61 protein-coding genes (2 of these 61 running past the window's edge) are annotated in these 53,505 nt (G+C 63.6%); 32 read left to right on the top strand and 29 right to left on the bottom strand.

From position 1 onward, the window contains the following. The 5 genes from tatA to ACQ5BM_RS11015 form a co-directional block, all read left to right on the top strand. A protein-coding gene (gene tatA, locus ACQ5BM_RS11035; protein WP_429810832.1) for a tyrosine aminotransferase crosses the window boundary here: on the top strand, positions 1 to 479 show its end. 691 nt of this gene lie to the left of the window's left edge; the window shows 479 of its 1,170 coding nt (coding positions 692-1,170); its start codon lies beyond the left edge, outside the window; the stop codon is at positions 477 to 479. Positions 480 to 486: 7 nt separating this feature from the next. Continuing rightward, entirely contained in the window at positions 487 to 1,119 is a 633-nt protein-coding gene (locus tag ACQ5BM_RS11030; protein WP_429810830.1) for a YitT family protein, read from the top strand. Between the two features lie 116 nt (positions 1,120 to 1,235). Further along, a complete protein-coding gene (locus tag ACQ5BM_RS11025) occupies positions 1,236 to 1,580 on the top strand; it encodes an ArsC family reductase (RefSeq protein WP_429810828.1) in 345 nt (114 codons plus the stop codon). Between the two features lie 21 nt (positions 1,581 to 1,601). Continuing rightward, positions 1,602 to 2,075: a Cys-tRNA(Pro) deacylase gene (gene ybaK, locus ACQ5BM_RS11020; protein WP_429810826.1), complete on the top strand. Its 474-nt coding sequence runs from the start codon at positions 1,602 to 1,604 to the stop codon at positions 2,073 to 2,075. Positions 2,076 to 2,199: 124 nt separating this feature from the next. Beyond that, complete coding sequence (locus ACQ5BM_RS11015) at positions 2,200 to 2,787, top strand: dual specificity protein phosphatase family protein (protein ID WP_429810824.1); 588 nt, start codon at positions 2,200 to 2,202, stop codon at positions 2,785 to 2,787. A gap of 206 nt (positions 2,788 to 2,993) precedes the next feature. On the opposite strand, the gene ACQ5BM_RS11010 is transcribed toward ACQ5BM_RS11015, so the two are convergent. Continuing rightward, the gene (locus ACQ5BM_RS11010; protein ID WP_429810822.1) at positions 2,994 to 3,449 is read right to left on the bottom strand and encodes a MarR family winged helix-turn-helix transcriptional regulator; all 456 of its coding nucleotides are present in this window, start codon (positions 3,447 to 3,449) and stop codon (positions 2,994 to 2,996) included. Between the two features lie 84 nt (positions 3,450 to 3,533). Between ACQ5BM_RS11010 and ACQ5BM_RS11005 the strand changes: the two genes are divergently transcribed. The 3 genes from ACQ5BM_RS11005 (at position 3,534) to ACQ5BM_RS10995 (ending at position 6,522) form a co-directional block, all read left to right on the top strand. Beyond that, positions 3,534 to 4,205, top strand: a complete 672-nt coding sequence (locus ACQ5BM_RS11005) for a glutathione S-transferase family protein (protein WP_429810820.1) — start codon at positions 3,534 to 3,536, stop codon at positions 4,203 to 4,205. 88 nt (positions 4,206 to 4,293) lie between these two features. Continuing rightward, positions 4,294 to 5,181: an MBL fold metallo-hydrolase gene (locus ACQ5BM_RS11000; RefSeq protein WP_429810818.1), complete on the top strand. Its 888-nt coding sequence runs from the start codon at positions 4,294 to 4,296 to the stop codon at positions 5,179 to 5,181. A gap of 87 nt (positions 5,182 to 5,268) precedes the next feature. Next, on the top strand, positions 5,269 to 6,522 hold the full coding sequence (locus ACQ5BM_RS10995) for an aminopeptidase (RefSeq protein ID WP_429810816.1): 1,254 nt from the start codon (positions 5,269 to 5,271) through the stop codon (positions 6,520 to 6,522). A gap of 128 nt (positions 6,523 to 6,650) precedes the next feature. On the opposite strand, the gene ACQ5BM_RS10990 is transcribed toward ACQ5BM_RS10995, so the two are convergent. Next, positions 6,651 to 7,529, bottom strand: a complete 879-nt coding sequence (locus ACQ5BM_RS10990) for an EamA family transporter (protein ID WP_429810814.1) — start codon at positions 7,527 to 7,529, stop codon at positions 6,651 to 6,653. A gap of 101 nt (positions 7,530 to 7,630) precedes the next feature. Between ACQ5BM_RS10990 and ACQ5BM_RS10985 the strand changes: the two genes are divergently transcribed. After that, positions 7,631 to 8,113 carry a MarR family winged helix-turn-helix transcriptional regulator gene (locus ACQ5BM_RS10985; RefSeq protein WP_429810812.1) on the top strand — a complete coding sequence of 161 codons (483 nt, stop codon included), beginning with the start codon at positions 7,631 to 7,633 and terminating at the stop codon, positions 8,111 to 8,113. Between the two features lie 106 nt (positions 8,114 to 8,219). Here ACQ5BM_RS10985 and ACQ5BM_RS10980 read toward each other — a convergent pair whose 3' ends face one another. From ACQ5BM_RS10980 to ACQ5BM_RS10970, 3 genes are all read right to left on the bottom strand, one after another. Then, complete coding sequence (locus ACQ5BM_RS10980; protein WP_429810810.1) at positions 8,220 to 8,810, bottom strand: NAD(P)H-dependent oxidoreductase; 591 nt, start codon at positions 8,808 to 8,810, stop codon at positions 8,220 to 8,222. A gap of 70 nt (positions 8,811 to 8,880) precedes the next feature. Next, positions 8,881 to 10,485, bottom strand: coding sequence for an exodeoxyribonuclease VII large subunit (xseA, locus tag ACQ5BM_RS10975; protein WP_429810809.1), 1,605 nt, complete (start codon positions 10,483 to 10,485; stop codon positions 8,881 to 8,883). A gap of 74 nt (positions 10,486 to 10,559) precedes the next feature. Next, a complete protein-coding gene (locus ACQ5BM_RS10970) occupies positions 10,560 to 12,383 on the bottom strand; it encodes a hypothetical protein (RefSeq protein ID WP_429810808.1) in 1,824 nt (607 codons plus the stop codon). Between the two features lie 171 nt (positions 12,384 to 12,554). On the opposite strand from ACQ5BM_RS10970, the gene ACQ5BM_RS10965 reads away from it, so the two are divergent. From ACQ5BM_RS10965 to ACQ5BM_RS10950, 4 genes are read left to right on the top strand one after another with little or no spacing between them, the layout of a single operon-like run. Beyond that, a complete protein-coding gene (locus ACQ5BM_RS10965; RefSeq protein ID WP_429810807.1) occupies positions 12,555 to 13,583 on the top strand; it encodes a glycosyltransferase family 2 protein in 1,029 nt (342 codons plus the stop codon). Then, positions 13,580 to 14,284, top strand: a complete 705-nt coding sequence (locus tag ACQ5BM_RS10960) for a class I SAM-dependent methyltransferase (RefSeq protein WP_429810806.1) — start codon at positions 13,580 to 13,582, stop codon at positions 14,282 to 14,284. Before ACQ5BM_RS10965 ends, ACQ5BM_RS10960 begins: the two co-directional genes overlap by 4 nt. 9 nt (positions 14,285 to 14,293) lie before the next feature. After that, entirely contained in the window at positions 14,294 to 14,656 is a 363-nt protein-coding gene (locus ACQ5BM_RS10955) for a transporter (protein ID WP_429810805.1), read from the top strand. 14 nt (positions 14,657 to 14,670) lie between these two features. Beyond that, positions 14,671 to 14,883 (top strand): hypothetical protein, encoded by a 213-nt coding sequence (locus ACQ5BM_RS10950; RefSeq protein WP_429810804.1) that lies wholly within the window; start codon positions 14,671 to 14,673, stop codon positions 14,881 to 14,883. A 3-nt stretch (positions 14,884 to 14,886) separates the two neighbouring features. Here ACQ5BM_RS10950 and ACQ5BM_RS10945 read toward each other — a convergent pair whose 3' ends face one another. Beyond that, complete coding sequence (locus ACQ5BM_RS10945; RefSeq protein WP_429810803.1) at positions 14,887 to 15,666, bottom strand: helix-turn-helix domain-containing protein; 780 nt, start codon at positions 15,664 to 15,666, stop codon at positions 14,887 to 14,889. Between the two features lie 78 nt (positions 15,667 to 15,744). Between ACQ5BM_RS10945 and ACQ5BM_RS10940 the strand changes: the two genes are divergently transcribed. Further along, entirely contained in the window at positions 15,745 to 16,200 is a 456-nt protein-coding gene (locus ACQ5BM_RS10940; protein WP_429810802.1) for a hypothetical protein, read from the top strand. 72 nt (positions 16,201 to 16,272) lie between these two features. On the opposite strand, the gene ACQ5BM_RS10935 is transcribed toward ACQ5BM_RS10940, so the two are convergent. Then, positions 16,273 to 17,259 carry a Gfo/Idh/MocA family protein gene (locus ACQ5BM_RS10935; protein WP_429810801.1) on the bottom strand — a complete coding sequence of 329 codons (987 nt, stop codon included), beginning with the start codon at positions 17,257 to 17,259 and terminating at the stop codon, positions 16,273 to 16,275. A 302-nt stretch (positions 17,260 to 17,561) separates the two neighbouring features. On the opposite strand from ACQ5BM_RS10935, the gene ACQ5BM_RS10930 reads away from it, so the two are divergent. After that, complete coding sequence (locus ACQ5BM_RS10930) at positions 17,562 to 18,512, top strand: aldo/keto reductase (RefSeq protein WP_429810800.1); 951 nt, start codon at positions 17,562 to 17,564, stop codon at positions 18,510 to 18,512. A 102-nt stretch (positions 18,513 to 18,614) separates the two neighbouring features. Here the strand turns inward: ACQ5BM_RS10930 and ACQ5BM_RS10925 are convergent, their stop codons facing one another. Both ACQ5BM_RS10925 and ACQ5BM_RS10920 read right to left on the bottom strand, forming a co-directional pair. Continuing rightward, complete coding sequence (locus ACQ5BM_RS10925; protein WP_429810799.1) at positions 18,615 to 19,250, bottom strand: hypothetical protein; 636 nt, start codon at positions 19,248 to 19,250, stop codon at positions 18,615 to 18,617. Positions 19,251 to 19,341: 91 nt separating this feature from the next. Then, positions 19,342 to 20,232: a LysR family transcriptional regulator gene (locus tag ACQ5BM_RS10920; protein ID WP_429810798.1), complete on the bottom strand. Its 891-nt coding sequence runs from the start codon at positions 20,230 to 20,232 to the stop codon at positions 19,342 to 19,344. Between the two features lie 36 nt (positions 20,233 to 20,268). On the opposite strand from ACQ5BM_RS10920, the gene ACQ5BM_RS10915 reads away from it, so the two are divergent. From ACQ5BM_RS10915 to ACQ5BM_RS10900, 4 genes are all read left to right on the top strand, one after another. Then, positions 20,269 to 20,421: a hypothetical protein gene (locus tag ACQ5BM_RS10915; RefSeq protein WP_429810797.1), complete on the top strand. Its 153-nt coding sequence runs from the start codon at positions 20,269 to 20,271 to the stop codon at positions 20,419 to 20,421. A gap of 58 nt (positions 20,422 to 20,479) precedes the next feature. Then, positions 20,480 to 21,475, top strand: coding sequence for an aldo/keto reductase (locus ACQ5BM_RS10910; RefSeq protein WP_429810796.1), 996 nt, complete (start codon positions 20,480 to 20,482; stop codon positions 21,473 to 21,475). 318 nt (positions 21,476 to 21,793) lie between these two features. Continuing rightward, entirely contained in the window at positions 21,794 to 22,156 is a 363-nt protein-coding gene (locus ACQ5BM_RS10905) for a nuclear transport factor 2 family protein (RefSeq protein WP_429810795.1), read from the top strand. Beyond that, the gene (locus tag ACQ5BM_RS10900; protein WP_429810794.1) at positions 22,156 to 22,551 is read left to right on the top strand and encodes a VOC family protein; all 396 of its coding nucleotides are present in this window, start codon (positions 22,156 to 22,158) and stop codon (positions 22,549 to 22,551) included. The genes ACQ5BM_RS10905 and ACQ5BM_RS10900 overlap by 1 nt, the downstream gene beginning before the upstream one ends. Before the next feature lie 61 nt (positions 22,552 to 22,612). Here ACQ5BM_RS10900 and pheT read toward each other — a convergent pair whose 3' ends face one another. The 7 genes from pheT to ACQ5BM_RS10865 all read right to left on the bottom strand — a co-directional run bounded on the left by pheT (position 22,613) and on the right by ACQ5BM_RS10865 (position 30,021). Beyond that, complete coding sequence (gene pheT, locus ACQ5BM_RS10895) at positions 22,613 to 25,039, bottom strand: phenylalanine--tRNA ligase subunit beta (protein WP_429810793.1); 2,427 nt, start codon at positions 25,037 to 25,039, stop codon at positions 22,613 to 22,615. Between the two features lie 129 nt (positions 25,040 to 25,168). Then, positions 25,169 to 26,251, bottom strand: a complete 1,083-nt coding sequence (gene pheS, locus ACQ5BM_RS10890; protein WP_429810792.1) for a phenylalanine--tRNA ligase subunit alpha — start codon at positions 26,249 to 26,251, stop codon at positions 25,169 to 25,171. Between the two features lie 374 nt (positions 26,252 to 26,625). After that, positions 26,626 to 27,030, bottom strand: coding sequence for a 50S ribosomal protein L20 (gene rplT / locus ACQ5BM_RS10885; protein WP_012710091.1), 405 nt, complete (start codon positions 27,028 to 27,030; stop codon positions 26,626 to 26,628). A 39-nt stretch (positions 27,031 to 27,069) separates the two neighbouring features. Continuing rightward, complete coding sequence (rpmI, locus tag ACQ5BM_RS10880) at positions 27,070 to 27,273, bottom strand: 50S ribosomal protein L35 (protein WP_077962740.1); 204 nt, start codon at positions 27,271 to 27,273, stop codon at positions 27,070 to 27,072. Positions 27,274 to 27,483: 210 nt separating this feature from the next. After that, complete coding sequence (locus tag ACQ5BM_RS10875) at positions 27,484 to 28,851, bottom strand: sensor histidine kinase (RefSeq protein ID WP_429810791.1); 1,368 nt, start codon at positions 28,849 to 28,851, stop codon at positions 27,484 to 27,486. Next, positions 28,848 to 29,513: a response regulator transcription factor gene (locus ACQ5BM_RS10870; protein WP_429810790.1), complete on the bottom strand. Its 666-nt coding sequence runs from the start codon at positions 29,511 to 29,513 to the stop codon at positions 28,848 to 28,850. The genes ACQ5BM_RS10875 and ACQ5BM_RS10870 overlap by 4 nt, the downstream gene beginning before the upstream one ends. Before the next feature lie 7 nt (positions 29,514 to 29,520). Further along, a complete protein-coding gene (locus tag ACQ5BM_RS10865; RefSeq protein WP_429810789.1) occupies positions 29,521 to 30,021 on the bottom strand; it encodes a PepSY domain-containing protein in 501 nt (166 codons plus the stop codon). Positions 30,022 to 30,385: 364 nt separating this feature from the next. On the opposite strand from ACQ5BM_RS10865, the gene ACQ5BM_RS10860 reads away from it, so the two are divergent. Next, positions 30,386 to 30,745, top strand: a complete 360-nt coding sequence (locus ACQ5BM_RS10860; RefSeq protein WP_429810788.1) for a hypothetical protein — start codon at positions 30,386 to 30,388, stop codon at positions 30,743 to 30,745. Positions 30,746 to 30,982: 237 nt separating this feature from the next. Here the strand turns inward: ACQ5BM_RS10860 and infC are convergent, their stop codons facing one another. Beyond that, positions 30,983 to 31,519 (bottom strand): translation initiation factor IF-3, encoded by a 537-nt coding sequence (gene infC, locus ACQ5BM_RS10855; protein ID WP_173518054.1) that lies wholly within the window; start codon positions 31,517 to 31,519, stop codon positions 30,983 to 30,985. Between the two features lie 217 nt (positions 31,520 to 31,736). On the opposite strand from infC, the gene ACQ5BM_RS10850 reads away from it, so the two are divergent. Then, on the top strand, positions 31,737 to 32,537 hold the full coding sequence (locus tag ACQ5BM_RS10850; RefSeq protein ID WP_429810787.1) for an alpha/beta hydrolase: 801 nt from the start codon (positions 31,737 to 31,739) through the stop codon (positions 32,535 to 32,537). A gap of 290 nt (positions 32,538 to 32,827) precedes the next feature. Beyond that, the gene (locus ACQ5BM_RS10845; RefSeq protein ID WP_429810786.1) at positions 32,828 to 33,448 is read left to right on the top strand and encodes a transglutaminase-like cysteine peptidase; all 621 of its coding nucleotides are present in this window, start codon (positions 32,828 to 32,830) and stop codon (positions 33,446 to 33,448) included. 72 nt (positions 33,449 to 33,520) lie between these two features. Here the strand turns inward: ACQ5BM_RS10845 and mbfA are convergent, their stop codons facing one another. Then, a complete protein-coding gene (gene mbfA / locus ACQ5BM_RS10840) occupies positions 33,521 to 34,504 on the bottom strand; it encodes an iron exporter MbfA (protein WP_429810785.1) in 984 nt (327 codons plus the stop codon). A 166-nt stretch (positions 34,505 to 34,670) separates the two neighbouring features. On the opposite strand from mbfA, the gene ACQ5BM_RS10835 reads away from it, so the two are divergent. After that, on the top strand, positions 34,671 to 35,501 hold the full coding sequence (locus tag ACQ5BM_RS10835) for a lipo-like protein (RefSeq protein ID WP_429810784.1): 831 nt from the start codon (positions 34,671 to 34,673) through the stop codon (positions 35,499 to 35,501). Here ACQ5BM_RS10835 and ACQ5BM_RS10830 read toward each other — a convergent pair. Further along, the gene (locus ACQ5BM_RS10830) at positions 35,491 to 36,732 is read right to left on the bottom strand and encodes a class I SAM-dependent methyltransferase (protein WP_429810783.1); all 1,242 of its coding nucleotides are present in this window, start codon (positions 36,730 to 36,732) and stop codon (positions 35,491 to 35,493) included. The two genes, ACQ5BM_RS10835 and ACQ5BM_RS10830, sit on opposite strands and share 11 nt — an antisense overlap. Positions 36,733 to 36,900: 168 nt before the next feature. Further along, the gene (efp, locus tag ACQ5BM_RS10825; RefSeq protein ID WP_429810782.1) at positions 36,901 to 37,470 is read right to left on the bottom strand and encodes an elongation factor P; all 570 of its coding nucleotides are present in this window, start codon (positions 37,468 to 37,470) and stop codon (positions 36,901 to 36,903) included. Between the two features lie 160 nt (positions 37,471 to 37,630). Between efp and epmA the strand changes: the two genes are divergently transcribed. The 6 genes from epmA (at position 37,631) to ACQ5BM_RS10795 (ending at position 43,665) form a co-directional block, all read left to right on the top strand. After that, entirely contained in the window at positions 37,631 to 38,683 is a 1,053-nt protein-coding gene (epmA, locus tag ACQ5BM_RS10820; protein WP_429810781.1) for an EF-P lysine aminoacylase EpmA, read from the top strand. Continuing rightward, entirely contained in the window at positions 38,680 to 39,732 is a 1,053-nt protein-coding gene (locus ACQ5BM_RS10815) for a lysine-2,3-aminomutase-like protein (protein WP_429810780.1), read from the top strand. Before epmA ends, ACQ5BM_RS10815 begins: the two co-directional genes overlap by 4 nt. Positions 39,733 to 39,899: 167 nt before the next feature. Next, a complete protein-coding gene (locus ACQ5BM_RS10810) occupies positions 39,900 to 40,331 on the top strand; it encodes a carboxymuconolactone decarboxylase family protein (RefSeq protein ID WP_429810779.1) in 432 nt (143 codons plus the stop codon). Between the two features lies 1 nt (position 40,332). Continuing rightward, positions 40,333 to 41,226 carry an RNA polymerase sigma factor SigJ gene (sigJ, locus tag ACQ5BM_RS10805; RefSeq protein ID WP_429810778.1) on the top strand — a complete coding sequence of 298 codons (894 nt, stop codon included), beginning with the start codon at positions 40,333 to 40,335 and terminating at the stop codon, positions 41,224 to 41,226. Between the two features lie 88 nt (positions 41,227 to 41,314). After that, positions 41,315 to 42,742 (top strand): MFS transporter, encoded by a 1,428-nt coding sequence (locus tag ACQ5BM_RS10800; protein WP_429810777.1) that lies wholly within the window; start codon positions 41,315 to 41,317, stop codon positions 42,740 to 42,742. A 98-nt stretch (positions 42,743 to 42,840) separates the two neighbouring features. Beyond that, positions 42,841 to 43,665: a class I SAM-dependent methyltransferase gene (locus ACQ5BM_RS10795; protein WP_429810776.1), complete on the top strand. Its 825-nt coding sequence runs from the start codon at positions 42,841 to 42,843 to the stop codon at positions 43,663 to 43,665. Positions 43,666 to 43,721: 56 nt separating this feature from the next. Here the strand turns inward: ACQ5BM_RS10795 and ACQ5BM_RS10790 are convergent, their stop codons facing one another. Then, positions 43,722 to 44,384 carry an OmpA family protein gene (locus tag ACQ5BM_RS10790; protein WP_429810775.1) on the bottom strand — a complete coding sequence of 221 codons (663 nt, stop codon included), beginning with the start codon at positions 44,382 to 44,384 and terminating at the stop codon, positions 43,722 to 43,724. A 248-nt stretch (positions 44,385 to 44,632) separates the two neighbouring features. Here ACQ5BM_RS10790 and ACQ5BM_RS10785 point away from each other — a divergent pair, with 248 nt between their 5' ends. Next, the gene (locus ACQ5BM_RS10785) at positions 44,633 to 45,271 is read left to right on the top strand and encodes an exopolysaccharide biosynthesis protein (RefSeq protein WP_429810774.1); all 639 of its coding nucleotides are present in this window, start codon (positions 44,633 to 44,635) and stop codon (positions 45,269 to 45,271) included. A gap of 58 nt (positions 45,272 to 45,329) precedes the next feature. Here the strand turns inward: ACQ5BM_RS10785 and ACQ5BM_RS10780 are convergent, their stop codons facing one another. The 4 genes from ACQ5BM_RS10780 to ACQ5BM_RS10765 all read right to left on the bottom strand — a co-directional run bounded on the left by ACQ5BM_RS10780 (position 45,330) and on the right by ACQ5BM_RS10765 (position 48,192). Then, a complete protein-coding gene (locus tag ACQ5BM_RS10780; RefSeq protein ID WP_429810773.1) occupies positions 45,330 to 45,683 on the bottom strand; it encodes an antibiotic biosynthesis monooxygenase in 354 nt (117 codons plus the stop codon). Between the two features lie 98 nt (positions 45,684 to 45,781). Beyond that, a complete protein-coding gene (locus ACQ5BM_RS10775; RefSeq protein ID WP_429810772.1) occupies positions 45,782 to 46,807 on the bottom strand; it encodes a histone deacetylase family protein in 1,026 nt (341 codons plus the stop codon). 276 nt (positions 46,808 to 47,083) lie between these two features. Then, positions 47,084 to 47,611 (bottom strand): N-acetyltransferase family protein, encoded by a 528-nt coding sequence (locus ACQ5BM_RS10770; protein WP_429810771.1) that lies wholly within the window; start codon positions 47,609 to 47,611, stop codon positions 47,084 to 47,086. A 2-nt stretch (positions 47,612 to 47,613) separates the two neighbouring features. Beyond that, positions 47,614 to 48,192, bottom strand: a complete 579-nt coding sequence (locus ACQ5BM_RS10765) for a helix-turn-helix domain-containing protein (protein ID WP_429810770.1) — start codon at positions 48,190 to 48,192, stop codon at positions 47,614 to 47,616. A gap of 218 nt (positions 48,193 to 48,410) precedes the next feature. On the opposite strand from ACQ5BM_RS10765, the gene ACQ5BM_RS10760 reads away from it, so the two are divergent. Together ACQ5BM_RS10760 and lepA are read left to right on the top strand one after the other, a co-directional pair. Next, on the top strand, positions 48,411 to 49,652 hold the full coding sequence (locus ACQ5BM_RS10760) for an MFS transporter (RefSeq protein ID WP_429810769.1): 1,242 nt from the start codon (positions 48,411 to 48,413) through the stop codon (positions 49,650 to 49,652). Positions 49,653 to 49,722: 70 nt separating this feature from the next. After that, a complete protein-coding gene (lepA, locus tag ACQ5BM_RS10755) occupies positions 49,723 to 51,549 on the top strand; it encodes a translation elongation factor 4 (protein WP_429810768.1) in 1,827 nt (608 codons plus the stop codon). A 205-nt stretch (positions 51,550 to 51,754) separates the two neighbouring features. Here the strand turns inward: lepA and ACQ5BM_RS10750 are convergent, their stop codons facing one another. The 4 genes from ACQ5BM_RS10750 to ACQ5BM_RS10735 all read right to left on the bottom strand — a co-directional run. Continuing rightward, complete coding sequence (locus ACQ5BM_RS10750; protein ID WP_429810767.1) at positions 51,755 to 52,258, bottom strand: N-acetyltransferase family protein; 504 nt, start codon at positions 52,256 to 52,258, stop codon at positions 51,755 to 51,757. A 102-nt stretch (positions 52,259 to 52,360) separates the two neighbouring features. Then, positions 52,361 to 52,936 carry a sugar O-acetyltransferase gene (locus ACQ5BM_RS10745; RefSeq protein ID WP_429810766.1) on the bottom strand — a complete coding sequence of 192 codons (576 nt, stop codon included), beginning with the start codon at positions 52,934 to 52,936 and terminating at the stop codon, positions 52,361 to 52,363. Further along, positions 52,933 to 53,412 carry a GFA family protein gene (locus ACQ5BM_RS10740; protein ID WP_429810765.1) on the bottom strand — a complete coding sequence of 160 codons (480 nt, stop codon included), beginning with the start codon at positions 53,410 to 53,412 and terminating at the stop codon, positions 52,933 to 52,935. The genes ACQ5BM_RS10745 and ACQ5BM_RS10740 overlap by 4 nt, the downstream gene beginning before the upstream one ends. Next, on the bottom strand, positions 53,409 to 53,505 hold the 3' portion of the coding sequence (locus ACQ5BM_RS10735) for a type 1 glutamine amidotransferase (RefSeq protein ID WP_429810764.1). It continues 659 nt past the right edge of the window; only the last 97 of its 756 coding nucleotides appear in the window; the start codon falls outside the window, past its right edge; its stop codon occupies positions 53,409 to 53,411. The genes ACQ5BM_RS10740 and ACQ5BM_RS10735 overlap by 4 nt, the downstream gene beginning before the upstream one ends.

Below are 53,505 nucleotides of genomic sequence, written 5' to 3'. Positions count from 1 at the left end.
TGCCCGAAGCGCTGGTCGCCGTTTCCTGCTCCAAGTCCTTCGGCCTTTATCGCGAACGCGCCGGCGCGATCTTCGCGGTGACGACCTCGCCCTCCTCGGCCGATACGGTCCGCTCCAATCTCGCCGGCCTCGCGCGCACCAGCTACTCGATGCCGCCGGATCATGGCGCGGCGATCGTGCGCATGATCCTTTCCGACGCTGATCTCGCACGCGATTGGAAGGAAGAACTCGAAACCATGCGGCTGCGCATCACCAACATCCGCCGGGCGCTCGCCGAAGGCCTGCGCGACCGCTGGCAGGCGCTCGGCGCCGTCGCCAGCCAGGAGGGCATGTTCTCGCTGCTGCCGCTCACGGAGGCCGACGTCATGCAGCTCAGGAACGAGCACGGCATCTACATGCCCGGCTCCGGCCGCATCAACATCGCCGGCCTGAAGACGGCGGAAGTCGAAGGCGTCATCGCCAAGTTCAGGAATCTCTGAGGATCAGATGGCCGAGCGCAGCATCGACGTGTCCGAAGCCCCGGTAGAACGCCACCGCCTCTACGAGGATGCGCTGGCGATCTTGACGGGCACGCTGATCATGTCGCTCGGCGTCATCATCTACAGCAAGGCGATGCTCTTGACGGGCAGCACCTCTGGCCTGGCGCTGCTCTTGCAATATGCGACCGGCGCGGAGTTCTGGCTGGTCTTCTCCCTCGTCAATCTGCCCTTCTACGTCCTGGCGGTCAAACGGCTCGGCTGGATGTTTGCGCTGCGCACCTTCCTCGCCGTCAGCCTCGTGTCGCTGTTTTCGCGGCTGACCGCCGGCTGGGTGGAGATCGGTCGGCTCGACCCCATCTACGCGGCGGTCGTCGGCGGCGGACTGATGGGCACGGGTCTGCTGATCCTCTTCCGCCACCGCACCGGGCTTGGCGGCATCAACATCGTGGCGATCTATCTCCAGGAAAAAATCGGCGTCCGCGCCGGCTACTTTCAGCTCGCGGTCGATCTCGCCATCCTCGCCGCCGCCTACTTCGTGCTGCCGCCGGCAAACCTCGTGCTTTCGGTCGTGGGCGCTGCCGTCGTCAACATGACGCTGGCGATCAACCACAGGCCCGGCCGCTACGCCGGCGTGACCTGAAACAAGGTCAGCGCCTTCCCTCGGGCTCGCCGGGACGCTATCACTCCCATCACGCTTTGAAGTTGCGCGATTCCGGACGGCTGCCGGAGTTGCTCACGACGATATTGGGGCATGGAATGACGGTTACGATCTACGGCATCAAGAACTGCGACACGATGAAGAAGGCGCGCACCTGGCTCGAAGGCCGGGGCATTGCGTACCGCTTCCACGACTACAAGGCCGAGGGCATCGACCGCGCGCGCCTCGAACGCTGGTGCAAGGAAGCCGGGTGGGAAACGGTGCTGAACCGTGCCGGCACGACCTTCCGCAAGCTCGACGAGGCTGACAAGCAGGGTCTCGACGGAGAAAAGGCAATCGCGCTGATGCTGGCCCAGCCTTCGATGATCAAGCGCCCGGTGCTCGAAGCCGACGGCAACCTGCTGATCGGGTTCAAGCCCGAGCTCTACGAGGCGACGCTATAACGCTTGATGCGGAGCTAAACGATGTCGAAGACCACGCGTGCCACGCAAACGCTTTCGAAGGCCGGCGTTACCTTCACGGTGCACAGCTATGACTACGATCCCGATGCCGAGCGCGTCGGCCTGCAGGCGGCGGAAGCGCTCGGCGAGGATCCGAGCCGGGTGCTGAAGACGCTGATGGCCGAGGTCGACGGCAAGCCCGTCTGCTGCATCGTGCCCTCCGACCGCGAGGTCAGCATGAAGAAGCTCGCCGCCGCTTTCGGCGGCAAGTCGGCGGCCATGATGAAGCCGGCGGATGCCGAGCGGCTGACCGGCTACCACGTCGGCGGCATCAGCCCGTTCGGGCAGAAGAAGCTGGTGCCGACGGCAATCGAGGAAGCGGCGCTTGCCGAAACCGCGGTCTACATCAATGGCGGCCAGCGTGGGCTGCAGGTGCGGCTCGCACCGCGCGACGCCCAGGCCGCACTGAGGGCGATCGCGGCACCGCTGATCGCCTGATCTCTGCCATCAAAATATCATGGATGGCCTATAGGAGCAGCCAGGCGGGAAGGGGAAATCTCCGATGGTTTCCGCCCGCAGCGCGCTCACGACCGGGAGCGTGGGGTCGCTTCGGAGTCTTTTCATGGCATCTGCAAGGTTTCTGCGCGCGAAGCGTCTTCTCAAACGCCTCGTCATCGGTACGGTTGCGCTCGTTGCAGCCCTGGTCCTCTATCTCGTTGGTCTGCAATGGACCGGCAACTTTCACACGCTCGTCGCCGGTGAGGTCTACCGTTCGGCGCAGCCGACCGCGGAAGCAATCGCCGCCTATTCCAAGGCCTACGGCATCCGCACCATACTCAACCTGCGCGGCGAGAAACCGCATGAACGCTGGTATCGCGACGAGGTCGCCGCCGCCGAGCGTAGCGGTATCCGGCTCATCAACTTCCCCATGTCCGCCTCGGCGGAGATCGACCGCGCGGAAACCGACGCGTTGATGGCGATCCTCAGGGACGCGCCGAAGCCGCTGCTGATCCACTGCAAGGCCGGCGCCGACCGCACCGGCCTCGTCTCGACGATCTACCTGCAGCAGATCGCCGGCGTCGACGAGGAGACGGCCGAGTGGCAGCTTTCGCTGCTCTACGGCCATGTTGCGCTGCCTTATCTGTCCGGCACCTTCGCGATGGACGAGACCTGGGAAGCGCTGGAGAAGTCGTTCGGCCTCAGCAGCTGAGGCGGCACGCGTTGATCGGTCGCGAGCGACCTGCCCGACCTTGCCCCTCATCCGCCTGCCGGCATCTTCTCCCCGCAAACGGGCGAAGGAACATTGCGGCGTTCATTCGCCAGACCTAGCCGCAACGACGATCGGCGAGCTGCAGCATGCGTCCCCTCGCCCCGCCTGCTGGGTGGGGGCAGAGCCATAAACGATGTCGCTGCAATCTACCGCAGCTTCGCCAGCAGCGCTGCCAACTGCCTTGCCTCGGCCGCGGTCAATCGGGCGCCGACATGGGCTTCGATCGATGGGCCATAGGTCTGCCACATGCGTTCACGCATGGTCCGGCCGGCCTCGGTGATCACCACCCACTGGCCGCGACCATCGGCGTCGAAAGCTTCGCGGCGAACCAGGCCCTCCTTCACCAGCCGATCGATCAGGCGCGAGAGATTGTATTGTGCAAGCAGCGTGCGCGCTTCGATCTCGAAGGGACGCAGACGGCCGTCTTCCGCCTGGACCAGCTCCCACAACACGTCGTACCAGCCAAGCGGCGGCAAGCCCGCAGCCTTGAAATCGGTTTCGATCCGCGCAAGCACGCGCTCACGGACGCGCATCAGCCCAATCCAGGCCTCGGTCGTTTCCGCGCTCGGGCGTTTTGCTTCGTCTTTTTCCTCGTCGATCATAAATGCAATTACATCCATCTTGAAAGTCGAAGCAAGCTTACATACATGCAATTGCATCTATATTGCTTCAACCGGGAGACTGCCATGCTTACCCTCGTCAGCCACCATCTCTGCCCCTATGTGCAACGCGCCTCGATCGCGCTTGACGAAAAAGGCGTTCGTTTCGAGCGGACCTATATCGACCTCAAGTCCAAGCCCGACTGGTTCCTGAAGATCTCGCCTCTCGGCAAGGTGCCGCTGCTCCAGGTGCCGCAGCAAGACGGCGAAGCCGTGCTGTTCGAAAGCTCCGTGATCGCCGAATATGTCGAGGAAACTCAAGCCGGTCCGAGGCTTCACCCCGAAAATGCGCTGGAGCGCGCCCGGCACCGCGGCTGGATGGAATTCGGCTCATCGATCCTTTCGGAGCTCTGGGGCTTTGAGACGGCCAAGGACCAGGCAACCTACGAGCAGAAGCGCAAGGCGATCGCCGGCAAGTTCGCGACCGTGGAAGCGGCACTCGGCGACGGTCCCTACTTTGCCGGGGCCGGCTTTTCCCTCGTCGATGCGGTCTTCGCACCGATCTTCCGCTACTTCGACCTCTTCGACACACTCGCCGATCACGGCATCTTCAACGGGCTCGATCGAGTCCGTGCCTGGCGAAGGGCGCTCTCCGAGCGGCCGAGCGTCAAGGCGGCAGTGACCGCCGATTACGGCGAGCGGCTGATGGCCTTCCTCAGGGATCACGACGCCTACCTGCTGCGTGCGCGAGAGGCATAGGCAGATAGGATCGCAGCCAGCATCCCGTCCTTCAGTTTCGTTTCGCACTGGCCTATGACAGCACCAAGCCATGCGGGAGGAGCTGCACATGACGGACCTGACCTCGACCTTGACGATCCTGGAGCCCTACCCCGGCCTTTACGCCTATTATGACGGGCGTAACGCCGGGGTGCGGCTTCACGCGGAAGCGCCGAACTGGCTCGATGACGGCGCCTATGAACTGGGCATCGCCTCCTATGCCATCGTCGATGGCCGCGAGGCGCTGGTCTATGACACCCACATCTCGCTTGCCCATGCCCAGGCGATCCGCGATCATCTTGAAAGCCTCGGTGTCACCTCGATCCGCGTCGTGCTCAGCCATTGGCACAAGGACCATGTCGCCGGAAACGCCGTCTTTGCCGATTGCGAGATCATCGCACTCCGGCTGACGGCGGAGAAGCTTGAGGAAAATCGCGAACGGATCGAGACGGCGACGCCGCCCATCCGCCCCCTCGTCATGCCGAACCGGCTGTTTACTGAGACGCTCACGCTCACCGTCGGCGAGCGTCCGGTCGAGCTGCATCACTTTGCGATCCACAGCGCCGACGGCAATGTCATCTGGCTGCCTGAGGAGAAGCTGCTGCTGGCCGGCGATACGCTCGAGGATACGACGACCTATATCAGCGAGGCCGACCAGACGGCGACGCATGTCGCGGAACTTGTGCGTCTGCGGCAATGGCCGATCGAAAGGATCCTGCCTGCCCATGGCGACCGCGAGCGCATCGCCGCCGGCGGCTATGGACCGGAACTGATCGATGCCAACCGCCGCTATATCGAGCGGCTGACGCATGCGATTGAGACCGGTGCAAGGATCGGCACGCTCGCGGAATTCGCCGCCGAAGAGATCGGCTCCGGCGCGCTCGTCTATTTCGCGCCTTACGAGACAGTGCACCGGAGCAATGTCGAACGGATGAGGGCTGCCCTGGCGGCACGCTAACCGCGGAACGATGCCGGGCAATCAGCCTTCATTTTCGCCGCAAAGCGCTCTAAGTCTTCTTCTTCCGATTCAAAAGACAGGCAGATCATGACCTATCCCGCCAATACACCCAATCCCATCGATCCTGCAAAACTCGATAAGCTTGCAGAAGTCGCGATCCAGGTCGGCCTGCAGCTCCAGCGCGGCCAGGACCTGGTGATGACCGCGCCGGTCGCGGCAATGCCGCTGGTGCGCCTGATCACCAAGCACGCCTACAAGGCGGGTGCAGGTCTGGTGACGACGCTCTACTCCGACGAAGACACGACACTGGCACGCTACGCCTACGCTCCGGACGAGAGCTTCGACCGCGCGAGCGACTGGCTGTTCGAAGGCATGGCCAAGGCCTTTGCCGGCGGTGCTGCGCGCCTGGCGATCTCCGGCGACAACCCAATGATGCTCTCGACGCAGGACCCGGCAAAGGTCGCGCGCGCCAACAAGGCGAATTCGATCGCCTACAAGCCGGCCCTCGAAAAGATCTCCAACTTCGACATCAACTGGAACATCGTCTCCTACCCGAACCCGTCCTGGGCGAAGCTGGTCTTCCCTGATGATCCGGATGCGATTGCCGTCGAAAAGCTCGCCAAGGCCATCTTCGCCGCCTCGCGCGTCGACGTCGCCGATCCGGTGGCCGCCTGGAAGGAGCACAATGCCAGCCTCGCCCGGCGCTCGGCGTGGCTGAACGGCGAGCGCTTTGCGGCGCTGCACTTCACCGGCCCCGGCACCGACCTGACGGTGGGCTTGGCCGATGGGCATCTGTGGTGCGGTGGGGCGTCGGAAGCCAAGAACGGCATTACCTGCAATCCGAACATCCCGACCGAAGAAGTCTTCACGACGCCGCACGCGCTGCGCGTCGAGGGCCATGTCTCCTCGACCAAGCCGCTCTCGCACCAGGGCACGCTAATCGACAACATCCAGGTGCGTTTCGAGGGCGGCCGGATCGTCGAGGCGAAGGCCTCGCGTGGCGAAGAGGTTCTCAACAAGGTGCTCGACACCGACGAGGGCGCGCGCCGGCTCGGCGAAGTGGCGCTCGTGCCGCATTCCTCGCCGATCTCGGCCAGCGGCATCCTGTTCTACAATACGCTGTTCGACGAAAATGCTTCGTGCCACATCGCGCTCGGTCAGTGCTATTCGGGCTGCTTCGTCGACGATGCCAAGCTGACGCCGGAACAGATCCGCGCCCAGGGCGGCAATTCGAGCCTGATCCATATCGACTGGATGATCGGCTCCGGCCAGGTCGACATCGACGGCGTGCGCGCTGACGGCAGCCGCGTGCCGGTCATGCGCCAGGGCGAGTGGGCCTGATCGCGCGATCAAGGGCCAACTCATTTCTCAGCACCATCGAGGCCGCCGCAGAAATGCCGCGGCCTCTTCGTTAACAAACCGGCTGGCCGGCAACGCGAGACGCTTGCTCAATGGTTGCAAGCCCGCGCTCAAGCGCGGGCCGGTCGCACCTTGGGCAGCAATTGTGCGCGCTGGCTGAACCAGACACTGGCGAAGACGACGAGGATGCCGAGGGCCTGGACCGGCGTCAGTTGCTCGCCAAGCACGCCCCAGCCGAGCAGGATGGCAACGACCGGGCTCAGGAAGCCGAGCGGCGAGACGGCCGACGGCTCGAGGCGTGAGAGGCCGCGGAACCAGAGAAGGTAGGTAAAGGCGGCGCCGATCAGGCCGAGATAGGCCAGACCGAGAACGTTTGCCGTCGTCAATGAAGGCAGGGACGGTTCGAAGAACAGCGCTACCGGCACGAGAAGCAGGCCGCCGGCCGCCAGTTGCCACGCGGTGAAGGTGAGCGGCGGCACCGGCGGCGCCCAATGGCGGCTGAGGACCGTACCGAAAGCCATGGAGACGGCGCCGGCGAGACCGGCGAGGACTCCGAGCGGATCGAGCGTGGCGCCCGGCGTCAGAACCAGAAGGCCGACCCCGACGATACCTGCAAGGCCGGCCGCGACGCTGAGTGTCCGGATCGGCGAACCGAGGAAGACGCGCGACAGCAAGATGACGATCAGCGGCTGAACGGCGCCGACCGTGGCGGCAACGCCGCCTGGCAGTCGGTAAGCCGAGACGAACAGCATGGCCCAGAAGAAGGAGAAATTGAGCGCGCCGAGGATGAAGGTTCGCGGCCACCAGATACCCTCAGGAAGACGCCGCACGATGAGCAGCAACAGGAGCCCTGCCGGCAGGGCCCGCAGCATCGCGACCGTCAGCGGATAGCCGGACGGTAGGAACTCCGTCGTAACGAGGTAGGTGCTGCCCCAGATGGCGGGCGCAAGCGCAGTCAAGGCAAGGTCGGCGGTGCGGTTCGTGCTCATATCTCTACCTAAAGAATCTCTATATCAAGATAAATTGAGACTAGCACAGTTTATCTCTACGTCAAGATATTCTATAGCTGTTGGAACAATGGAGGCTTCGGATGGATCGCGTCGACAGGATATTGGCTCAATGGCATCGGGAACGGCCGGATCTCGACGTGTCGGCCATGGGCCTGCTCGGCCGCCTCTCGCGGCTTTCGACTCATATCGGCCGGGAGATCGAAAAGACCTTCGCCGAACGCGGCCTCTCCGCTTCGAGCTTCGACGTGCTGGCGACGCTGCGCCGCTCCGGACCGCCGTACCGGCTTTCGCCCGGCGAACTGCTGGATACGACCATGGTCAGTTCCGGCACCATGACGAACCGCATCGACCAGTTGGAGAAAGCCGGCCTCGTCGAGCGGATCGCCAATCCCGAGGACCGGCGCAGCGTCATCATCGCCCTGACTGACGAAGGGCTGCGCCGGGTCGACGAGGCGGCGACCGCGCATGTGGCAAACCAGCATCGGATCGTTTCCGAGCTTTCGCCCGAGGAGCGCACGACACTCGACCGGCTGCTGCGCAAGTATCTGGCGGCGTTCGAGTAGCCGCTGCTAGAGCATCCCGCCTTCAAGTGAAATCGCTGGAAGCGGAAAGATGTTCAGAAGCAAGTGCTAGAGCGAACTTAGTGCGTTCATATGAACACACGGCACTCTAGATGCTGGCGACCAGCCGACGGACACGCGCGAGATGCGCTTTGCGCTTGGCGTCGGTCGCTCGATCCATGTCGTGCAGCGCGAGCATGCGGAAATTCAGGCTCTTGGCGCAGAAGGCGGCAATGCCGCGCCTCAAAAGCCGCTTCACCGGATTGCCCATATAGAGCTGCACCACCCACCACGGCGACCCGGTCGTCGTCAGCGCCCAGAAGAGCTTGATGTTGTGAAGGCGCGGGATGATGCGGCCGCCGGCCGGATCGTTGTCGAAGGCGATGCCCGGCGCGAAGACGCGGTCGAAGAAACCCTTGAGGATCGCCGGAAAATTGAACCACCATTGCGGAAAGACCAGCACGAGGCCATCGGCCGCCTGCAGTCGCGCAATCCAATCGGTGACGGCCGTTCGATCATAGGCCTCGGTAAAGTAGCTGCCGCGCTCGGCAACGCTCAGGCGCGGATCGAAATCCTCGCGATAGAGATCGAGCAGGTCGACGATGTGGCCGTTCGCCTCCAGCGCCGCTCGCGCCTCACGCGCAACGCTTGCGGCAAAACTGTCTTCGAGCGGGTGCGCAAGCACGAGCAGAATACGCATGTTTCTCCCATCCCGCCCAACCGGGGACTTAAACGCTTTGCCGGATTCCGACCGGAGATCGTGCGGCTGCCTAGAACAGGCTGCCCTGCTTCGGCGGATCGCCCGTCGGCTCCGAGGACTTCATCTGCTTCTTGCGCGGCGCCGGCGTCTGCGGGGCGGGTTCGTCACCGCCTTCGCCGGCAATTGCCGAAACTCGGCCATCGGCAAATTCCAGGCTGAGCGCCATGCCGGGGGTTACAGCCGCGGCCTGGCGCACCGGACCGCCTTCGGCATCGCGGATCAGCGCGAAGCCCCGCTGCAGGACGTTGCGGTAGGAAAGCGACTGCAGGACGCGATCCTGAGCGACGATGATGCCGCGCAAGCGGCGAACGTCGGCGCGAACCGCCGCATCGGACCGGGCGGCAAGCCCGGCGACACGATCCGAAGCACGGTGGATCTGACCGATGAGGCGCGACGGCAGGGCGCGCAGCGCGGCATCCGCCGCCTGGACCCGCGCCTCGCCGCGATGCACCTGCCGCTCGACGATACGTTCCGCGCGGTTGATGAAGTCGGCGATGCGCTGGCGGCGCTCGGAGAGCTTGCCCTTGAGAAGATCGGCACGCAGCTCGGCCGAGACGCGCTCGAACTGGCGCCGCTTGTTGGCCGTGTTCAACTGCAGGCCGCGCCCGAGCCCAAGGGCGGCCTCGTCGAAGCGGCGGCGCGGTAGCGCCAGCAACTGATCGAGCGACGGCAGGGCGCGCGCCAGGGAACGCACGGCCTGGCGGCGATTGTCCATCTGCCGCCCGACGGCGGCCTTGAGACGGGCCGAGAGGCCGGAAACCGCGGCCTCGAGATCAGCCTTCACCGGCACGGCCATTTCCGCAGCACCAGTCGGCGTCGGCGCCCGTTGGTCGGCGGCATAGTCGATCAATGTCCAATCGGTCTCGTGGCCGACCGCGGAAATCAGCGGGATTTCGGAGGCGGCCGCGGCGCGGACGACGGCTTCGTCGTTGAAACCCCAGAGGTCCTCGAGGCTGCCACCGCCGCGGGCGACGATCAGCACGTCTGGCCGGGCCATCGCGCCGCCGGGCTCGATTGCGTTGAAGCCGCGGATCGCTGCCGCCACCTCGTCGCCCGAACCATCGCCCTGCACCCGGACCGGCCAGACGACGACGTGCACGGGAAAGCGGTCGGCAATGCGGTGCAGGATATCCCGGATGACCGCACCCGTGGGCGACGTCACGACGCCGATCACCTTGGGCATGTAGGGTAGCGGCCGCTTGCGGCCGGCATCAAAGAGCCCTTCGGCGGCGAGCTTGCGCTTGCGCTCTTCCAGCAGCGCCATCAGCGCGCCGGCACCGGCCGGCTCCATCGATTCGATGACGATCTGGTACTTCGACGAGCCCGGGAAGGTCGTGACCTTACCGGTCGCGATCACTTCCATGCCTTCCTCGGGCCGGAAGCGCAGGCGCGAGAACGTGCCTTTCCAGATCACCGCATCGATGCGCGCCCGATCGTCCTTGAGCGCGAAATAGGCGTGGCCGGACGAATGCGGGCCGCGATAGCCGGAGATCTCGCCGCGGACGCGCACCTGGTCGAAAGCCTGCTCGACCGTTCGCTTGATCGAGCCGGAAAGCTCGGACACCGAATATTCGGTGAGGTTGCTCGGAGAATCGCTGTCGAAGAAAGAAGCCATGGCTTCTTTTACCGCACCCTCGGCCGAAGGCCAGCACATCCGTTGCGCTTTCCATCCGCCGACGGCAGGCGCGCTCAAGGTTTCAGGGCATAGAGCCGAATGGACGCGCCTGCCGAAACCGGCAGGGGCGAAAGAAAGGCCGGCACGCGCCCGGCGGCAAGCTCCGCATAGAAGCCTTGCGGCGCCCTCGTGGCGATCATTTGCGCCTGAGCGTCCGCGGCGCAGAAGGCCAGCACCGGATGCCCGAGTTGGCGTAGCATGGCCTCCGCTTCTTCCGGCCGCGCCAGGCCGATCTTCAATTCCGCGAGCATGCCGGCGGCATTGCGATGATACGGCGCGCTCAGCACGCGGTGCTGCGTGTGGCGAAGGAGGGCCGCACCAATATCCGATGGCCCGACAACGAACGACGGCGGCAAGCCTTCCAGATCTCTCAGCGACGCCGCTGTCAGGCACGCCTCACCGTTCGAGGTTACGGTTTCGCCTGCCACAAGTCCCCCGATCCCCTTGTCGACGAGCGTTCCGGCCATGGCCCATACCGCCGGAACCGAAATGAGCAGCGTGACGATGTAAATCAGAGAGGCGCCCATCCCTGCCGTTCCGCCGTTTGAGCGGGCGCGAAGGTCGGTGAGCAGCAACGCGATCGGCACAATCGCCAGAAGATTGGAAAAGACCATCCCGCGCACCTGCACGAGCGCAATCAGCAGGCTCGAAAACACAAGTGCGAAGAGGATGAGGTTGAGATCGATCCTGTCACGGCGCCAGATGCGCCAGGCGCAAAGCAGCGCGGCAAACGCACCGGTGAAGTAGTAGTAGCCCACGATGCTCGCTGATTCCGTCCTTGCAATGGCGACGAAGGAGCGTGCCTCGGTGACGTTGTCGAGCCACAGTTCGCGAAGCAGCGGATCGAGCCCTGCCAAAGGATTGCCCAGGCATTGCGGCGCCACCAACAGTGCCACGGCAATGACTCCCAGGCCGCAAGCGCCAAGGGCGAAAAACCGCACGACGGTCGGTCGATTGCTGACCATTGCCGCGGCAAGGGCAAGCAGGCCGCCTCCCGCCAGCGCCAGCGAATAGAAGGCGATCGAGAGATTGTCGCAGGTCGCAGCCAGATAGAGGCGCGGCGGCACGGTCACGAAGAAGAAGAGGCTCAAGCTTGCAGCGAGCGAAAGGCCAAAGGCAACGGTGGCCGGCGCAGCCTGCCGGCCGACGGCGGCCCACTGGCAGGCAACGACGGCGCAGACCATGGCCACAAACGGCGTCGTTTCCGCGCCAATCGCGATCGCCAGCGCCGCCGCCAATCCTGCCATTGCGTAGCTGGACACGCGGTACTGCCGATCGACGAGCATCGCCAGCATGACCGCGACCAGGACCAACTGCACGTTATGATGATCGATCGCTCCCCCGAGAAACCGGTTCGAGGTGGCGATGAACAGCGCCGTCAGCCCCAGACAGAAATGCATGGCCGGCGTGCCGCCGACACGGCGCCCGGCAAGGCCCATTGCCGCGAGCAACGGAATCGCCAGGCAGATCGGCCATATCGCCAGGGCCATGACTTCCGCCTGCATTGCACCGACAAAGGGCCTGAGGAGAGCCATGAGCCCGGCTATGGGCAGATCAATCAGGCGCGACCAGTGCATCAACGTTCCGCCCTCGAGGCCGAGACGGACCTGCGTCAGATCGAACCAGCTTTGGCCGGCCAGCAGATCGCGCACCTCAACCAATCGCATGACATCGTCATTGTCGCGGCCGACATAGTCAGGCGCCCTCAGGAACTGGACGACGAGGAAGAGGATGATGGGTGCGCCGTAGACGAGCACCGCCCGGGACAGGCTCGACCAGAACCGCCTCGGTGCATGCGCCGTCGTCATGTCTGATAGTGCCGCAGTGCCGCTCGGCATGGTTTCCCGCCCCTTTTGCTCTCGCGCCATCATAAGGAGGCGCAATCAAGAAAGCGTAAAACCCGGAGGCGAGAGCGACCTTGTCAAGCGCTCCGCGCGACGCACCTTGGCGTCTTGTTAACACCCTGATGCCTATGATGACGCCGATCCAACAGGAACCGAGCCGCCTGGATGTTCGAACGTTTCAACATCGCCGTTCTCTTGCCGTGCTACAACGAAGCCTCGACCATCGGGCAGGTCGTTCAGGGTTTCCAAGCGGCGCTGCCGACGGCCCGCATCTACGTCTACGACAACAACTCGACGGACGGCACGGCGCTGAAAGCCATGCTTGCCGGCGCAACCGTCGTGCGCGAACGCCGGCAGGGCAAGGGGCACGTGGTGCGCCGGATGCTCGCCGATATCGATGCCGACATCTATGTCATGGCCGACGGCGACAGCACCTACTGCCCGACGGATGCGGAAGATCTCGTACGCACCCTGATCACCGAGCGCGCCGACATGGTCGTCGGGACGCGACGCGGCGTTCATGACGATGCCGGCAGACAGGGGCACGCCCTTGGGAACCGCCTCTTCAACCTTCTCTACCGATCGATGTTCGGCACGGACTTCAACGACATTTTCTCCGGCTATCGCGTCTTCTCGCGGCGGTTCGCCAAAAGCTTCCCGGCCGTTTCCAACGGCTTCGAGATCGAGACGGAGATGTCGGTCCATGCCTCGCGGCTGAAACTGCCGGTCGCTGAACTCGAACTCGATTACGGCCGGCGGCCCGAAGGCTCCCATTCCAAACTCTCGACCTTCAGGGACGGCGCCAAGATCCTCTGGACCTTCGTGATGCTGATGAAGGAAACGCGGCCGTTCACCTTCTTCGGCCTCATAAGTCTCGCTTTCCTGGTGGCCAGTTCAATTTTCATGACGCCGGTTCTGCTCGAATATTTCGCAACCGGGCTCGTGCCCCGCATGCCCACCTGGGTCTTCTCGCTGGCCCTTCTCCTGGTCTCGATCATGATGTTCACGGCCGGTCTGATCCTCGATTCGGTCTCGCGCGCCCGCACCGAGCAGCTTCGGCTGCACTATATTGCGACGCCCGCACGGGCCGCGCTGGCTGAGAGCTTGAATGCGGGCATCGCTCCCTCCCCGTTCGACGGCCAGGAAACCGGCCCACAGCCAACACCACGGATTGTTCGGGGACGCCGCGGATGAACCGGGAAACAACCAACCGCATACGCTTCATCATCGAAGACGTCATCCCGCCGATCCTCCGGGATTCGCGGCTTTTCAAGGGCATGGCCAGCCTCGCCTGGGGCAAGCATATCGCGCATCTTGCCGATTTTCGCGCGCGTGCGCCGTTCCTGTCGGCGCGCGAATACGAAGATCTCTACCGGCTGCATCCGAGGGTGCATGAGGGAACGGACAATTCCGAAGCCTGCGTCCGCAGGATCGCGGCAAGCGTCGTCGGCGACAGCGTCTGCGACGTCGGTTGCGGAACCGGCGTTCTGTTGAAGCGTATCCGAGAGGCCAATCCGGGTCTTCGGCGCCTCACGGGCGTCGACTTCGCCATCGACGATGCGGCCCGGATCGAGGGCGTAGAGTATCACGCGGCGATGATCGAGGAGCTGCCGTTTGCCGATGGCGAGTTCGATACCGTCGTCTGCACGCATGTCATCGAGCATATTCTCGACTATCGCAAGGCGATCTCCGAGCTTCGCCGGATCACCCGCCGGCGCCTGATCATCGTCGTGCCGCGCGAGCGCGAGTATCGCTACACGTTCAACCCGCACTTCAATTTCTTTCCCTACACCCACTCCTTCCTTCGCGCGATGCATCCGGTTCCAGCCGAACACGAGTGCATCGATATCGGCCGCGACATCTTCTATCGCGAAGACAAAGCTCTGGCAGTGTGAGGCGTGGCGATGAATCTCAATCTGGCGCCCACCGTCTGGTTCGGGCTGTTTTTCACACCGGTGCTGATTTCGGCCGGACAGATCCTCTTCAAGCTGACGAGCGCCAAGACCGGCGACGCCAACGCTCACGGGCTGCTGGCGCTCGCCCTCAGCCCAACGTTGCTCACGGCATTGGCCGTCTATGGCGTCGGCACGATCATCTGGATCTTCACGATCAAGTCCGTGCCGCTGACGATCGCCTATTCGTTCATGGCGCTGACATTCTGCCTCGTACCGCTGCTTGCCGCCGTCTTCCTCGGCGAGGCCGTGACGTTGCGCTACGCCCTCGGTGCCGCGCTGATCATCAGCGGCATGATCATCATCAATTCGTAAGGGTGCCCGGGACCATGATCGTCACCGCTTCCTTTCTCCTCGGCATCATCACATGCGGACTGTGCTCGCCGCGTCTCTGCCTTTTGGTCGGTGCGGTCCTGCTGGGCTTGGCTGGCGTCAGCGGCAACTGGATCCAAGCGGCAGCGGCAATCGGCGGCTACAATATGGGTCTCGCGCTTACGCTCTGCGGCGCCATCGCCATCGGCCTGCAGCGCGACAGCCAGTAACGCTCACCCCTTCCGCTCGAAAAACGCCTTGGTCTCCTCGTCCGCGGGGAAGAAGGATTCGATCAGCACGCCTTCCACCAAGGCATCCTGGGTCGAGCCGAAGGTCTGCAGCGTGGTGATGAAGCTCAAGCGCAGACCGCCGACATCGAGCTCGATCGGCAGCACGGGCAGGCGGTCGGTGTCGGGGTGGTTTTCGATCGCCCGCTCGACCATCGGGTTCGAGGCGGCCTTCTCCAGGCGTTTACCGAGGCGGCTGCGCGGCCCCTGCAGCCAGGCCTCGGTGCGCACGCGCTGTACGAGGTCAGCCGCCGCGGCCTCCCAGTTGACGACCAGCTTGCGAGTGTTTTCGTGACCGAGAAAGGTGTCGAGGAAGTTTTCTCCAGGCTGGAACGGAATGTCGGCAGCCACGGCCAGGCTCGCCAGCGCCGGGTTGACGACGAGCAGCGTGTATTCATGGTCGAGTACCAGGCCGGGATAGGGATCGTGGCGGGCCAATATGAGCCTGATGGCATTGGCGACGGCTGGCGGCATGGCGTCCAGCCCTGCGGCCGGACGCGTCGCCATGCGCGGCCGATAGCCGGCTGCCGAAAACAGCGTTCCCTGGTCGCGCGCCGGAATATCCAGCACCGAGGCCAGCCGCAGAATCATGCCTTCCGACGGTTTCGAGCGACCGGTTTCGAGGAACGACAAGTGGCGCGCCGAGATGCCGGCAGCGCCCGCGAGATCGAGCTGGCTCATGCGGCGATGGCCACGCCATTCCTTCAGATGTTCGCCAAATTGCATATGCCTGTTTTCTCCATTTGCCCGACAGAGTGACGTGCATGCCAAGTAAAATCCATTACCTCAGAGGTAATTGGTTCGATGACGTCATCAGAGCAATATCCGGCCAACGACAAACGGATGGAGCCGAAAATGAACCTCTCGAACCGCAGCCTGCTCAACAAGACCTTCCTCGCCGACGGCGCATTCTCGCTGGTCGCCGGCGCCATCCTGATCCTCGACGCGGCCCCCTTGGCCGCGCTGATCAGCCCCGCCGCAATACCTGCCATGATGAAGGCGCTCGGCATTGGACTGCTGGTCTGGGGGATCTTTCATCTCTCGGCGGCGCGCAATGGCGGCCCCGTAACGGCAGCGGCGCGCATCAGCATTGCCGGTGACGTGCTCTGGCAAGTGGCGAGCCTGGCGCTGCTGTGCACGGCCTATGCCGACCTTTCTGCCGCCGGCATCGCGCTCGTCGTGATCGGCATGATCGGTGTCGCCGACTTCATGTTGTTCAAGCGGCGGGGACTGGCGCGAGAGCGCGCCGCGATTGCCTGACGATAGTCTCAAGAGATCAGGAAGGAGGTCGACCGGCCATGCCGGCGGGCCTCCTTGCATTCTTCGACCGGCTCAGATGGTCTCCCAGCCGTCCTTGGCGCTGGCGCGGTAGATCGCGTCGATGAATTTCTGGTTGAGGCGCGAATTCTCGAGCGTCACCACTTCCTCAGGTTCGCCGTTGGCGGCGCGCGCGAAGGCTTCCGCCTGGAGCTTGTACTGGCGCGCATCCTGGAAGCGGAAGAGCTGCGACTGGGCGTGGTTCTGATTGGTGAGCTCCACCTCCTCACGGCCGTAGCGGTCGGCGTTGAAGGGCGATTTCACCTCGATGAAGCCCTTGTCGCCGTGGAAGACCATGATCTGGCGGGCGGCGAGCTGGGTGGAGATATAGAAGCTCAGCTCGAAATCGCCGAAGTCTGCCCGCACGCTCGAATAGATGTCGGTGCCGAATTCCGGATCGCGGTCGGTGTTTGCCTGAACCCGCACCGGCTCGTGGCCAGTGACGAAGCGGGTGGTGATCGTCGGATAGACGCCGATATCCGGCAGGCCGCCGCCACCGAGCGCGGGAATGTTGCGCATGTTGTTGGGGTCGCGGTTGAAATAGGTGAAGGCACCCTGGACGTGGCGCAGACGGCCGATCGCGCCTTCGGCCAACAGCGCGCGCACCTTGCGCCAGACCGGGCTGTAGGTGACCATGAAGGCTTCGGCGACCAGAACCCCATTGCGATCACGCGCGGCGATCAAGGCGTCGATCTCGGAGGCGCGCAGCGCGATCGGCTTTTCGCAGAGCACATGCTTGCCGGCATTGGCGGCCTTCACCGACCATTCGACGTGCTGTGCCGTCGGCAGCGGAATATAGACCGCATCTATGACGTCGGAGGCCAGCATGTCCTCATAGGAGCCGAAGGCATGCGGCGCGGAGAAGCGATCGGCCATGGCCCGGGCTTTTGCGAAGTCGCGGCTGGCAACGGCGGAGACGACGCAGTTTTCCGCATCCTGAATGGCTGGCACAACGAGGTCGCGGCCGATCTTGGCCGTGGACAGAATTCCGAAACGTAACATGGCGGCGCTCCCTGATTTTTGTGGCCGAGACTACTGCATGTTTCCTTAAATTTCCTGCAATTTAAGGATAAAAACATGCAGCAACTCAAAGTGCTACAGCGACCTTAGCGCGTCTAAAGATGCGCGGCGCTGCAGCGCCGAGGTACGTACCTATCAAGCGGTTGATATCGTCCCGACCGAGATTCCCGTTTCGCAGAAAAAAGCCGGCAACCGGGTGACAATATCAGCTTTTCCGCCCTATCTTTCCCTTCGCAATCCTCCCGATCGCGATATGCTTCCATCCCTTCCAATGGAGCGAACCCATGGAAAAACTGAGACTTGGCCGCACTGACCTGGAAATCGCGCCACTTGTCTTCGGCGGCAATGTCTTTGGTTGGACCGCCGACGAAAAGACGTCTTTCGCCCTGCTCGATGCCTTCTTCGACGCCGGCTTCAACACCATCGATACCGCAGACGTCTATTCCTCCTGGGCGCCCGGCAACCAGGGCGGAGAATCCGAAACGATCATCGGCAAATGGCTGAAACAATCGAAGCGATCGCGCGACAAGGCAGTCATCGTCACCAAAGTCGGTTCCGAACTCGGGCCCGACCGCAAGGGACTTTCGCGCCGCTGGATACTGCAAGCGGTCGAAGATTCGCTGAGGCGGCTGCAGACCGACCATATCGACCTTTATCTCTCTCACTGGCCGGACCCGGATACGCCCTATGAGGAGACGCTTGCGGTTTATGACCAATTGCTGTCCGAAGGCAAGATCCGCAACATCGGTGCCTCCAACCTGAATTCGCTGCAACTGCGCGAGGCGCTCGACATATCCGCGACCCACGGCCTGCCGCGTTATGCGGTGCTGCAGCCGGAATACAATCTCTACGACCGCGACGCCTTCGAGGGACCGCTGCGCGATCTCTGCATTTCGGAAGAGATCGGCGTGATCACCTATTTCGGACTGGCGCGTGGTTTCCTGTCGGGCAAGTACCGAACACACAAGGACCTTGAGGGCTCAGCGCGCGGCAGCGGCGTCGAAAAATACCTCGACGGACGCGGCATGCGTATCCTTGGCGTGCTCGACGATATTGCCGCCGAAACCGGTGCGACCCAGGCAGAAATTGCGCTCGCCTGGGTCCGGACGCGCAAGGGCGTCACGGCACCGATCGCCAGCGCCACGAACCTCGCGCAATTGCAGAGCCTCATTCGCTCCGCCGATCTCAAGCTGTCGGATGACGCGATCCAGCAACTCAACGATGTCGGCGAATAACGGGAGAAAACCCGGCACGATGGCATTCGACGGTACGCGCTGCGGCCGGTGGCGACGACGCGACCGGCGTCGGCTCTACTCCCGGACCGACGAGCATGTGCGCTACCAGGTCAGTTTCGGCGCATTCCGCAAATCCGGAAATCCGGCATAGGCCTCGGCATGGCTGCCGCCCTGGTTGGCCATGCCGGCCTTCGTCAGGACGCCGCGCGGCTGCACGAAGCTCATGATCCGGCGCGCCGGCCGCTCGTGCCACTGGATGTTGAAAGCCCAGAGCTTCGGGAAGAAGCAGAGCGAGGCATAGGGCAGGTGGTCGTGGATCCACCAAGCGATCGACTGCCAGCCGCCGATCTCGCCGCGCCGGTCCCAGACCCAGGGGATGACGATGCAGGCGGTGGCGCCGATACATCCGTCGGCGTCGCGCATGTCCCAGATATGGTCGGCGGCCGAAGCGGCATTGGTCGAACAATTGAGACCATTGACGTTGCCGAAACCGTTGACGGCGCGATTGCGGTAGCCCGAGCGAATGACGATGCGGCCGAAGGTCGCTTCCAGCGGCTCCAGCAATTCTTCGCAGAGGCGTCGCCCCGCCTCGATCGCGAGATCCGGATCATCAGGGATGTTCGGGATGCGGTGGAAATCCGCGATCTCCGAATGCAGGAACTCGCGGAAGAAGAAGTTCCGCGAGAGCCGCACGCGGCCGAGATCTTCAAGACCTTTCATCGATCCGGGCTTCTTCATCGTCTTCCTTTCTCATCCGCACAAACGGAGTGCGCGAACCAATGGCATTCCAGATCCGGCCCAACCGCGCCACCCGATTCCAGAGCCTCTGCTATCCGCTATGCCGGAAGAAATCGATGAAGGCGCGTAATGCCGGTCGCATCTGCCTGCGGCTCGGATAATAGAGATAGGGACCGGCATAGGGTGCGCACCAGTCTTCCATGACACGCTCCAGCTGTCCTTCGGCGATCGCGGTCTCGACCCGGGAGCGAAAGAGATACGCAAGGCCAGCGCCGCCGATCGCCGCCTTGATGATCGGCCTGTCCTCGCCGAGGATCAACGGGCCTTCGACCGATACCGTCAGTTCCTCGCCGTCCTTCTCGAACTCCCAGCGATAGAGCGTGCCATTGGAGAAGCGCCGGCGGATGCAGCGATGCTGAGCGAGATCGCGCGGATGCTGCGGCCGGCCGTGGCGCTCGAAATAGTCGGGCGACGCGACGACGGCACTTTCGAGCTCCGGCCCGACCTTCACCGCGATCATATCGGCTTCCAGGCTTTCGCCGAGCCTGATGCCGGCGTCGTAGCCCTCTTCGACGATGTCGGTGAAGCCGTCCTCGTTGGCGATTTCCAGGACGATCTCGGGATAGAGGTTCAGGAAGGCCCCGAGCCGGGGCGCGAGGATGAGATCGGCGGCAAACCGCGGCGCCGTGATGCGCAGGTTGCCGGCGGGACGCTCGCGGGCATCGGCGGCGGCTTCCAATGCATGGGCGATCTCCTCCAGTGCCGGCGCCAGCCGTTCGAGCAGCCGGCGCCCCTCCTCAGTCGGCGCGACGCTGCGCGTGGTGCGCGCCAGAAGGCGGATACCGAGGCTCGCTTCGAGGCTACTCACGGCATGGCTTACCGCTGATGGCGCCACGCCCAGTTCTCGGGCGGCCCCGCGAAAGCTGCCATGGGCGGCGACGGCGGCCAACACCGCGAGTTGGGAAAGCTGCGTTCTGTTCATTGATCGAAATAATAGAACAGCCTGTGAGAATTGACAGTGATTTTCAGCCGCCGCGCACAGCCCTATTCTTCAGTCGTCGCCAACGTCGGATCGAAGCCAGGAGTTCGCCGCGTTGGCACGGAGGAGCCGTCGCTCGCCTATACGGAGCGCATCGGCGGCACCCACCATCACAATTCACGCCTCGGATGATAGACGTGCCCTCCCCGCGCGCTGGTTCCGATGCGTGGCAGCCAGACAAGGAAACGACATGAAGACCCGCAAACTCGGGAATGACCTCACCGTCTCCACCATCGGCCTCGGATGCATGGGCATGAGCTTCGCCTATGGCGCCACGGACGAGGCGGAATCGATCCGCACGCTCCACCGCGCGGTCGATCTCGGCATCACCTTCTTCGACACGGCCGAAGTCTACGGCCCGTTCGAGAACGAGAAACTGCTCGGCAAGGCGCTCGGCCCCCTCCGCGGCAAGGTGACGATCGCCACGAAGTTCGGCTTCCGCATCGAAGCTGGCGCGCCAGCAGCCCAGGCGATCAGGGGCGTCGACGGACGGCCGGAGCATGCGAAGGCTGTGGCTGAGGCCTCGCTCAAGCGGCTCGGCACCGATGTCATCGACCTCTACTACCAGCATCGTGTCGATCCGGAGGTGCCGATCGAGGATACCGTCGGCGCCATGGCCGAGTTGGTGCGCGAGGGCAAGGTGCGGACGATCGGCCTTTCGGAAGCAAGCGCCGCCACCATCCGCCGGGCCCACAAGGTTCATCCGATCGCCGCTGTTCAAAGCGAATACTCGCTGTGGTCACGTGACCCGGAAGAAGACGTGCTTGCCACCTGCCGCGAACTCGGCATCGGCTTCGTGCCCTACAGCCCGCTCGGGCGTGGCATGCTGACCGGCGCCCTGCGCAAGGCCGAAGATCTCGAAGCCGACGATTTCCGACGCTCGCTGCCGCGTTTCCAGGCGGAGAATTTCGACGCCAATGTGCGGCTCGTCGAGACACTCCAGACGCTGGCCGAGGAAAAGGGCGTCACCGCCGCTCAACTCGCGCTCGCCTGGGTCGTCAACCAGGGCGATTTCATCGTGCCAATCCCCGGCGCCCGCAAGCTCGACCATCTGGAGCAGAATGCTGCTGCCGTAGACATCACCCTCACGGCCGAGGAATCCCGCCGTCTCGCCGACGCTCTCTCTCCGGCATTGGTCGCCGGGAAGCGCTATACGGACGCCTCGCTGGCGCTCACCAACCGCTGAGCGAGAGCGTTTCCCGGTGAAGCGGAGTCGTGGAAACGCTCTATCTCTTTGTTTCCACCGCACTTCCTGACGGAAAACCGCTTCGCACTTTTCCTGGAAGTGCCTTGTTTCCAGCGCACTTCCTGACGGAAAACCGCTTCGCACTTTTCCTGGAAGTGCTTTGTTTCCACCGCACTTCCTGGCGGAAAACCGCTTCGCACTTTTCCTGGAAGTGCTCTATTCCTCCCCGCCTTCCGTGAAGGGCGGGGAGCTCCCCATCGAAATTCCGACCGGACGCACTACCTCTCAACCAACGGCAACGAATCCGGAGGAGCGGGAATGTCCGACGAGCAGGCGATCAGCGCAGTGGTGCACCTCTATGTCGACGGCATGGCCTTTGCCAACGAGGGCGCTCTGCGCAAGGCGTTTCACCCCGATGCGGCGATTATCGGCAACTACAACGGCGCGCTCGAATGGACGACGCGCGAAGGCTTCATCAAGACGATCGTCGAGGCGGGGGCTGCGCCACCCGGAACCCAGCCGGAGATGGACGTGCAGAAGATCGATATCACCGGTGATGCCGCAACCGTGAGAGTGATCGACAGTTTCGCCGGCGAACGCTATTCCGACCATCTGGCCCTGGTGAAGATCGACGGGCGCTGGGTGATCGTCAACAAGGTCTTCCACCAGCATGCGTCATGATGGCAATCCCGCAGAAAACCAAGGCGACGGGTAGGCTCATCAGCATCGACCATATCCAGCTTGCCATGCCGGCGGGCGCCGAGCCGGCGGCACGCGGCTTCTACGGCGGTCTCCTCGGCCTCATGGAGGTAGCGAAGCCGGCCAATCTTCTCGCGCGCGGCGGCTGCTGGTTCGAGCAGGGCGATATCCGCGTGCATCTCGGCATCGACCGAGACTTCAGGCCGGCGCGCAAGGCGCATCCGGCTTTCCTCGTCGACGATCTCGACCGCCTGACGCTGCGGCTCGAACCGGCCGGCGTGACGATCGCCGAGGACGAACCGCTTGCCGACTACCGCAGATGTTATGTCGACGATCCGTTCGGTAACCGTATGGAATTGATGCAGCGCCTGGACTGAGTTCGAACGAAAAAGGGCCGCTGCAATCCAGCGGCCCTTTCGGTTGAGTGCTTGCCCAGGGTCACGCCCGGAGTACGCCGCCCGTCGATTTCGTCACATTGGCGACGATCTTGGCGGTGAGCGCCTCGAAGTCCTCGTCGGTCAGGGTGCGCTCGACCGGCTGGATGGTGACTTCGATGGCGATCGACTTCTTGCCTTCGCCGAGCGAAGCGCCTTCGAAGACGTCGAAGACGCTGACGCCCGTCACCAGCTTGCGGTCGGCGCCCGAAGCCGCGCGCAGGATGGCGCCGGCTTCCACCGTCTTGTCGACGACGAAGGCGAAGTCGCGCTTCACCGCCTGGAACGGCGAGAGATCGAGCGCCGGCTTGGTGCGTGTCGCCTTCTTCTTCGGTTCCGGCATGGCGTCGACATAGATCTCGAAGCCGCACAACGCGCCCGAAACGTCAAGCGCTTCCAGCGTCTTCGGGTGGAATTCGCCGAAGGAGCCGAGAACGATCTTCGGCCCGAGCTTGATCGTGCCGGAACGGCCCGGATGATACCAGGCGGGACCGCCCGGCTCGAACTGGACATTGCCCATTGGCACGCCGCAGGCTTCGAGTACGGCAATCGCGTCCGCCTTGGCATCAAAGACGTCGACCGGCTTGCCACCACCCTTGGCCGCATTCGACCAGAGACGGCCGGCGCCGTTCAGCGAGGCCGTGCCGCGGCGGATGCCGCCGGCAACGCGGCGCTGGGTCTCAGGCGTATCGCCCTCATAGGTGCCGGAGACTTCGAAGATCGCGACGTCGCCGAAGCCCTTGTCGGCATTGCGCTGGGCAGCCGTCAAGAGGCCCGGCAGCAGCGACGGGCGCATGTCCGACATGTCGGAGGCGATCGGATTGGCGAGCTTCAGCGCCGGCGCACCGCCGCCGAAGAGCTTCGCCTGTTCCTCGGAGATGAACGACCATGTGACCGCTTCCAGCATGCCGCGGCTTGCAAGTGCGCGCTTGGCAAGGCGGGTGCGGATCTGCAGCGTCGTCAGGATCTTGCCGTTGACGGTGCCGTGGCTCGGCAGCGGAGCGGCGACGATGTTGTCGACGCCGTGGATGCGCATGACCTCTTCGACGAGGTCGGCCTTGCCGTCGACGTCCGGTCGCCAGGACGGTACCGAGACCTTGAACCGGTCACCGGAACCTTCGACGCCGAAGCCGAGCTTCTTCAGGATCGAGATGCTCTCTTCCGAGGAAACCTCGAGGCCGGTCAGGCGCTTCACTTCGGAAACCGGGAAGTCGACGATCTTCGGCGTGTGGCCGGCATAACCGACCACTTCCGCCTTGGCCGCCGTGCCGCCGCAGAGTTCAAGAACCAGCTCCGTGGTACGCTCGAGGCCCGGCACCATGTATTCCGGATCGACGCCGCGCTCGAAACGGTAGCGCGCATCGGTGATGATGCCGAGCGTGCGGCCGGTCTTGGCGATGTTCATCGGATCCCAGAGCGCCGACTCGATCAAGACGTCGGTGGTGTTCTCGTCGCAGCCGGAGTGCTCGCCGCCCATGACGCCGCCGATCGATTCGATCGCCTTTTCATCGGATATGACGACGTTGTTGGGGCCGAGCTTGTATTCGCGCTGGTCGAGCGCCAGCACGGTTTCGCCTTCCTTGGCGCGGCGGACCGTCAGGTTGCCCTCGACCTTGGCGGCGTCGAACACGTGCATCGGCCGGCCCTGATCGAAGGTCATGTAGTTGGTGATGTCGACCAGTGCGTTGATCGGGCGCAGGCCGATCGCCAGCAGGCGCTGCTGCATCCACTTCGGCGACGGGCCGTTCTTGACGCCGCGCACCAGGCGCAGCGAGAAGCCCGGGCAGAGATGCTTGTCTTCGCCGAGGTCGAGCGTGAGCTTCACCGGTGTTTCGCCTTCGACGGCGAAGGACGGCGCCTTACGCGCCTTGAGCGTGCCGAGGCCAGAGGCGGCGAGGTCGCGCGCAATGCCGTAGACGCTGGTGCAGTCCGGCCGGTTCGGCGTGAGGTTGATCTCGATTATCGGATCGTCGAGGCCGGCATAGGCGGCATAACTCGTACCGACGGGCGCATCGGCAGGCAGGTCGATGATGCCGTTGTGATCGTCGGAGATCTGCAGCTCCTTTTCCGAGCACATCATGCCGCGGCTTTCGACGCCGCGGATGGTGCCGACGGCAAGCGTCACGTCGATGCCGGGCACATAGGTGCCGGGTGCGGCAAAGGCGCCGACGAGGCCGGCGCGCGCATTCGGCGCACCGCAGACGACCTGGATCGGAGCGCCCGAGCCGGTGTCGACCATCAGCACGCGAAGCTTGTCGGCATTCGGATGCTGCTCGGCCGAGACGACCTTGGCGATGACGAAGGGCTTGAAGGCGGCCTTGTCGTCGACGTCTTCCACTTCGAGCCCGATCATCGTCAGGCGGGCGCAGATTTCCTCGAGCGTAGCGTCGGTTTCAAGGTGGTCCTTGAGCCAGGAAAGCGTGAATTTCATGATTTCACCTGTATCCTCGAGCATTTCCGGCTTAAATCGAAGCGCAGAAACGCTCTATCCCTTTGTTTTTCGCATTTCCGGACGGAAAACCGCTTCGCACTTTTCCTGGAAATGCTCCTTTCTGCGCGATCAGGCCGAAAGACCGCCGAACAGCGTCGGCATGTCGAGCGGGCGGAAGCCGTAATGGGTCATCCAGCGAACATCGGCGTTGAAGAAGTCGCGCAGGTCCGGCATGCCGTATTTCAGCATGGCGATGCGGTCGAGGCCCATGCCCCAGGCGAAGCCCTGGTACTCGTCCGGATCGAGCCCGCCCGCGCGCAGGACGTTCGGATGCACCATGCCGCAGCCGAGGATCTCCATCCAGTCGGTACCTTCGCCGAACTTCACGATCGGGCCGGAGCGGTCGCACTGGATGTCGACCTCGAAAGACGGCTCGGTGAAGGGGAAGAAGGACGGACGGAAGCGCATCGTCACCTGATCCACCTCGAAGAAGGCCTTGCAAAATTCTTCCAGCACCCAGCGCATGTTGGCGACATTCGCCGCCTTGTCGATCACCAGGCCTTCGACCTGATGGAACATCGGCGAGTGAGTGGCGTCGGAATCCTGGCGATAGGTCTTGCCGGGGATGATGATGCGGATCGGCGGCTGCTCAGCTTCCATGGTGCGGATCTGTACCGGCGAGGTATGCGTGCGCAGCACCTTGCGCTCACCCTTCTCATCGGGATTGAAGAAGAAGGTGTCGTGCATCTCGCGGGCCGGATGGCCCTCGGGGAAGTTCAGCGCGGTGAAATTGTAGTAGTCGGTCTCGATATCCGGGCCTTCGGCGATCGAGAAGCCCATGTCGCCGAAGATCGCAGTGATCTCGTCGACGATCTGGCTGATCGGGTGAATGCGGCCGCGTTCGGCCGGTGACGAGCGGACAGGAAGGCTGATGTCGACGGTCTCGCGTGCCAGGCGCTCGGCGATCGCCTGGTCCTTCAGTGCCGCCTTGCGGGCGGCAATCGCCTCGGCGACCGTGTTCTTCAACGCGTTGATCTGGGCGCCGCGGGTCTGGCGTTCCTCGGGAGTCATGGTACCGAGCGTCTTCAGGAGCTCGGAGATCGAGCCCTTCTTGCCAAGCGCATTGACACGCACCGCCTCGATCGATCCTTCATCGTCGGCGGCATGGATATCCGCCAGCAGTGTCCGTTCCAGTGTTTCCAGTTCGCTCATTCTGTCCTGCCTCGATGCGGGAATAGGTTCGGTTCTATATCGGCTCTACTGCATGTTTTCTTCAATCGCACCGATTAAAGGTCAAAAACATGCATCACTTCAAAGTGCTACAGCGACCTTTGCGCGTCTGATAAGACGCGCGGCGCTGTAGTCTTCAGGAATGTGATCGCGCCGCGGTCGCGAAGAATGCCGGTGCAAAGACGCAAGCACGACCAAGCTGGAGGCCGGGCCGAAGCATCGTCGGATGAGGGAACCGGGGCAGTTCCTTTCGAAGGTCTCGCACGTTCATCTCGCGAAATAAGAAAAACCCGCGCCAGCCCTGCCAGCGCGGGTTTCCCAACGAATTTTAAGTACGGTTTTGGGAAAACGCTGGCTTAACGGACAGCGCTTTCAAACTCGTTTGCCGTGCCGGCTTCCTTGAGATAGGCAAGCGCCTTCTTGGAAGCTTCGACGAGGGCGCCGAATGCTGCCGGCTCATGGATCGCCATGTCGGACAGAACCTTGCGGTCGACTTCGATGCCAGCCTTGTTCAGGCCGTCGATGAAGCGGCCGTAGGTCAGGCCGAATTCGCGGACGGCAGCGTTGATGCGCTGGATCCAGAGAGCGCGGAAGTTGCGCTTGTTGACCTTGCGGTCGCGGTAAGCGTACTGCTTCGAACGATCAACCGCTGCCTTGGCGGCGCGGATGGTGTTCTTGCGGCGGCCGTAGAAACCCTTGGCTGCCTTGAGCGTCTTCTTGTGCTTGGCGTGGGCGGTAACGCCGCGTTTTACACGTGCCATGTCATGATCTCCTTAACGTATCCGATGTGCCTGAAAGTCTTAGAGACCGTTCGGCAGGTAGTTCTTGACGACCTTCTTGCCGTCGGGCTCGGCGAGAACCATGGTTCCACGCGCGTCGCGGATGAACTTGTTGGTACGCTTGATCATGCCATGGCGCTTACCAGCAGCCGCTGCACGAACCTTGCCGGTCGCGGTGATCTTGAACCGCTTCTTGGCAGACGATTTCGTCTTCATCTTGGGCATTTTGCTACTCCATTGTTTTTTAAAATGCGAAACGAACAGACGAGGCTCGTTTCCAGCGTTAAGAACGGCCACGGCATGCCCTGCCGGACCGTTCGGACGGGGGCTTATAACCGCACATCCGGAAAAGCGCAACTGCGGAATCGAAGATGGGCCGCGAGCCGTGGCTGAATACGCCCCACCATTGTCCGACGCATCGCGAACACGTTGTCCCTAGGCGGGACCGCGCGGTCGCCGACGGCCACCACCGGTGTCGAATGTCAACACGGCCTCGAGGCCGCCCAGCGACGACTGCCCGAGCGACAGCACTGCGCCATAGGCATCGGCGATATCGGCGCTGATCGCAAGTCCGAGGCCGGTGCTGGCGGCGTGATTGCCCTCAGTATCCTCGCCATGGGCGCCGCGGCGCAGGACCTGTTCCCGGTCCCCTTCGGCAACGCCGGGGCCGTCGTCGCCAACGGCAATGCGCACACGACCGTCAGCCGCTTCCGCCGAGAGCCGGATGCGGGTCCGCGCCCATTTCGCGGCATTGTCGAGCAAATTGCCGAGGCATTCAGCCAGGTCGGCCGGATCGAGGTCAAGCGAGATCGACGGATCGATCTCGACTTCCCAGACGACATTGCGCTCGGCCGTTATCGGGCGCAGGACGTTGACCAGCTTGCCGCCGAGGCTGGCGATCGACGTGGTTGCCATGCGCTCGACGCCCATGCGGGCCGCCTGAAGCTGGCGATCGGCGCGCTGGCGCACCAGATCGACCTGCTCGAGTGCGATCCGCCGCTCTTCCCGCGGCAGGCTCTCGGCAAGCTGGGCAATCACGGTCAACGGCGTCTTCAGGCCGTGGGCAAGATCGCTGGCACGGGCGCGCGCCTGCGCCAGAGCTGCCTCGCGCTCGGAAAGCAGCAAATTGATCTCGGCGATCAGCGGCTGCACCTCGGTGGGGCCGGCCGAGCCAAAATCCTTCTCTTCGCCGGAACGAACGCGGGCGGCCTGCTCGCGCAAGCGGACCAGCGGCGAAAGTCCGACGGCACCCTGTAGAAACGCAGCACCGGCGAGCACGAAGGCGGTTGCCACCAGCATCAGCCGGATCTGGCTGTGAAAGGCGGCCAGCGCATCATCGAGTTCGCCGCGCGCAAAGCCGGCGGCAACGGAGAACCGTCGCGCATCCGGCCCCTCACCGAAAGTCAGCGTCTGCTGGTGGACCAGCACAGATGCCCCGTCCGGACCTTCTACCTCCAGGAAGCCGAGGTGGTGGGGCGCCGACGGCCGATCGCGGTCGATCACCGTGTCCCATAAAGAGCGCGAACGGATGGGCGCGCCGTTGTCGCGCGTAATCTGCCAGTAGCGTCCGCCGGCAGGCAGGTTCAGCCGCGGATCAGCAGGCTCGCGCGGCAGGACGATTTCGCCGTCACGCACCGCCACCTGGGCGGCAATCGTATCGACCAGCGTCGCCATTTCCGCGCGATAGCGGCCGACGACGTAATCGGTAAAAAGCCTGCTCAGGGAGAGCCAGACCACCAGCAGCACGAGGCCTATGGCGATCGATGCGCCGATAGCAAGCCTCAGCCGCAGCGAACGGATCATGCCGGGCCATCCGGCAGAACGTAACCGAAGCCGCGCCGAGTCTCGATCGCGCCGCTTTCCGTCTTCTTGCGCAGCCGGGCGATCATCGCTTCGACGGCGTTCTTGGCCGCATCGTCATCGCGTCCCTGAACATGGCTCGCCAGTTCAAGCGGTGTGACGACCTGGCCCTTGCGCTCCACGAAGAGCGCGACCATCCGGTATTCGAGCGGGCTGAGTTCGAGCGGCTCTCCATCGAATGTCACACGGCGCGTCGCCTCATCGAGCGTGAAGCGCCCGGCTGCGCGTACCGAGGTGACGCGAGGGCCGGCACGCCGCAACAGAGCTCTCAGCCGCGCCAGCAGTTCCTCCGCTCGAAAAGGCTTCGGCAGATAGTCGTCCGCACCGGCATCGAAGCCATCGACGCGCTCCATCCAGGAGCCCCGCGCCGTCAGGACCAGGACCGGCGTTTCCAGCCCGGCCTGACGCCAACGCTTGAGGATCGACAGCCCGTCCATGCCCGGCAGGCCGAGGTCGAGGATGATCGCGGTATAGTTTCCGCTTTCCCCTCGCTCCCAAATGTCCGGGCCCAGGGCGAGCGTATCGACGCCATAGCCCTCCGCCTGCAGCCTGCCTGTCACGTGGGCTGCGATGTTGGGATCGTCCTCCGCCAGAAGAATGCGCATGCCGCCCTCAGAAACCGAAGATATTCATGAATTTTCCGGTGCGCGCGTTGATGCGCAGGTTGCGGATCGTCCCCTGCCGGTCGCGCGTGCGCAGCCGGTAAACCTCGCTGCTGCCGGAGCCTCTGAGATCAACGCCGATGACCCTGCCATACTTGTCCTCGTCGACGAGCCGGAGAACATCCTTCAACGGCAGAATGTCGCCTTTCTCGACCGCGGCGCGCGCGCGCTCCTGGTCGCTGCGGCGATTGCCGCCGGCCGCGGCGCCAGCGCTTTCGCCGTCATCGTCGTCATCATCGCCGTTGCCACCGCCCTTGTTGCCGCGATCGTCATCGTGGTCATCGTCGCCGCCCTGGTCACCACCGCCGCTGCCACCGCCGCCATGCGAACCACCGCCGTTACCGGAATCGCCATCCTCGGCCAGGGCGCCCAAGCGGCCGGGCTGCGGCGCAAGCGAAAGCAGGAGCGAACAGCAGAAGAGCGCAATCAGGTCTCGTCGTGTCATCGCCATGGCGCCATCCGGTCGCGATCGCCTCTTCGATTTGGGTTCAGGGTCATTTTCCTAAGCTTAGCGCATCTCGAGGCCGGCCCGCGAGGGAGCGCCCACGGGGTGTCAGCCTACGCCAGCCGTCGCCACAACGCCAGTTGCGCGCATACCCCCAGCGCCACGTTGGCACGGGGGCATGCGCTGGCCGGGTCGAGCCGCCGGGCGGGCTGGTGGCGGTCGACCTTCGCTCCGGCGCATGGTGCGGGGCTAATGCGCCGGGCAAATTCCAAACAGATCAGGGCGCCGGCCTGATGGAAACGCTGGTGATCGGTCCTGGGTTACGGCGGAAATCACCGCGGTGCGGCTCCACCGTCACGACGCGAACACCATGTTCGAATTCCACTTCGACCTCGAGCACACGGCCGAGATCGTCGACGGCGATCAGCGACCCGTCGCGCAGGCCGCGAAGGCTTTCTTCGGACACGCGCAGTTCGACCTCGGGACGATCGCGGGCATCCCGGAAATCGTCGTCGTTGAAATCATCGCCCTCGCCGTCGTCATCCCGATCAACGTCATGCCGATCGTTGTCGTCGCGATCATCGTCATCGCGATCTTCCGACCCGTCGTGACCGCGGCCACCGTGATCATCACCGCCACGATCGTCGCCTTCATCGTCATCGGCGAGGGCTGCCGTCGAGAACGGATGCGCAGGACCACTTGCGATTACCGACAGGCCGATGGGCGCTGAAACGAGGCTGCAGAGACCGACCGAGGAAACAAGCAGGGCTTTTCGCAGCGCTGAACTCATCATCTCCAGTCCTTGTCCCGTTGCCGACGCACGAAGAATGGCATCCGTTTGCTGACAGATCGCTGAGGATGGCTGTCAGCATTCTGTCAGAAAGCGCCGGCGCGACACCGCAACGAAAAAAGCCGCCCGGAAGGCGGCTTTCATCGGATCGGTCTTGCGATTGACGGCAGCGACGGCTCAGCGCGGCGCCAGAACCATCATCATCTGACGGCCTTCCAGCTTCGGCTCGGCCTCCACCTTGGCGATCGCCTGGGTATCGTCCTTGACCTGAAGCAGGAGCTTCATGCCCAGTTCCTGGTGGGCCATTTCGCGGCCGCGGAACTTCAGCGTGACCTTGACCTTGTCGCCGTCCTCGAAGAACCGGTTCATCGCCTTCATCTTCACGTCGTAGTCGTGCGTGTCGATGTTCGGGCGCATCTTGATTTCTTTGATTTCGACGATCTTCTGCTTCTTGCGCGCTTCGGCCGCCTTCTTCTGGTTGGCGTATTTCAGCTTGCCAAGATCCAGAATCTTGCACACCGGCGGTTCGGAGTTCGGTGCGATTTCTACCAGATCAAGACCGGCCTCTTCCGCCATGCGGAGCGCCTGGTCGATCGGCACGACGCCGATATTCTGGCCTTCGGCATCGATAAGCTGAACCCGGGGAACCCGGATTTCCTTGTTTGAGCGCGGCCCCTCCTTGACTGGGGCGTCCGCTTTGAACGGTCTGCGAATGGTCGTACTCTCCTCGAGCTATTTCCGAAATGTAGTTAATTCGATCATCGGCGCGATCACAAACGAAGCGCCTGAATCTGTCACCGACGGCAATGTGTGAATTGCGGCGCCAGAGTCAATAGCACGGCTTGCAAGGAAAATCACCACCTGTCGATACCAAGGCGAATCTGTTTTAGAAAGAAAATCGCCAGCGAAACCGGCCTTTGGAGAGAAATGCATGCAGGATACGCCAGCCGAGACGGAAATCAGCTTCATCGACGTCGGTGTGTCTGCGGCCGGGCGCAGGATCGCGATGCGCGTGCGCCGCCCGGAGAAGCCATTGGGACAGCCGACGCTCGTCTGGCTCGGCGGTTACCGCTCGGACATGACCGGCACCAAGGCGGTCGAGGTCGAGCGCTACGCCATCGAACGGGGTGCGGCATGCGTTCGGTTCGACTATTCCGGCCACGGCTCCTCCGGCGGCGCCTTCACCGACGGCACGATCTCGCGCTGGCTCGAGGAGAGCCTTGCGGTCATCGATCAGGCGGCGCCGGGCCGCGTCGTACTGATCGGCTCGTCGATGGGCTGCTGGATCGCACTGCGTGCCATCCAGGAGCTCAGGCGGCGTGGCGACGGATCGCGCGTCGCCGGCCTCGTGCTGATCGCGCCGGCACCGGATTTCACCGCGGAACTGATCGAACCCAACCTGACGGAAGCGGAGAGGACCTCGCTTGCCGAACGCGGCTATTTCGAGGAACCCTCCGAATATAGCCCGGAGCCGAACATCTTCACCCGCGCCCTCATCGAAGACGGGCGCGCCAACCGGGTGCTCGACGGTACGATCACCACCGGCTGCCCCGTGCACATCCTGCAGGGCATGCGCGATCCCGACGTGCCCTATACCCATGCGCTGCGGCTGATGGAGCACCTGCCGTCCGACGATGTCGTCATGACGCTCATCCGCGACGGCGACCATCGCCTTTCGCGTGAAGAAGACATCGCTAAAATGAAGCAGGCCATCGGCACGATGCTCGCCTGAGCCTCGGGCGGAAAAACCGCCCGCCCCTTCCGCCACGACTTTCCCAAAAGCCTGTCCAGCGCCGCAGATCGCCTGCGGCGCAACGGTTTGCGCGCGCACAGCCCCGCCTTTAACCATAAAACCCGATGCGCCGATTCCGGCGATTGACTCTGCAGCTCCGACGTTATTAACTCTTTATTAACGATTAGAGCAGCAGCGGGGGCGATCCTAAAGAAGCTGCCTTCAACTCAGGATTGCGCGAATACGTCCGGACAGGAAGAGCCCGGCATACCGCGTTGCAGGGGATTTGTATGGCGTCTTGGACTGGGGTTAAGGGAAGTATCGCGGCGTTTTGCGCACTTTTCATTTCAGCAAACACGGCAATTCCTGCACAAGCAGGTTCCTCTCCATGGATGCAGACCGGCTCCGCCACGTCACAGCCGATCGGTCACTATGAGTTCTGCCAGAAATACAAGAGCGAATGCAACGTGCGCTCCAAGGGAACGGTTGCTCCGCGCGTGACCGAACGCGGCTGGGCCGCCATCCGGCAGGTGAATGCTGCGGTCAATCGCGAGATCATGCCGGTCACTGACCTGGAACTGTACGGCCGGGACGAGGTCTGGTCCTATCCTGACAACGCCGGTGACTGCGAGGACTTCGTGCTCGAAAAGCGCAAGCGTTTGATGAACAAGGGCTTCTCGGCGAGCGATCTCCTGATCACCGTCGTCCGCAAGCCCGATGGCGAAGGCCATGCGGTGCTGACGGTGCGCACGTCGCAGGGCGACTTCGTGCTCGACAATCTCGAGAACGGCGTCAAGCTCTGGACGCAGACACCCTATCGCTATCTGAAGCGTCAGGCCTCGAACCACAGCGGCCGCTGGGTCACCATCGAGAACGGCGCGGAAGTCGTCGTCGGTTCAGTCGGCAACTGATCCGGAGCAAAGTACAGGGTTTCAAAAAAGGGCCGGTCAGACCGGCCCTTTTTCACGTCCATCGCTCGCCCGTCACGCGTTGCCGATCAGAATGCCGGCCGCGAGCACCAGACCACCGCCGAGCACCACCTGGAATGCCGCCCGCAGGAACGGGGTCTCCATGTAGCGGTTCTGGATGAAGGCGATCGCCCAGAGTTCGAAGAAGACGATCACGGCCGCGGTAACGGTCGCCGTCCAGAAATGCGGGATCAGATAGGGCAATGCGTGGCCGAGACCGCCCAATGCCGTCATGATGCCGGAAGCGAGGCCGCGCTTGATCGGCGAACCGCGGCCGGAGAGCTTGCCATCGTCGTGGGCGGCCTCGGTGAAACCCATGGAAATCCCGGCGCCGACAGAGGCTGACAGACCCACCAGGAAGGTCTGCCAGGTGTCCTGCGTCGCGAAGGCGGCGGCAAAGATCGGCGCAAGCGTCGAGACCGAGCCGTCCATCAGGCCGGCGAGACCGGGTTGAACGAAAGTCAGGATGAACTGACGGCGCGAGGTCTGATCCTCCTCGGCGCGCACAGCTTCGGGCGTGTGCTCCTCACCAAGTCGGCGTGCCAACGATTCATGCGACTTCTCGGCAATGGCGAGATCGCCGAGCAACTTGCGTGTGGCGGCATCCTGGGTTCGCGCCGCCGCCTCGACATAGAAGCGGTGCGCCGTCTCCTCCATCGCTTCGGCTTCCTCGCGCGCCTTTTCGATCGGCATTTCGGCAATCAGCCAGTCGGGCTTGCGCTCCGGAAAGTCGCGCACGTGTTCGCGCCGGATGAGCGGAATGCGGCTGCCGAAGCGCTGCACATGCAGATCGATCAACCACTGCCTGTGGTGGCTTTCCTCCTCCGCCATCTCCTCGAACACTTTTGCCGAGTGCGGATATTGCCGCCGGAGCGCGTCGGCATAGGCGAGATAGATGCGCCCGTCGTCCTCTTCGGACGAGATTGCGAGCGCCAGGATTTCCTGCTCGCTCAAGGAAAGAAAAGGGCGCTTGGACCGGGAGAAGAGACTCGAAAACATTGAGAGAAAACCTTCTTTAGAATAATTCTAAAAATAGAAAACCAAGTCGGCACCGTCAAGGTCAAAGCCATGCAAACATGCGACAATCTCTCGACAGAGCGTCGCGGCTCAGCCACCATGCGGGGTCACGACGTCAGTCCCCTCCCTTCCCGGAGCGATCGCCTCGATGAGGACCATCTATCCGCTTTCAGAAAGCAAGGACACGTTGCTGGATCGTCTCGGCGCCAGGCTTGCCGCGCGCCTGCAGGCGCAGACGTCCGGCTATGAGCCCTATACCCCTTCCGATCAGGAAACCCTGGCGCGCACGCTTCGCCCGGGCGACGTTCTCTTGATCGAGGGCAACCAGAAGGTTTCGGCCGCGATCAAATATCTGACGCAATCGACCTGGTCGCATGCCGCCTTCTTTGCCGGCGACCAGATGCCGCTGACGCTCGATCAGGCGACGCTGCCGGTCATCGAGCGGCCGCAACTCATCGAGGTCAATATCGGCGAGGGCTGCGTTGCGGTGCCGCTGAAGAAATATGCCTCGTTCAACACGCGCGTCTGCCGGCCGATCGCATTGACGCCGGATGATCGCACGGCGCTTGTCGGCTTCATGATCTCGCGGCTCGGGATGAAATACGACCTGAAGAACATCCTCGACATGCTGCGCTATTTCATGCCGACGCCACCAGTGCCCGTGCGCTGGCGCCGGCGCCTGCTGGCCTTCGGCTCCGGCGATCCGACGCGGGCGATCTGCTCGACGCTGATTGCGGCCGCCTTCGAGCAGATTCGCTACCCGATCCTGCCCGAGGTCACCCGGGCGCCCGGGCGGGCCGCAGCGACCTCGACCTATTCACGCGAGGAGATCCTGCACATCCGGCACCACTCGCTCTATACGCCGCGCGATTTCGATCTCTCGCCCTTCTTCGCGATCGTGAAGCCGACGCTCGAGTTCGGCTTCGACTACAAGCGGCTGCGCTGGCACGGCGACAGCGATCACCCGTTCAAAGGTTGAGGGTAAGCGCCTGTTCGCGCGCCATGAAATCGCGCTGGCGATCGGTGATGTAGTCGCGCACGATCGGCGCCGCATCCCGCGAGCGCGAGAGCTGCATGTGGAAGACGAGCTGGCTGCCGGTGCGGAACATCATCTCGGCGCTGATCAGGTAGAACTCCCACATGCGGGCGAAGCGCTCGTCGTAGAGGGCGATCACCTTGTCGCGGTTCGCCTCGAAGCGCGCGCCCCAATGGGCGAGCGTCGTCGCGTAATGCACCCGCAGGAATTCGAGATCCGTGACCCAGAGGCTGTTGCGCTCGACGACCTCGAAGACCTCCGAAAGCGCCGGCGAATAGGCGCCGGGGAAGATGTATTTCCGGAGCCAGGGGCTCGCCATGCCGGGCGGGCTCATATGGCCGATCGAATGCAGCACCGCGAGGCCGTCGTCCGGCATCAGCGCGTTCAGCTTCTTGAAGAATTCGTCATAGTGATGCACGCCGACATGCTCGAACATGCCGACCGAAACGATACGGTCGAACGGCCCCTGGACATCGCGATAGTCCCTAAGCTCGAAGCGCACCCGGTCCGACAGCCCGGCCGCGCGCGCCCGTTCCGTGGCCAGCGCCTGCTGTTCCTTGGAAAGGGTCACGCCGAGCACCTGCACATCCGCAAGTTCGGCAAGGTACATCGCGAGATCGCCCCAGCCGCAGCCGATATCGAGCACCTTCATGCCGGGTTCGAGGCAGAGCTTGGCGGCGAGCAGCCTCAACTTGTTGCGCTGCGCCTTCTCGAGCGTCTCGTTGGGTTCGCGGAAATAGGCGCAGGAGTAGAGCATGTTCTCGTCGAGGAACAGCTTGTAGAATTCGTTGCCGAGATCGTAGTGATGCGCGACGTTCTGCTGCGCCTTACCCTTGGGGTTTGCCTGCTGGCGCTTGCGGAAGCGCATCTTCACCGCGCGCAGCAGCTTCTGGATCGGGTAGGAGCCGAGCGAAAGGCGGTTGATCGAGAACAGCGTCAGGAAGTCCCTGAGCGTCGAGCCCTCCTCGAAGCGCATGGTGCCGTCCATATAGGCTTCCCCGGCGGCGAGTTCCGCATTGAAGACGAGGCTGCGGTAGAGCTTCCTGTCGGTGAGCCGCATCGTCACTTCGGGCCCAGGCGTGCCGGAAAAGACGTGCCTTTTGCCATCGGCGTCGATCACCGTCAGGCGACCCTTGCGAATGAACGACTTCATCATATGCGACAATGGAAACATGCAGGCCCTCTCGTGACAAACCGTCGTATTGGCAGCGGCCGCATCCTAGCACCCGTTTTTCGAAATGCGCTCCTTAAATTTCTGGTTGCCGATCACGGCTCCCGAAACGAAAACGGGGACGGCCGCTTTCGCTGCCGTCCCCGTCCAAAAACGACTTGGGCCTAGGCCTCAGTCCTTGGCGCGCTCGACATAGGAGCCGTCTTCCGTCGCGATGACGACGCGGGTGCCGGCCTGGATGTGCGGCGGAACGAGCGTGCGAACGCCGTTCGACAGAACCGCCGGCTTATAGGACGACGACGCCGTCTGGCCCTTGACGACCGGTTCGGTCTCGGTGATTTCGAGGATCACGTGGCGCGGCAGGTCGATGGCGATCGCCAGGCCTTCGTGAATCGAAAGCATGACCGCCATGCCTTCCTGCAGGTAAGCCTTGAGATCGCCGATGTCTTCGGCGGTCATGACCAGCTGGTCATAGCTTTCCGGGTTCATGAAGTGGAAGCCTTCGGCGTCTTCGTAAAGGAAGGTGTGCTCGCGGTCTTCGACGAAGGCGCGCTCGACCTGCTCGGTCGTACGGTAACGCTCGGAGACCTTAACACCATCGGAAATGCGGCGCATGTCGACCTGGGTAACCGGCGTACCCTTGCCCGGGTGGAAGTTCTGCGCGGTAAGCACGACATAGAGCTTGCCGTCGACGTCGAGAACGTTGCCCTTACGGACAGATGAAGCGATGACCTTGACCATTAGTCTTCCTTGTAACAGAGGTATGCGCGACACGACGGGCCGGAAACACTGGCCCTGAAGGAGGCGGAAAGAAGGATTTCGCGCCGCCACTACCCTAATTTCGTGCAAATAGCCAGCCTGAGCCGGCATCTGCGCGAAGAAAGCCTGGACTGAACCGATCATGTCGCATGCCTCACCCTGGTGGACACCCGATGTCCATGCCGACCGGCGCCCGTTTCTTCTCGGCCGCAACCGGATCCAATCGGCATTGCGCCGGTTCTTCGAGACACGCGATTTCATCGAGGTCGACACAGCGACGCTGCAGGTCTCGCCCGGCAACGAGGCGCATCTGCACGCCTTCGCGACAGAGGCGCTCAACCACGACGGCTCCGGCCATCCTCTCTACCTGCACACCTCGCCGGAATTCGCCTGCAAGAAGCTGCTTTCCGCCGGCGAACGGCGCATCGCCTGCTTTGCCCATGTCTACCGCAACCGCGAGCGCGGGCCGCTGCATCACCCCGAGTTCACCATGCTCGAATGGTACCGCGCCGGCGAGAGCTACGAGGCGCTGATGCGCGATTGCGCCGAGATCCTGGCGCTCGCGGCGGAGACCACCGGCACCAGGCAATTCACCTTCCAGGGACATGCCTGCGATCCCTTCGCCGCGCCCGAGCGCCTCAGCGTCGCCAAAGCCTTCGAGCGCTTCGCCGGCATCGACCTATTGGCGTCGATCGCCGCCGACGGCGAAACCGACCGCGATCGCCTCGCCTCGGCCATGATGACGGTCGGCCTGCGGGTCGCGTCCGATGACACCTGGGCGGATCTCTTCAGCCGCGTGCTCGTGGAAAAGGTCGAGCCGCATCTCGGCTTCGGCCGTGCGACGATCCTCGACGAATATCCGACAGCAGAAGCGGCACTGGCGCGGCCGGCCGGGCGCGACCGGCGGGTCGCCGAACGTTTCGAGCTCTATGCCTGCGGCGTCGAGCTCGCCAATGCCTTTGGCGAGCTGACCGACGCAGCGGAGCAACGCCGGCGCTTCGAGATGGAGATGGCCGAAAAGGCACGCGTCTATGGCGAGACCTATCCGCTCGACGAGGATTTTCTGGCGGCGCTCGCCATCATGCCGCAAGCGAGCGGCATCGCACTCGGCTTCGACCGGCTGGTGATGCTGGCAACCGGTGCGTCTCGCATCGACCAGGTTCTCTGGGCGCCGGTGGCGGAGACGCAGCCGTGAACGCCAACCGTCCGATCAAGACCGCACGCGAGCTGGTGGAAGCCGGTCTCGTCGACAGCTCCCGGGCGGCCGCCATTGCCGCGGTCGCCGAGCGCTACGCCGTCGCGATCAGCCCTGTCATCGCCGAGCTCATCGACCCAAGCGATCCCTCGGATCCGATTGCCCGGCAATTCGTGCCGGATGCCGCCGAACTGACGCTGTTGCCTGAGGAGCGCGAAGACCCGATCGGCGACAAGCCGCACAGCCCCGTCACGGGCATCGTCCACCGCTATCCGGACCGCGTGCTCTTAAAGGCCGTGCATGTCTGTCCGGTCTATTGCCGCTTCTGCTTCCGTCGCGAGATGGTCGGGCCGCAGGGGCTTGGCACGCTGACGCCGGCCGAACTCGACGCGGCGATCGCCTACATCGCTGATCATGAGGAAATATGGGAAGTGATCCTCACCGGCGGCGATCCGCTGGTGCTTTCGCCGCGACGGCTAACCGAGCTCATGGAGCGGCTGAAGCCGATCCCGCACGTGAAGATCGTCCGCTTCCACACGCGGGTGCCGGTGGTCGAACCATCGCGCATCGATGCCGACCTGATCGAGGCGCTGAAATCCAGCGGCAAGGCGACCTATGTGGCGCTGCATGCCAACCACCCGCGCGAGCTGACGCAAGAGGCGCGCGCCGCCGCGGCGCGCCTGATCGATGCCGGCATCGTCATGATCAGCCAGTCGGTGCTCTTGAAGGGCGTCAATGACGATGCTGAGATATTGGCCGCGCTGATGCGCGCCTTCGTCGAAACCCGGATCAAACCTTATTACCTGCACCATCCGGACCTGGCACCGGGCACCAGCCATTTCCGCCTGACGATCGAGGAAGGCCAGGCGCTGGTCGCCGCCTTGCGCGGCCGGGTCTCCGGCCTCTGCCAGCCGACCTATATCCTCGACATTCCCGGCGGCCACGGCAAGGCCGTGATCAGTGCGGCGACGATCGCCGCCGATGGCGGCGGCTGCTACACGGTCACCGATTTTCGCGGCGGCGAGCACGGCTACCCGCCGAAAGGCTGATACGCGAGAAATCACGTCTCGCCAACCTATTGAAACTTCATCAAAATATCTGGAAGCCACATTTTTCTTAGTGCCTTGCGGCGGAAAAATCGCAAAGGCGCGTCACAGGTATCCTGCGTCGATCGTCACATGGTCATAAGCAACACGACAACGATGGAGTTGAGACCATGACCGATACGAAAGCCGTCCGCTACGAACAGGAAATCCCCGATGTGCTCGCATCGCTCGCCGATGTGCACAAGGCCATGGACCTGCACGGGCTCGACCGGACGATCCACAATCTCGTGCAGCTTCGCGCCTCGCAGATCAACCGCTGCGGTTTCTGCGTGAAGATGCACACCAAGGAATCCCGTGCCGAAGGCGAAAGCAGCGAGCGGCTCGACCGCATTATCGTCTGGGACCAGGTCAATGATTTCACGCCGCGCGAGAAGGCAGCACTTGCCTGGACCGAAGCGCTGACGGAACTCGAACCGCGTACCGATTTCGCACCGCTCCGCGCCGAGCTGCGCCGGCATTTCAGCGAAAAGGAGATCAGCGTCATCACCTCGACGGTGGCGATGATCAACCTTTGGAACCGTATCCAGATTTCGAGGCACTGACATGAACGACAGGCAGCACATGCAGATCTTCGAGGAGGCGCGCCCGCGCCTTCTCGGCCTCGCCTATCGCATCCTCGGTTCGCGCGCGGATGCGGAGGATGCGGTGCAGGACACCTTCCTGAAGTGGCAGGAGATCGATCGCGCGGCGATCGAAACCCCTGCGGCCTGGCTGACGACCGCGTGTACGCGCCGCTGCCTCGATCTCTTGAAGGCCGCGCATCGCAAGCGCGTCGACTATGTCGGTGCGTGGCTGCCCGAACCGATCCACACGGCGAGCGAGGACAATGCCGAAGAGAAGCTGGCGCTGACCTCTTCGTTGACGACGGCGTTCCTGCTGATGCTCGAACGGCTGACGCCGAAGGAGCGCGCCGCCTATCTGTTGCACGAGATTTTTGGCCAGCCCTATGACGAGGTGGCCGAAACCTTGGACATGCAGGAGGCGGCCGCCCGTAAGCTGGTGTCGCGTGCCAAGACGAATATCGGCCTGGAGAAAGCCCGGCACCAGACGCCGCGCGAGCGGCAGGACGCGCTGCTGTCGGCCTTCCATCAGGCGATCCACGGCGGCAGTGTCGCCGGGCTTTCAGCGCTTCTTTCGGCCGACGTGAAGCTGACGGCCGACGGCGGCGGCAAGGTGGCAACCGTGCTTGGCGTGCTCTCCGGCAAAGAGACGGTGCTCGCCTTCATCATCGATCGGCTCACCGAATACTGGGCGCACTACACCTGGGAAATCGGCGACATCAATGGCGGCCGCGGCATCGTGCTTCGGGACGAGGCGAAAAACGAAATCGCCGCGACGGTCGCCTTCGGCTATGACGGTGACGGAAACGTCGACGACATCTTCATCATGCGCAACCCGGACAAGCTTACGCATCTTGGCGAGGCTGCGCTCCACTGACATGGCGGCACCGCCGAAGCGAACGCGATCTCCCGATACCGGATGAGCCGGTGCGCGTCCGCCGCGATGCCCCCCGTGAGGTACTGACATGCTTGAAAAAACACCCACTCCGCAACAGGAAGCGGGCTGGCGCGCGCTGCTGACAGGCGAAAACGCCGTGCACTCGCTCGTGCTCAGCGGCGGCGTCGCGCTGCATGCGCTCAACGTCTATGTGGTGACGACGATCATGCCGTCGATCGTGCGCGAGGTCGGCGGGCTCGAATATTACGCCTGGAGCACCACCGTCTTCGTTGCCGCTTCCATTCTCGGCGCCGCATTGTCGGCGCGGCTGCTCGGTGCCGTTGGCGCCGGTGGTGCCTATGCGATCGGCGCGCTCGTCTTCGGCTGGGGGACGCTGTTCTGCGCCACGACCCCTTCGATGGCGATGCTGCTTGCCGGCCGCGCGATCCAGGGTTTCGGCGGCGGCCTGCTCTATGCGCTCGCCTATGGCGTGATCCGGCAGGTGTTCCGGCCCGAACTCTGGACTCGTGCCATCGGCCTGATTTCGGCAACCTGGGGAACGGCGACCTTGGTCGGACCGGCAATCGGCGGCATGTTTGCCGAGTTCGCCACCTGGCGCATGGCTTTCTGGTCGCTGCTGCCGCTGACGGCGCTGCTTGCCGCCCTCGCCTTCTCGACGCTGCCGCGCAAGGCCACCGCCGAAGAAGGGCGCACGCCGCTTCCGCTGCTGCAACTCCTGCTTCTGGTCGGCATCGTACTGGCGCTTTCGGTTGCGAGCACGCGCACCATGGCGCTCGAACAAATTGGCTGCGTCGGAGCCGCGATCTTCCTGTTCCTGAGCCTGCTGTTCGTCGAGCGTCGGGCGGCGGGCAAGCTTTTGCCCTCCGGCAGCTTCACCCTCTCCTCCCCGCTGGCCGCCCTTTATGTTACGATCACGCTGCTGATGGTCGGCCTGCAGCCGGAAATCTATGTGCCGTACCTGCTGCAGGAACTGCATGAGCTGTCGCCGCTGGTGGCCGGCTATATCGCAGCGCTGATGTCGATCGGCTGGACGGCAGGATCGATGACGAGCGCCCACTGGCACGGAGAGCGGGCGAAGAAGACGATTTTTGCCGGTCCGGCCTTCGGTTTCATCGGCCTGACCCTGATCGCCCTGTTCATGCCGATTGCAGGCGCAGAGTTCCTTGTCATCGCCGCACCGCTCTGCATCGGCATCATCGCGGTCGGCTTCGGCATGGGTTTCGCCTGGCCGCATATCGTCACGGCGGTTTACGAGTTCGCGCCAGAGGGCGAAGCGGAGAAGGCATCGAGCTCGATCACCACGGTCCAGCTCTTTGCCGCAGCGCTCGGCGCGGCGCTTGCCGGGCTGACCGCCAACCTCGCCGGCATTGAGTCGTCGTCGCAGGGTGGCGTGGCACTGGCGACGGCCTGGCTCTTCGGTCTGTTCGCGCTGCTGCCGGCACTGGCGGTGCTGACGGCCAGGCGCGTGTGGCACGCAAGACGAGCGACGGCCTAGGCCTTGTCGGGTATTGCGGCCTGCCGAAACGACAGCGGGCCGCGACCCAAGGACTGCGGCACCGCTGACCCGTTCGACGGCGTCGTCGGGAGGAGACGATGGAAGCCGAGAGCATCGGCCTTCATGGCGTGCGCGAAACGTTGCTGATCACACTCCGGGCGAAGGCTGCGGAGAGCGCGTTTTCCGATTCCCTTCTGCGCGATCGCTTTGCGGCCGAGCTGATGCGACGCCTCGACGGCAAGGCGAAAGCGCCTGATGTCGGGCACGACATGACGATCGGCATCGCGGTTCGCGCCTATCTGCTCGACCGATGGACCCGAGCCTTCATCCAAAGCCACCCCGATGCGGTCGTGCTCAATCTCGGCTGCGGCCTCGATACACGGATCCTCCGGCTCGATCCGCCGTCCTCCGTCGCCTGGTTCGAGGTCGACTTTCCGGATGTGATCGCCTTGCGGCAGCAGCTCTTCCCCGAGCGCATCGGCTGCACCGCGATCGCCTCGTCCATTACCGAGCGGGATTGGATCGACCGCATCCCCGATGACCGGCCGACGATCGTCGTCGCCGAAGGCGTGCTGCCCTATCTTCGCGACCAGGAGGTGCGCGACCTCATGCGACGGCTTGTCACCTGCCTTGCCGGCGGTGAGATCGTCTTCGACGCCTATAGCCATCTCGGCATCGAGCTTCTGCGCTTCAATCCGTCCTTGCGCGCAACGGGCGCGGAGCTTCGCTGGGGGATCGAAGACGCACGGGCGCTGGAACGGGAGGTGCCCGGGCTGACGCTGCTCGAAGACATCCATGACTACGATGCCGCGCAGATTGCGCGCATGTCGCCGATGGCGCGGATCGCGATTCAGTTCGTCAGCGCGATCCCCATGCTGCGCCGTATGGGGCGCCTGCTGCGCTACCGTTTCAAACAAAGATAAAAGGGGCCGCGCCTCGCGGCGCAGCCCCTCGATAACAAGCAGTCGATGTCTGCCGATCAGGCCTTGATCGGAGCGATCGAGATTTCGACGCGGCGGTTCTGCGCACGGCCGGCTTCCGTTGCGTTGGAGGCGATCGGACGCTCCTTGCCGTAGCCCATGGCCGACATGCGGCGCTGGTCGACGCCCTGGCCTGCCAGATAGTTGGCTACCGAGGCGGCGCGGCGCTCGGAAAGGCCCTGGTTGTAGGAGGCGCTGCCGGTCGAATCGGTATGGCCGTCGACGTCGATCAACGTCTTGTTGAACTTGCGCAGCACGATCGCCACCGAGTTCAGCGTGTCGTAGAAGGCCGGGATCACCTGGTCGCGGTCGGTCGCAAAGGTGATGTTCGACGGCATGTTGAGGATGATGCGGTCGCCGGCGCGGGTCACGGAGACACCGGTGCCCTGAAGCTGGGCGCGCAGCTCCGCTTCCTGCTGGTCCATGTAGTTGCCGATCAGGCCGCCGCCAAGACCACCGATCGCGGCGCCGACGAGGGCTGCGTCGCGCCGGCCTGCGGCACTGCCGCCGACGAGCAGACCGGTCGCGGCACCGAGGCCTGCGCCGATCAGCGCGCCACCGGCCGTGTTCGACATCTTCTGTTCACCCGTATAGGGATCGGTGGTGGTGCATCCCGAAAGATAGATGGCCGCAACAGCCAGAATGGCGCATTTCTTGATCATGGAATCAGTTGTCCCCATTGGTGCTCGAAAGTGCTTCATACTAGCGATTGCGGCAGGAAGATGAAGAGGCGCCCCAATCACGCCATGGTTTAACGGCAAATGCCGTTTCGCCCGGTTATGGTGTGCCGGTCAGGCCACACCATAACCGATCCTTCACATGCCCTTGGTAGGACGGGCGTCCAGACGACCAGGATGAAATGTGCGCGGCTTCGCGCCGCCACTTATTGATAAAGACGAGGCAAGGTTTGATGGCAATCGAGTTCGGCGACACGCAACGCGGTCTCAGCGACACGCTCAACGGCATGATTGCCTCCATCCGTGGCGAGACGATCACGCTGCGCGAGTTGATGACGGAGATCGGCGAACAGGGCTTCCTGCTGCTTTGTGCATTGCTAACGCTGCCGTTCCTGTTGCCGGTATCGATCCCCGGCGTCAGTACCGTTTTTGGCGCCGCGATCATCCTGATCTCCGTATCGGTCACGCTCAACCGCCTGCCCTGGGTGCCGCAGCGCATTCTCGACCGCAAGATCGAAACCGAGAAGTTGGTGCCGACCCTGCAGAAGGGGGCGAGCATCGTTTCCAAGCTCGACCGCTACGTGCGGCCGCGCCTCGGCTTCCTGACGCAGGGCGCGGTGATGAATCGCTTCAACGGCCTGATGATCATGGCCGGTGGCATTCTCTTGATGTTCCCGCTCGGGCTCATCCCGCTGTCGAACACGCTGCCGGGGATCGCGATCCTCTTACTCTCGCTCGGCATTATCCAACGCGACGGACTGATGGTGGCCGGCGGTTATCTCTTCCTGATTGCGACGACCGTCTATTTCACCGTGCTTGCCTATATGGCCTTCGCCGCCGGCCAGGGACTTTCGTCGTTCTTCGTCTCCTGACGCACCCGCGCGCGCCAAAAGCGAATCCGGCCCGGCATTGCTGCCGGGCGCGGTCTTGCTACGCGGCCAGTCCGCCGAAAGCCCTGTAACTGGCGAAGTCGGTGCGGATGCCGAGCGTCTTCATCAGGGCTTCGCGATCGAGGCCAAGGTTGCGGTCGAACTCACCCAGAGCGGCAGCGACCTTCGGCGCGACATCGGCGCTGGCAAACTCGATCATGGTGATGAAATCGAACTGGCCGGGACCGGCGTGCTGCTCCAGGAACAGGTCCTTCACATAGCCATCCTGCTTGCGGATGACCGCAAGCGTCTTGCCGACAAGCTCGACGAACTGCTGCCGCGCCTCGACCGGCACGGTGTATTTGTTGATGCGGTACAGCGGCGCTACGACTGCCGTTTCGGGTGCGGTGCTCATTGCTCTTTTCCTCTGATCTCTTTTGGACAAGAGCAGGCGTACGACCTCAAGCATAGTTGAGGTCAATAGAGAGCATCGCTCTTTTCGGAAAAGGCTCTTCAGCCGGAAATGCCCTTCAGCACATTGGCAACGTTGAGGCCGATTTCCGGCACGCCGTAGCCGCCCTCCATGCAGACGACGACCGGCAGGCCGGTGCGCTTCAGCGCTTCGCCCATGCGGATATAGTCCTCGGACGTCAGCCGGAAGAACGAGATCGGATCGCGCTCGAAGGTGTCGACGCCGAGCGAGACGACCAGAGCTTCGGCACCGAAGGCCTCGATGCGCGAAAGCGCATCGGCCATGGCCTCCGACCAGGCGTCGAAGAGCGTGCCGCGCGGCAACGGATAGTTCCTCGTCGTACCGAGGCCTTCGCCTGCACCCTCCTCGTCGGCAAAGCCGAGAAAATACGGGAAGGCATCGACCGGATCGCCATGGAGCGAGGCGAAGAAGACGTCGCCGCGCTCGTAGAAGATATCCTGGGTGCCGTTGCCGTGATGGAAATCGACGTCGAGCACGGCAAGCTTTGCGGCACCGTGGTCCCGCAGGCGCTGCGCGGCACAGGCGGCATTGTTGATGAAGGAATAGCCGCCGTAGAGATCGATCGCCGCATGATGACCGGGCGGCCGGCAGAGCGCGAAAGCCGCACGGCTGCCGGCGTGAATATGATCGGCGGCCGAGATGGCGCAGTCCATCGCCGCACGGGCAGCGGCATAGGTGCCTTCGGTGATCGCCGTTTCCGCCGCGAAGGAATAATAGCCGAGCGCGCCGTCGATATCCTTCGGCGGGCGCTGGCGCATGCGCCGGGCCGGGAAGCAGGCCGGGATCGCTTCGCCGCGATAACCGTCGGCGGCCCAGCGCGACCAGGCGGTTTCGAGAAAATCGAGATAGTCGGCCGCATGCAGCTTGCGCGCGACCCCAAGACCGTGACGCTCGGGGGCGACGACATCACGGAAGCCCGCTTCCTTTACTGCCGCCAGAATCCACTCGGCACGAAACGGCGCCTCGAAGGGCGGCACGAGTTCGCCGCCGAAGAGCTCGGTCTTGGCGTCGCGGAGCTTGTGGTCCTCGGTGTAGAAGATGCGCATGGGGTATCCTGAAGAGGCAGACGGTGCCGGTACCCTACCCCAGGCTATTGACTTCGCAAACTGAGCGAAGCCCCCTCATTCGGCCTGCCGGCCACCTCCCCCCCCCCCCGCAAGCGGGGGCGAAGGACACGCGCGGCACCCTCCGCCCGCATTCACTACTCTCAGCATATCCTGTGATGACAGGTGAGGCCTCTGCGGCTCTTCCACGTCCCCTCTCCCCGCAGGCGGGGAGAGGGTGAGGGGCAATCGCGAAGGGCAAGACGCAAATAAATGCCGCTAATCCGCAATCCGTTTGTAGAAGAAGGTCGTGGCGCAAAGGCCGCCTTCCGGCCACATCGCGTAATCCGGAATGACACCGACGCGCTCCCAGCCAAGGCGGGGATAGATCGCCTCCGCCTCGCTGCCGGTCGCCGTATCGAGCACCAGCAACGTCTTGCCACGGGCCGCGGCTTCGCGCTCGACCGCCTCCATCAGCCGCCGCGCCAAGCCCTTGCCGCGGGCGGCGCGATGGACGAGCAATTTCTTGAGGTCGCCGCGGTGCGGCTGGTTCGGCATCTGAGCGACGCCGACCTGGACGGTGCCGAGGATGCGGCCTGCTTCCTCCGCCACCACCAGCAGCGTTTCGTTCGCCGCGACCGCTTCGACGACGCCCCGCCAATAGGTAAGTGCGCTTTCCGGCGGATAGGGCTGCATGAAACCGACCGAGGCGCCACCCTCGACGCAATCGGACAGTACCTCGGCAAGCGCCGGCATGGCAGCGCGCGCTTGCACTTCATCGAGTAAGCGGATCTGGAAATCGGGCATGGTCAAACCTTGGTGCGGCAAAGGATGACGGCATAGCGAGCCGGCTCATCATGCGGATTGCGGAAGATGTGGCCCGCGCCCAAGCCCATGAACAGGCAGTCGCCTGGCTCGAGCGAATGGGAGCCGGATTCGGTTGTGAGTTCCAGCCGGCCGGAAAACAGCCAGAGATGCTGGGTGATGCCCCGGTCGGACGGTTGGCGCTCGAACACGACACGGGCGCCCGGCGGAAACTCGACCTCGACGATATCGACCGGCGAACTGAGACCATCGGGCGAAACCGAGCGGCGCAGATAGCCGGATTCAGGATCGCGCCAGAGCCGCTGGTCGGCCCGCTTTGCGATCGGCGATGCCTCCTTGGTCTCGAAGGCAAAAAGGGCAGAGAGCGTCGTCGAGAGCGCGCTGCAGAGCTTGGCGAGAAGCTGGGCGGTCGGGCTCGCCTCACCGCGCTCGATGCGCGAGATCATCGCGCGGCTGACGCCGGAACTGCCGGCAAGATCGTCGAGCGTCAGGTTCTGTTCCGTGCGCAGCGTGCGGATCCGCTCGCCGATGGCATATTCCAGGGGGTCGGTGAAGTTTTCCATTATTTGAGATTGCATTTCTCATATAGTGGAGTCAAGCCTGAGAAAGTTTAAAATACGGGCATACGATGCCGCTTTGACGACAGCACGACAAAGCCTTTTCGGCTATGGTGACAGTTTCGCGAGCAGAAACGAGAAAAGCTTACACTTCAATACTTTAGATAGTTCTCATCGATCACGCCCGTGCGCCCTTCAGGTGCGCCTTCATCGACAGGTTGGACATGACACAGCAGCCCTCCTCGCTGACCTCGATCGCCAGCATCGTCATCTCGATGACGGCGGTTGCGATCGGCAACGGCATGATGCTCGCCTATGTGCCCTTCGCGCTGACGCGTTCAGACGCGCCGGACTGGGTGCCGGGCGCGGCCGTCACCATGATCGCCTTCGGCGGGCTGATCGGCTGCGTCATCGCCGGGCCGATGATCCGCCGCGTCGGCCATGCCCGCGCCTTCTCCTGCTCGATGGCGCTCGTCATCCTCTCGGCGCTGACGATCGCGCTCGGCATGCATCCGCTCCTGTGGGTGCTTGCCCGCGGCCTTTACGGCGCATCCGGCAACACCAATTTCATCATCGCCCAGAGCTGGCTCAACCATGCCAGCGAGAACCACTGGCGCGGCAAGGCGATGGCGCTGTTCTACATGGCCTATGTCATCGGGCTCGGCACCGGCGCCTGGCTGTTCGGGCAGATCCCGGCCGACGGCAACCTGCCGCCGCTGGTCACCATCTTCTTCACGGCGCTTGCTCTCCTGCCGATCGGGCTGACGCGGCTGCCGACGCCGCCGGCGCCCGCCAAGGTCAGCATCGATATCCCGATGGTCTGGCGCAATTCCCCCGTCGCCTTCATCGGCGTGCTTGCCGCCGGCGGCCTGTCGATGGTGGTGCAGGGCTTCACGCCGATCTATGCCGCCGCCAACGACGTCAGCCAGAGCGATGTCGCCAACCTGATGTTCGTCATGCAATTCGGCCTTATCGCCATCCAGTATCCGATGGGAACGCTGTCCGACCGGATCGACCGGCGCCTCGTGCTGATCGGCACCTGCCTGTTGATCCTCGCCGCCGGATTCTTCGCACTGTCTGCCTCCTTTAGCAATCTGATCTTGCTGATGCTGGTCTTCGCGCTCTTTGCCGGCGCGGTCGAGACCGTCTATTCGATCGCCAACGCCCATGCCAACGACCGCACCGATCCCGCCGATTTCGTGCCGCTTGCCAGCACCATGCTGGTCGCCTGGTCGATCGCCGCGACCGTCGTGCCGATGCTGGTGACGCTCACGACGCCCATCTTCGGGCAGCGCACCTTCATCTATGCAGCGATGGCCGTGGCCGCCCTCTACGCCCTCTTCGTGCTCATGCGGCTGAGGAAACGCGACGAGGTTCCGGTGGCCGAGCGCGAGAGCTTCGAGATCAGGAGTGCACAGGTGCCGAATGCCGGCGCGCTCGTCGATGCCGAGGCGGGCGCCGAATAGGCCGATTTATAGTGAACGAAGCCTTCATTTCCCGCTTTGCGGCGGTTGAAGGCGCTGCTATATGCGGCCCATGAGCACAACATCTTCGAAGACGCCCCTTTCGCATATCCGCAACTTCTCGATCGTGGCCCACATCGACCACGGCAAGTCGACGCTTGCCGACCGGCTGATCCAATCCACCGGCGGCCTCGCCGAGCGCGAGATGTCCGAGCAGGTGCTCGACAGCATGGATATCGAACGCGAGCGCGGCATCACCATCAAGGCCCAGACGGTGCGCCTGCACTACAAGGCCAATGATGGCGAAACCTATGTGCTGAACCTGATCGACACCCCCGGCCACGTCGACTTCGCCTACGAAGTCTCGCGTTCGCTGTCGGCCTGCGAAGGCTCGCTGCTCGTCGTCGACGCATCCCAGGGCGTCGAAGCCCAGACGCTCGCCAACGTCTATCAGGCGATCGACAACAACCACGAGCTCGTCACCGTGCTCAACAAGATCGACCTGCCGGCGGCCGAACCCGACCGCATCAAGGAGCAGATCGAGGAAGTGATCGGCATCGACGCTTCCGACGCGGTGCTGATTTCGGCGAAAACCGGCCTCGGCATCCCTGATGTGCTCGAGGCGATCGTTACCAAGCTGCCGGCGCCGAAGAGCGAAGGCGGCGATGCGGCCCCCTTGAAGGCACTGCTGGTCGATAGCTGGTACGACACCTATCTGGGCGTCATGGTTCTCGTGCGCATCATCGACGGGACGCTCAAAAAGGGCATGACCATCCGCATGATGGGCACCGACGCCAAGTACACGATCGAACGCGTCGGCGTGCTGACGCCGAAGATGGTCAATATGGAAGCGCTTGGTCCCGGCGAAATCGGCTTCATCACCGCTTCGATCAAGGAAGTGGCCGATACCCGCGTCGGCGATACCATCACCGAGGACAAGCGCCCGACCGACAAGGCCCTGCCGGGCTTCAAGCCGGCGCAGCCGGTGGTTTTCTGCGGCCTCTTCCCGGTCGACGCTGCCGACTTCGAAGACCTGCGCTCGGCGATGGGCAAGCTGCGCCTCAACGACGCGTCGTTCTCCTTCGAAATGGAATCGTCGGCCGCTCTCGGCTTCGGCTTCCGCTGCGGCTTCCTCGGCCTGCTGCATCTCGAGATCATCCAGGAACGCCTGGAGCGCGAGTTCGATCTCGACCTGATCGCAACGGCGCCTTCGGTCGTCTACAAGCTGTTCATGACCGACGGCACGGAGCGCGAGCTGCACAACCCGGCCGACATGCCCGACGTCGTCAAGATCGACGAGATCCATGAGCCGTGGATCCGCGCGACGATCCTGACCCCCGACGACTATCTCGGCGGCATCCTCAAGCTCTGCCAGGACCGTCGCGGCATCCAGATCGAGCTGACCTATGTCGGCACCCGCGCGATGCTGACCTACGACCTGCCGCTCAACGAAGTCGTCTTCGACTTCTACGACCGCCTGAAGTCGATCTCCAAGGGCTATGCCTCCTTCGACTACCAGATCACCGAGCACAAGGAAGGTAACCTTGTGAAGATGTCGATCCTCGTCAACGGCGAGCCGGTCGACGCGCTGTCGATGATGGTGCACCGGATGGCGGCGGAAAAGCGCGGCCGCGAAATGTGCGAGAAGCTCAAGGAGCTGATCCCGAAGCACATGTTCAAGATCCCGATCCAGGCGGCGATCGGCGGCAACGTCATCGCCCGCGAAACCATCTCGGCGCTGCGCAAGGACGTGACGGCCAAGTGCTACGGCGGCGACGCCACCCGCAAGCGCAAGCTCTTGGAAAAGCAGAAGGCCGGCAAAAAGCGCATGCGCCAGTTCGGCAAGGTGGAAATCCCGCAGGAAGCCTTCATCGCCGCGCTCAAGATGGGCGACGAGTAGGCGAGCATGCCTCTAAGGTTGAAAGGGCGCCCTCGGGTCGCCCTTTTTAGTTTGGGCCTGAGCTGTGCATGGCCGAGTTGTGGGTGGCATTCAAGAGCGCCGTGCCGGCGATATGGGTGCGTGAATGGATCCTCGGGTCAAGCCCGAGGATGGCGACCTATTGAGGAGTCGGCGACTCAGGCAGCGAAGCGAAGCGCTCCACCCCTCAAAGCAAATACCGCTTCGAAATCCGATCCACCAACTGCCCGTCCTTCAGCGGCACGGCCTTGTCGACCTTGTAGTCGACGAAGCCCATCTTGCCGTAATAGGCGAGGCCGCCCAGGTTGTCGGCGCGGATGGTGGCGTTGAGCGCCTTGAGGCCGATCGAGCGGGCGTGGTCGCAAGTGGCCTTGAAGAGCGCGGTGCCGGCGCCGGGCACCTTGTTGCCGGGGCGGGAGAAGGTGCCGATGTCGGCCCAGTCCTCGGGTATTCCGTCCCAGCGGTCCAGCGCCTGGAAAGCGCAAGGTTCACCATTCTCGTCCTCGGCGACGAAGCAGCTCACAAAACCGGGGCCGGCGAGATAGTGCGCCACGAAGCTTTCGGGCGTGAACGGCGTCTGGTGAGCGGTGGTGCCGCCGATCCGGATGATCTCGTTCAGGAAGGCACAGAGTGCCGGTGCGTCGTCAGGTCGCGCCGGGCGCACATGGATCGTCTTCATCTCATTCGTCATCGAAAATTGTCCTTCTGAAAATCGTCCGGATCATTTCATCCGTCCGTGGAACGATAGGGATGACCCGGCCCTTGCAATCACACAGTTCCGAACAGAGCCGGTTCACGCGTCCCCCGATATAGGGGCGCCGGGCAGCGGCCGCGCCGGGTTGCCGACGACGATCGCGGCGGCCGCCACGTCCTTCGTCACCACCGAACCCGCGCCGACGATCGCGCCGTCGCCGATCGTGACCCCGCCGAGAATGATCGCCCCGCCGCCGATCCAGACATCCGAGCCGATCGTCACCGGGCGAGCGACTTCGAGGCCTTGCCTCCGAAGCACGGCATCCTTGTGGTGTTCGGCGCAATAGATCTGCACGCTTGGCCCGAGCATCGTCCCCTCGCCGATCGTCACCCGGCCGCTATCGAGGATGGTGCAGCCGGCGTTGAGATAGACGCGGGCGCCGAGATGGATGTTGATGCCGTAAGAGCAATGGAACGGCGCCTCGATGAAGACGTCATCGGCGACCGCGGCAAATAGCGCGCGCAAGGCAGGTGCCATGTTTCCGCGTTCGGTCGGCGGCATGGTGCTGTGCTGGTGGACCGCTTCACGCGCCGTGAGGCGAAGTGCGTCGAGTTCGTCGTCGAGGCACGAGTACCATTCGCCGGCGGCCATCTTGTCGCGTTCGCTGGCGGTCACGCTTTTGCCTTTGCTTCCGCCGCCTCGCGCCGTGCCAGACTTTGGGCCGGCCACATGGTCTTCATGTCGTAATAGACCTCGAAGGTCGGGGCGCCACCTTCGAGCGACAGCCACTTCACCTTGGAGCGGGTGAAAATGTGCGCGTCCGGCGGGAAGTCCGAGGGCCGATCGAGGCTGGCAATGCGGAGGAAGGAGAGCCAGCCGCGCCGGCCGTAGTCGCTCCAGAGCGCCGTCTGGCATTCGGCGCAGCGATAGACGTCGTGTGGACGGCCGCTGTCGGTGGGGAGCGTGACGACGACGGGCTCGCCCTCGGTGAGTTCGATGTTCTCGTGCTCGATGACGCCGTTGACGACGAAAGCGCTGCCGACCTGGCGCTGGCAATCGCTGCAGTGACAGCAGTTGACGAACATCGGCGCGGCCTTCAGCCGATAGCGGATCTTGCCGCAGAAGCAGCCGCCGTTCAGTGTTTCACTCATCCGTCTACCTCCTCCAGGACCGGATCCTTATTCACTCCGACGCCCTCCCGGCGACCGATCGTCGCCACCCAGGCGCGCGCCAGCGCCAGGCCG

Source organism: Ensifer sp. B1-9, from assembly GCF_050474445.1.
GTDB lineage: Bacteria > Pseudomonadota > Alphaproteobacteria > Rhizobiales > Rhizobiaceae > Ensifer.
This window is presented reverse-complemented; position numbering and strand designations above follow the sequence as displayed.

Excerpts from the sequence above, each read along its gene's own strand:
- ACQ5BM_RS11030 (WP_429810830.1), top strand. The coding sequence starts at position 487 with ATGGCCGAGCGCAGCATCGACGTGTCCGAAGCCCCGGTAGAACGCCAC.
- ACQ5BM_RS11025 (WP_429810828.1), top strand. The coding sequence starts at position 1,236 with ATGACGGTTACGATCTACGGCATCAAGAACTGCGACACGATGAAGAAG.
- ybaK (WP_429810826.1), top strand. The coding sequence starts at position 1,602 with ATGTCGAAGACCACGCGTGCCACGCAAACGCTTTCGAAGGCCGGCGTT.
- ACQ5BM_RS11015 (WP_429810824.1), top strand. The coding sequence starts at position 2,200 with ATGGCATCTGCAAGGTTTCTGCGCGCGAAGCGTCTTCTCAAACGCCTC.
- ACQ5BM_RS11010 (WP_429810822.1), bottom strand. The coding sequence starts at position 3,449 with ATGATCGACGAGGAAAAAGACGAAGCAAAACGCCCGAGCGCGGAAACG.
- ACQ5BM_RS11005 (WP_429810820.1), top strand. The coding sequence starts at position 3,534 with ATGCTTACCCTCGTCAGCCACCATCTCTGCCCCTATGTGCAACGCGCC.
- ACQ5BM_RS11000 (WP_429810818.1), top strand. The coding sequence starts at position 4,294 with ATGACGGACCTGACCTCGACCTTGACGATCCTGGAGCCCTACCCCGGC.
- ACQ5BM_RS10995 (WP_429810816.1), top strand. The coding sequence starts at position 5,269 with ATGACCTATCCCGCCAATACACCCAATCCCATCGATCCTGCAAAACTC.
- ACQ5BM_RS10990 (WP_429810814.1), bottom strand. The coding sequence starts at position 7,529 with ATGAGCACGAACCGCACCGCCGACCTTGCCTTGACTGCGCTTGCGCCC.
- ACQ5BM_RS10985 (WP_429810812.1), top strand. The coding sequence starts at position 7,631 with ATGGATCGCGTCGACAGGATATTGGCTCAATGGCATCGGGAACGGCCG.
- ACQ5BM_RS10980 (WP_429810810.1), bottom strand. The coding sequence starts at position 8,810 with ATGCGTATTCTGCTCGTGCTTGCGCACCCGCTCGAAGACAGTTTTGCC.
- xseA (WP_429810809.1), bottom strand. The coding sequence starts at position 10,485 with ATGGCTTCTTTCTTCGACAGCGATTCTCCGAGCAACCTCACCGAATAT.
- ACQ5BM_RS10970 (WP_429810808.1), bottom strand. The coding sequence starts at position 12,383 with ATGCCGAGCGGCACTGCGGCACTATCAGACATGACGACGGCGCATGCA.
- ACQ5BM_RS10965 (WP_429810807.1), top strand. The coding sequence starts at position 12,555 with ATGTTCGAACGTTTCAACATCGCCGTTCTCTTGCCGTGCTACAACGAA.
- ACQ5BM_RS10960 (WP_429810806.1), top strand. The coding sequence starts at position 13,580 with ATGAACCGGGAAACAACCAACCGCATACGCTTCATCATCGAAGACGTC.
- ACQ5BM_RS10955 (WP_429810805.1), top strand. The coding sequence starts at position 14,294 with ATGAATCTCAATCTGGCGCCCACCGTCTGGTTCGGGCTGTTTTTCACA.
- ACQ5BM_RS10950 (WP_429810804.1), top strand. The coding sequence starts at position 14,671 with ATGATCGTCACCGCTTCCTTTCTCCTCGGCATCATCACATGCGGACTG.
- ACQ5BM_RS10945 (WP_429810803.1), bottom strand. The coding sequence starts at position 15,666 with ATGCAATTTGGCGAACATCTGAAGGAATGGCGTGGCCATCGCCGCATG.
- ACQ5BM_RS10940 (WP_429810802.1), top strand. The coding sequence starts at position 15,745 with ATGACGTCATCAGAGCAATATCCGGCCAACGACAAACGGATGGAGCCG.
- ACQ5BM_RS10935 (WP_429810801.1), bottom strand. The coding sequence starts at position 17,259 with ATGTTACGTTTCGGAATTCTGTCCACGGCCAAGATCGGCCGCGACCTC.
- ACQ5BM_RS10930 (WP_429810800.1), top strand. The coding sequence starts at position 17,562 with ATGGAAAAACTGAGACTTGGCCGCACTGACCTGGAAATCGCGCCACTT.
- ACQ5BM_RS10925 (WP_429810799.1), bottom strand. The coding sequence starts at position 19,250 with ATGAAGAAGCCCGGATCGATGAAAGGTCTTGAAGATCTCGGCCGCGTG.
- ACQ5BM_RS10920 (WP_429810798.1), bottom strand. The coding sequence starts at position 20,232 with ATGAACAGAACGCAGCTTTCCCAACTCGCGGTGTTGGCCGCCGTCGCC.
- ACQ5BM_RS10910 (WP_429810796.1), top strand. The coding sequence starts at position 20,480 with ATGAAGACCCGCAAACTCGGGAATGACCTCACCGTCTCCACCATCGGC.
- ACQ5BM_RS10905 (WP_429810795.1), top strand. The coding sequence starts at position 21,794 with ATGTCCGACGAGCAGGCGATCAGCGCAGTGGTGCACCTCTATGTCGAC.
- ACQ5BM_RS10900 (WP_429810794.1), top strand. The coding sequence starts at position 22,156 with ATGGCAATCCCGCAGAAAACCAAGGCGACGGGTAGGCTCATCAGCATC.
- pheT (WP_429810793.1), bottom strand. The coding sequence starts at position 25,039 with ATGAAATTCACGCTTTCCTGGCTCAAGGACCACCTTGAAACCGACGCT.
- pheS (WP_429810792.1), bottom strand. The coding sequence starts at position 26,251 with ATGAGCGAACTGGAAACACTGGAACGGACACTGCTGGCGGATATCCAT.
- rplT (WP_012710091.1), bottom strand. The coding sequence starts at position 27,030 with ATGGCACGTGTAAAACGCGGCGTTACCGCCCACGCCAAGCACAAGAAG.
- rpmI (WP_077962740.1), bottom strand. The coding sequence starts at position 27,273 with ATGCCCAAGATGAAGACGAAATCGTCTGCCAAGAAGCGGTTCAAGATC.
- ACQ5BM_RS10875 (WP_429810791.1), bottom strand. The coding sequence starts at position 28,851 with ATGATCCGTTCGCTGCGGCTGAGGCTTGCTATCGGCGCATCGATCGCC.
- ACQ5BM_RS10870 (WP_429810790.1), bottom strand. The coding sequence starts at position 29,513 with ATGCGCATTCTTCTGGCGGAGGACGATCCCAACATCGCAGCCCACGTG.
- ACQ5BM_RS10865 (WP_429810789.1), bottom strand. The coding sequence starts at position 30,021 with ATGGCGATGACACGACGAGACCTGATTGCGCTCTTCTGCTGTTCGCTC.
- ACQ5BM_RS10860 (WP_429810788.1), top strand. The coding sequence starts at position 30,386 with ATGTTCGAATTCCACTTCGACCTCGAGCACACGGCCGAGATCGTCGAC.
- ACQ5BM_RS10850 (WP_429810787.1), top strand. The coding sequence starts at position 31,737 with ATGCAGGATACGCCAGCCGAGACGGAAATCAGCTTCATCGACGTCGGT.
- ACQ5BM_RS10845 (WP_429810786.1), top strand. The coding sequence starts at position 32,828 with ATGGCGTCTTGGACTGGGGTTAAGGGAAGTATCGCGGCGTTTTGCGCA.
- mbfA (WP_429810785.1), bottom strand. The coding sequence starts at position 34,504 with ATGTTTTCGAGTCTCTTCTCCCGGTCCAAGCGCCCTTTTCTTTCCTTG.
- ACQ5BM_RS10835 (WP_429810784.1), top strand. The coding sequence starts at position 34,671 with ATGAGGACCATCTATCCGCTTTCAGAAAGCAAGGACACGTTGCTGGAT.
- ACQ5BM_RS10830 (WP_429810783.1), bottom strand. The coding sequence starts at position 36,732 with ATGTTTCCATTGTCGCATATGATGAAGTCGTTCATTCGCAAGGGTCGC.
- efp (WP_429810782.1), bottom strand. The coding sequence starts at position 37,470 with ATGGTCAAGGTCATCGCTTCATCTGTCCGTAAGGGCAACGTTCTCGAC.
- epmA (WP_429810781.1), top strand. The coding sequence starts at position 37,631 with ATGTCGCATGCCTCACCCTGGTGGACACCCGATGTCCATGCCGACCGG.
- ACQ5BM_RS10810 (WP_429810779.1), top strand. The coding sequence starts at position 39,900 with ATGACCGATACGAAAGCCGTCCGCTACGAACAGGAAATCCCCGATGTG.
- sigJ (WP_429810778.1), top strand. The coding sequence starts at position 40,333 with ATGAACGACAGGCAGCACATGCAGATCTTCGAGGAGGCGCGCCCGCGC.
- ACQ5BM_RS10800 (WP_429810777.1), top strand. The coding sequence starts at position 41,315 with ATGCTTGAAAAAACACCCACTCCGCAACAGGAAGCGGGCTGGCGCGCG.
- ACQ5BM_RS10795 (WP_429810776.1), top strand. The coding sequence starts at position 42,841 with ATGGAAGCCGAGAGCATCGGCCTTCATGGCGTGCGCGAAACGTTGCTG.
- ACQ5BM_RS10790 (WP_429810775.1), bottom strand. The coding sequence starts at position 44,384 with ATGATCAAGAAATGCGCCATTCTGGCTGTTGCGGCCATCTATCTTTCG.
- ACQ5BM_RS10785 (WP_429810774.1), top strand. The coding sequence starts at position 44,633 with ATGGCAATCGAGTTCGGCGACACGCAACGCGGTCTCAGCGACACGCTC.
- ACQ5BM_RS10780 (WP_429810773.1), bottom strand. The coding sequence starts at position 45,683 with ATGAGCACCGCACCCGAAACGGCAGTCGTAGCGCCGCTGTACCGCATC.
- ACQ5BM_RS10775 (WP_429810772.1), bottom strand. The coding sequence starts at position 46,807 with ATGCGCATCTTCTACACCGAGGACCACAAGCTCCGCGACGCCAAGACC.
- ACQ5BM_RS10770 (WP_429810771.1), bottom strand. The coding sequence starts at position 47,611 with ATGCCCGATTTCCAGATCCGCTTACTCGATGAAGTGCAAGCGCGCGCT.
- ACQ5BM_RS10765 (WP_429810770.1), bottom strand. The coding sequence starts at position 48,192 with ATGGAAAACTTCACCGACCCCCTGGAATATGCCATCGGCGAGCGGATC.
- ACQ5BM_RS10760 (WP_429810769.1), top strand. The coding sequence starts at position 48,411 with ATGACACAGCAGCCCTCCTCGCTGACCTCGATCGCCAGCATCGTCATC.
- lepA (WP_429810768.1), top strand. The coding sequence starts at position 49,723 with ATGAGCACAACATCTTCGAAGACGCCCCTTTCGCATATCCGCAACTTC.
- ACQ5BM_RS10750 (WP_429810767.1), bottom strand. The coding sequence starts at position 52,258 with ATGACGAATGAGATGAAGACGATCCATGTGCGCCCGGCGCGACCTGAC.
- ACQ5BM_RS10740 (WP_429810765.1), bottom strand. The coding sequence starts at position 53,412 with ATGAGTGAAACACTGAACGGCGGCTGCTTCTGCGGCAAGATCCGCTAT.